At 69.1% G+C, this 57,671-nt stretch carries 43 protein-coding genes (1 of these 43 running past the window's edge); 22 read left to right on the top strand and 21 right to left on the bottom strand.

Annotated elements, in window-relative coordinates; genetic code table 11:
- Together BUE42_RS24510 and BUE42_RS24505 are read left to right on the top strand one after the other, a co-directional pair.
- On the top strand, positions 1-228 hold the 3' portion of the coding sequence (locus BUE42_RS24510) for an NUDIX domain-containing protein (RefSeq protein ID WP_073467915.1). The gene continues 324 nt to the left of window position 1, outside the view; 228 of the gene's 552 nt are visible here — the last part of the coding sequence; its start codon lies off the left edge, out of view; it ends in the stop codon at positions 226-228.
- An 11-nt stretch (positions 229-239) separates the two neighbouring features.
- Positions 240-467, top strand: a complete 228-nt coding sequence (locus tag BUE42_RS24505) for a sulfurtransferase TusA family protein (protein ID WP_073467914.1) — start codon at positions 240-242, stop codon at positions 465-467.
- 5 nt (positions 468-472) lie between these two features.
- Here the strand turns inward: BUE42_RS24505 and galU are convergent, their stop codons facing one another.
- Positions 473-1,339 (bottom strand): UTP--glucose-1-phosphate uridylyltransferase GalU, encoded by an 867-nt coding sequence (galU, locus tag BUE42_RS24500; protein ID WP_073467913.1) that lies wholly within the window; start codon positions 1,337-1,339, stop codon positions 473-475.
- A 98-nt stretch (positions 1,340-1,437) separates the two neighbouring features.
- Here galU and BUE42_RS24495 point away from each other — a divergent pair, with 98 nt between their 5' ends.
- Positions 1,438-2,415: an NAD(P)-dependent oxidoreductase gene (locus BUE42_RS24495; RefSeq protein ID WP_073467912.1), complete on the top strand. Its 978-nt coding sequence runs from the start codon at positions 1,438-1,440 to the stop codon at positions 2,413-2,415.
- Here the strand turns inward: BUE42_RS24495 and BUE42_RS24490 are convergent.
- Complete coding sequence (locus tag BUE42_RS24490; protein WP_073467911.1) at positions 2,357-5,197, bottom strand: valine--tRNA ligase; 2,841 nt, start codon at positions 5,195-5,197, stop codon at positions 2,357-2,359. The genes BUE42_RS24495 and BUE42_RS24490 overlap by 59 nt on opposite strands.
- 160 nt (positions 5,198-5,357) lie before the next feature.
- Here BUE42_RS24490 and BUE42_RS24485 point away from each other — a divergent pair, with 160 nt between their 5' ends.
- The 3 genes from BUE42_RS24485 to BUE42_RS24475 all read left to right on the top strand — a co-directional run bounded on the left by BUE42_RS24485 (position 5,358) and on the right by BUE42_RS24475 (position 8,833).
- Positions 5,358-6,695 carry a S41 family peptidase gene (locus tag BUE42_RS24485; protein WP_073467910.1) on the top strand — a complete coding sequence of 446 codons (1,338 nt, stop codon included), beginning with the start codon at positions 5,358-5,360 and terminating at the stop codon, positions 6,693-6,695.
- A 90-nt stretch (positions 6,696-6,785) separates the two neighbouring features.
- Positions 6,786-7,499, top strand: a complete 714-nt coding sequence (locus BUE42_RS24480; protein ID WP_073467909.1) for a response regulator — start codon at positions 6,786-6,788, stop codon at positions 7,497-7,499.
- Positions 7,499-8,833, top strand: coding sequence for an ATP-binding protein (locus tag BUE42_RS24475; RefSeq protein WP_073467908.1), 1,335 nt, complete (start codon positions 7,499-7,501; stop codon positions 8,831-8,833). Before BUE42_RS24480 ends, BUE42_RS24475 begins: the two co-directional genes overlap by 1 nt.
- Position 8,834: 1 nt before the next feature.
- On the opposite strand, the gene BUE42_RS24470 is transcribed toward BUE42_RS24475, so the two are convergent.
- Complete coding sequence (locus BUE42_RS24470) at positions 8,835-10,145, bottom strand: DUF4397 domain-containing protein (protein ID WP_159445492.1); 1,311 nt, start codon at positions 10,143-10,145, stop codon at positions 8,835-8,837.
- A gap of 276 nt (positions 10,146-10,421) precedes the next feature.
- On the opposite strand from BUE42_RS24470, the gene BUE42_RS24465 reads away from it, so the two are divergent.
- Positions 10,422-11,168 carry a type IV toxin-antitoxin system AbiEi family antitoxin domain-containing protein gene (locus BUE42_RS24465; protein WP_073467906.1) on the top strand — a complete coding sequence of 249 codons (747 nt, stop codon included), beginning with the start codon at positions 10,422-10,424 and terminating at the stop codon, positions 11,166-11,168.
- Between the two features lie 187 nt (positions 11,169-11,355).
- Here the strand turns inward: BUE42_RS24465 and BUE42_RS24460 are convergent, their stop codons facing one another.
- Together BUE42_RS24460 and BUE42_RS24455 are read right to left on the bottom strand one after the other, a co-directional pair.
- On the bottom strand, positions 11,356-12,333 hold the full coding sequence (locus BUE42_RS24460; RefSeq protein WP_073467905.1) for a GMP reductase: 978 nt from the start codon (positions 12,331-12,333) through the stop codon (positions 11,356-11,358).
- Between the two features lie 128 nt (positions 12,334-12,461).
- Positions 12,462-13,595: an acyltransferase family protein gene (locus tag BUE42_RS24455; RefSeq protein ID WP_073467904.1), complete on the bottom strand. Its 1,134-nt coding sequence runs from the start codon at positions 13,593-13,595 to the stop codon at positions 12,462-12,464.
- A gap of 68 nt (positions 13,596-13,663) precedes the next feature.
- Between BUE42_RS24455 and BUE42_RS24450 the strand changes: the two genes are divergently transcribed.
- From BUE42_RS24450 to BUE42_RS24435, 4 genes are all read left to right on the top strand, one after another.
- Positions 13,664-16,027, top strand: coding sequence for a UvrD-helicase domain-containing protein (locus tag BUE42_RS24450; protein ID WP_073467903.1), 2,364 nt, complete (start codon positions 13,664-13,666; stop codon positions 16,025-16,027).
- 247 nt (positions 16,028-16,274) lie between these two features.
- Positions 16,275-19,271, top strand: coding sequence for an alpha-L-rhamnosidase-related protein (locus BUE42_RS24445; protein WP_083614511.1), 2,997 nt, complete (start codon positions 16,275-16,277; stop codon positions 19,269-19,271).
- Positions 19,272-19,354: 83 nt separating this feature from the next.
- Positions 19,355-19,840: a hypothetical protein gene (locus tag BUE42_RS24440; RefSeq protein ID WP_073467901.1), complete on the top strand. Its 486-nt coding sequence runs from the start codon at positions 19,355-19,357 to the stop codon at positions 19,838-19,840.
- Positions 19,837-21,834 (top strand): alkaline phosphatase, encoded by a 1,998-nt coding sequence (locus BUE42_RS24435; protein ID WP_073467900.1) that lies wholly within the window; start codon positions 19,837-19,839, stop codon positions 21,832-21,834. Before BUE42_RS24440 ends, BUE42_RS24435 begins: the two co-directional genes overlap by 4 nt.
- A 3-nt stretch (positions 21,835-21,837) precedes the next feature.
- Here the strand turns inward: BUE42_RS24435 and BUE42_RS24430 are convergent, their stop codons facing one another.
- Positions 21,838-22,527, bottom strand: a complete 690-nt coding sequence (locus BUE42_RS24430; RefSeq protein WP_073467899.1) for a P-loop NTPase family protein — start codon at positions 22,525-22,527, stop codon at positions 21,838-21,840.
- 236 nt (positions 22,528-22,763) lie between these two features.
- Here BUE42_RS24430 and BUE42_RS24425 point away from each other — a divergent pair, with 236 nt between their 5' ends.
- Positions 22,764-24,716, top strand: a complete 1,953-nt coding sequence (locus BUE42_RS24425) for a PhoX family protein (RefSeq protein ID WP_073467898.1) — start codon at positions 22,764-22,766, stop codon at positions 24,714-24,716.
- 122 nt (positions 24,717-24,838) lie between these two features.
- Here the strand turns inward: BUE42_RS24425 and BUE42_RS24420 are convergent, their stop codons facing one another.
- Both BUE42_RS24420 and polA read right to left on the bottom strand, forming a co-directional pair.
- The gene (locus tag BUE42_RS24420) at positions 24,839-26,386 is read right to left on the bottom strand and encodes a Fic family protein (protein WP_073467897.1); all 1,548 of its coding nucleotides are present in this window, start codon (positions 26,384-26,386) and stop codon (positions 24,839-24,841) included.
- Positions 26,387-26,404: 18 nt separating this feature from the next.
- Positions 26,405-29,233, bottom strand: coding sequence for a DNA polymerase I (polA, locus tag BUE42_RS24415; RefSeq protein ID WP_073467896.1), 2,829 nt, complete (start codon positions 29,231-29,233; stop codon positions 26,405-26,407).
- Positions 29,234-29,360: 127 nt separating this feature from the next.
- Here polA and BUE42_RS24410 point away from each other — a divergent pair, with 127 nt between their 5' ends.
- From BUE42_RS24410 to BUE42_RS24390, 5 genes are read left to right on the top strand one after another with little or no spacing between them, the layout of a single operon-like run.
- Positions 29,361-30,227, top strand: a complete 867-nt coding sequence (locus BUE42_RS24410) for a DNA ligase (RefSeq protein WP_083614508.1) — start codon at positions 29,361-29,363, stop codon at positions 30,225-30,227.
- A gap of 57 nt (positions 30,228-30,284) precedes the next feature.
- Positions 30,285-30,620, top strand: coding sequence for a hypothetical protein (locus BUE42_RS24405; RefSeq protein WP_143171724.1), 336 nt, complete (start codon positions 30,285-30,287; stop codon positions 30,618-30,620).
- 8 nt (positions 30,621-30,628) lie between these two features.
- The gene (locus tag BUE42_RS24400) at positions 30,629-31,588 is read left to right on the top strand and encodes a homoserine kinase (RefSeq protein WP_073467893.1); all 960 of its coding nucleotides are present in this window, start codon (positions 30,629-30,631) and stop codon (positions 31,586-31,588) included.
- Between the two features lie 3 nt (positions 31,589-31,591).
- Positions 31,592-32,401: a BPSS1780 family membrane protein gene (locus tag BUE42_RS24395; protein WP_073467892.1), complete on the top strand. Its 810-nt coding sequence runs from the start codon at positions 31,592-31,594 to the stop codon at positions 32,399-32,401.
- The gene (locus tag BUE42_RS24390; protein WP_073467891.1) at positions 32,398-33,165 is read left to right on the top strand and encodes an SDR family oxidoreductase; all 768 of its coding nucleotides are present in this window, start codon (positions 32,398-32,400) and stop codon (positions 33,163-33,165) included. The genes BUE42_RS24395 and BUE42_RS24390 overlap by 4 nt, the downstream gene beginning before the upstream one ends.
- 58 nt (positions 33,166-33,223) lie before the next feature.
- Here the strand turns inward: BUE42_RS24390 and BUE42_RS24385 are convergent, their stop codons facing one another.
- Positions 33,224-36,106, bottom strand: coding sequence for a GH92 family glycosyl hydrolase (locus tag BUE42_RS24385; RefSeq protein WP_073467890.1), 2,883 nt, complete (start codon positions 36,104-36,106; stop codon positions 33,224-33,226).
- A 425-nt stretch (positions 36,107-36,531) separates the two neighbouring features.
- Positions 36,532-37,935 (bottom strand): argininosuccinate lyase, encoded by a 1,404-nt coding sequence (argH, locus tag BUE42_RS24380; protein ID WP_073467889.1) that lies wholly within the window; start codon positions 37,933-37,935, stop codon positions 36,532-36,534.
- A gap of 134 nt (positions 37,936-38,069) precedes the next feature.
- Between argH and BUE42_RS24375 the strand changes: the two genes are divergently transcribed.
- From BUE42_RS24375 to BUE42_RS24365, 3 genes are read left to right on the top strand one after another with little or no spacing between them, the layout of a single operon-like run.
- On the top strand, positions 38,070-39,212 hold the full coding sequence (locus tag BUE42_RS24375) for a sensor histidine kinase (RefSeq protein ID WP_073467888.1): 1,143 nt from the start codon (positions 38,070-38,072) through the stop codon (positions 39,210-39,212).
- A complete protein-coding gene (locus BUE42_RS24370; RefSeq protein ID WP_235002580.1) occupies positions 39,209-40,018 on the top strand; it encodes a LytR/AlgR family response regulator transcription factor in 810 nt (269 codons plus the stop codon). The genes BUE42_RS24375 and BUE42_RS24370 overlap by 4 nt, the downstream gene beginning before the upstream one ends.
- Positions 40,015-41,367 carry a hypothetical protein gene (locus BUE42_RS24365; RefSeq protein ID WP_073467887.1) on the top strand — a complete coding sequence of 451 codons (1,353 nt, stop codon included), beginning with the start codon at positions 40,015-40,017 and terminating at the stop codon, positions 41,365-41,367. Before BUE42_RS24370 ends, BUE42_RS24365 begins: the two co-directional genes overlap by 4 nt.
- A gap of 13 nt (positions 41,368-41,380) precedes the next feature.
- Here BUE42_RS24365 and BUE42_RS24360 read toward each other — a convergent pair whose 3' ends face one another.
- From BUE42_RS24360 to BUE42_RS24350, 3 genes are all read right to left on the bottom strand, one after another.
- Positions 41,381-42,220, bottom strand: coding sequence for a dioxygenase family protein (locus BUE42_RS24360; RefSeq protein WP_073467886.1), 840 nt, complete (start codon positions 42,218-42,220; stop codon positions 41,381-41,383).
- Positions 42,221-42,335: 115 nt separating this feature from the next.
- Positions 42,336-42,578 (bottom strand): tautomerase family protein, encoded by a 243-nt coding sequence (locus tag BUE42_RS24355; protein ID WP_073467885.1) that lies wholly within the window; start codon positions 42,576-42,578, stop codon positions 42,336-42,338.
- A gap of 6 nt (positions 42,579-42,584) precedes the next feature.
- Entirely contained in the window at positions 42,585-43,298 is a 714-nt protein-coding gene (locus BUE42_RS24350; RefSeq protein WP_073467884.1) for an SDR family NAD(P)-dependent oxidoreductase, read from the bottom strand.
- Between the two features lie 133 nt (positions 43,299-43,431).
- On the opposite strand from BUE42_RS24350, the gene BUE42_RS24345 reads away from it, so the two are divergent.
- Positions 43,432-44,379 carry a LysR family transcriptional regulator gene (locus BUE42_RS24345; protein WP_073467883.1) on the top strand — a complete coding sequence of 316 codons (948 nt, stop codon included), beginning with the start codon at positions 43,432-43,434 and terminating at the stop codon, positions 44,377-44,379.
- A complete protein-coding gene (locus BUE42_RS24340; protein ID WP_073467882.1) occupies positions 44,376-46,949 on the top strand; it encodes an ABC transporter permease in 2,574 nt (857 codons plus the stop codon). The genes BUE42_RS24345 and BUE42_RS24340 overlap by 4 nt, the downstream gene beginning before the upstream one ends.
- A gap of 15 nt (positions 46,950-46,964) precedes the next feature.
- On the opposite strand, the gene BUE42_RS34215 is transcribed toward BUE42_RS24340, so the two are convergent.
- The 8 genes from BUE42_RS34215 to BUE42_RS24300 form a co-directional block, all read right to left on the bottom strand.
- Positions 46,965-48,515 (bottom strand): methyl-accepting chemotaxis protein, encoded by a 1,551-nt coding sequence (locus BUE42_RS34215; RefSeq protein ID WP_073467881.1) that lies wholly within the window; start codon positions 48,513-48,515, stop codon positions 46,965-46,967.
- Positions 48,516-48,535: 20 nt separating this feature from the next.
- Positions 48,536-49,051, bottom strand: coding sequence for a chemotaxis protein CheW (locus BUE42_RS24330; RefSeq protein WP_083614506.1), 516 nt, complete (start codon positions 49,049-49,051; stop codon positions 48,536-48,538).
- Between the two features lie 61 nt (positions 49,052-49,112).
- Positions 49,113-50,660, bottom strand: a complete 1,548-nt coding sequence (locus BUE42_RS33900) for a methyl-accepting chemotaxis protein (RefSeq protein ID WP_073467880.1) — start codon at positions 50,658-50,660, stop codon at positions 49,113-49,115.
- 75 nt (positions 50,661-50,735) lie between these two features.
- Complete coding sequence (locus BUE42_RS34135; protein WP_073467879.1) at positions 50,736-52,670, bottom strand: methyl-accepting chemotaxis protein; 1,935 nt, start codon at positions 52,668-52,670, stop codon at positions 50,736-50,738.
- A 38-nt stretch (positions 52,671-52,708) separates the two neighbouring features.
- Positions 52,709-53,224, bottom strand: coding sequence for a chemotaxis protein CheW (locus BUE42_RS24315; protein ID WP_047595138.1), 516 nt, complete (start codon positions 53,222-53,224; stop codon positions 52,709-52,711).
- 117 nt (positions 53,225-53,341) lie between these two features.
- Positions 53,342-55,162: a methyl-accepting chemotaxis protein gene (locus BUE42_RS24310; RefSeq protein ID WP_143171722.1), complete on the bottom strand. Its 1,821-nt coding sequence runs from the start codon at positions 55,160-55,162 to the stop codon at positions 53,342-53,344.
- On the bottom strand, positions 55,159-56,706 hold the full coding sequence (locus BUE42_RS34210) for a methyl-accepting chemotaxis protein (protein ID WP_073467878.1): 1,548 nt from the start codon (positions 56,704-56,706) through the stop codon (positions 55,159-55,161). The genes BUE42_RS24310 and BUE42_RS34210 overlap by 4 nt, the downstream gene beginning before the upstream one ends.
- 37 nt (positions 56,707-56,743) lie before the next feature.
- Positions 56,744-57,196: a cache domain-containing protein gene (locus BUE42_RS24300; protein ID WP_073467877.1), complete on the bottom strand. Its 453-nt coding sequence runs from the start codon at positions 57,194-57,196 to the stop codon at positions 56,744-56,746.
- Positions 57,197-57,671 lie beyond the last annotated feature (475 nt).

Here is a 57,671-nt window from a genome sequence, read left to right as displayed (position 1 = left end):
GGCGCCTACGATTTCCAGCGGATGAACCAGGTGATCATCGCGTACCACGCGGTGGCGCGCGGCGAGATCAAGCTGTCGCCGGAGCTGGTCGAGTACAAGCTCTTCACGCCCGAGACGGTGCAATGCTGGCCGGCCGGCACCGGCTATGCGCTGGCCGACTGGCTGACCGCGCGCGGCATCACGCCGCAATGGCGCGAGTTGATGCCGCGGCCGGTCGACCCGAACTGAAAGGACACGCGATGGATGCGCAAAAAGAAGTCGACGCCCGCGGCATGAACTGCCCGCTGCCGATCCTGAAGGCCAAGAAGGCGCTGGCCGACATGAACAGCGGCGAGCTGCTGAAGGTGATCGCGACCGACCCGGGGTCGATGCGCGATTTCCAGGCGTTCGCGCGGCAGACCGGCAACGAGCTGGTGCAGCAGCAGGCGGTGAACGAGGAGTTCATCCACCTGCTGAGGCGCCGCTGACAGGCCTAGAACTCCAGGTTCTTCAGGTACTTCCGGAAATCCGGCCCGAGCACCGGATGTGCCAGCGCCAGCTCCACGTTGGCCTCCAGGAAGCCTTCCTTGCTGCCGCAGTCGTAGCGCCGCCCCTCGTAGCGGTACGCGAACACCTTCTCGCGCCGCAGCAGCCCGGCGATGCCGTCGGTCAACTGGATCTCGCCACCGACGCCGCGCGGCTGGTTCGCGATCTCGGTGAACACGCCCGGCGTCAGGATGTAGCGCCCGGCCACGCCGAGCCGCGACGGCGCTTCTTCCGGCGCCGGCTTCTCGACGATGCGCGTGATGTCGATCAACCGGTCGTTCACCGCGTGCCCGTCGACGATGCCGTAGCGCCGCGTCTGCTCCGGCGGCACTTCCTGCACCGCCAGCATCGACACCCGCCATTCGGCGAACTGCTCGACCATCTGCTGCAGCACCGGCTTCTGCCCGACCATCAGGTCGTCGGCCAGCAGCACCGCGAACGGCTCGTTGCCGATCAGCCGCTGCCCGCACAGCACCGCATGACCCAGCCCCAGTGCCTGCGGCTGGCGCACGTAGACGCACTCCATGTCGTCTGGCTTCACGCTGTGCACGACATCCAGTAACTCTTGCTTACCCGCCTGTTCGAGGGCTACCTCCAACTCGAAGGTCATGTCAAAGTGGTCTTCGATGGGGCGCTTGTGCCGGCCGGTCACGAAAATCATTTCGCGCACGCCGGCCGCATAGGCCTCTTCGACCGCGTATTGGATCAGGGGCTTGTCGACCACCGGCAGCATTTCCTTCGGTTGGGCTTTGGTCGCAGGAAGAAAGCGCGTGCCGAGGCCCGCCACCGGAAAGATCGCCTTGTTGACAAACATTTAGTTACAATCCCCTGTGTGAATTAATCAACGAAAAACCATTGTGTCACGCGCTTTTGGAGGGCTTGTGACACCAGGGCAGAGCCTCTCGACGCCGCATGGACTTGCTGATCATCGAACCGCTGGAAGCAGAAGTCATGCAGTGGCTCGATGCGCGCTATTCGCTTCGGCAAGCGCCCGAGCTGGCGCGCGACACGCGGGCCTTCCGCCAGGCGCTCTACAACGTGCGGGCGCTGATCCTGCCGCCCACCGTGGCGCTGGATGCGCAGGCGCTGCACTACGCGCCGGTGCTGCGCGCGGTCGGCCGGGTCAGCGCCGGTGCCGAGAACATCGACCTCGATGCCTGCGCGCGCGCCGGCATCGAGGTGGTTCGCAGCCAGACCGCCACCGCGCAGGCCGAGGCCGAATTCATGATCGGCGCCCTGCTGTCGCTGCTGCGCCGCGTGCCGGTGGTCGGCTCCGACGGCATGCTGGTCGGCCGTGAGCTCGGGGCCTGCACCGTCGGGTTGATCGGCATGCCGCCGGCCGCCAAGGCGATGGCCAAGATGCTGAGCGGCTTCGGCTCGCGGCTGGTCGGCTACGACCCCTCACTGCATGCGAGCGACAGCGTCTGGGAGCGCTGGCAGGTCGCGCCGCTGGGGCTGCGCGAGCTGCTGGAGCGCTCCGATGCGGTGTGCGTGCAGCTGAACTACTTCAGCCGCTACCACGGGCTGCTGGGCGAGCGCTTCCTGCCGTTCTGCAAGCCGAACCAGGTGATCGTCAGCATCGCGCACTCGGCGCTGTTCGACGAGAAGACGCTGGCCGACGTGCTGACCAGCGGCCGCGTCTCGGCCGTCTGGCTCGACAGCCTGGAGCCGGGCGCCACCGAGCCGGGCCGCCCGCTGAGCGGCATGGACACGCTGCAGGTCACGCCGCGCGTGGCGAGCACCACGCGCGAATCGCGGCTGCGCAGTTCGTGGGCGGTGGCACGGCGCATCGACGAGCTGCTCGCGATCACGCCCGGCGCACCGCGCGAGTTCAGGACGACGGACCCAGGCGTGCCGCTTGATGTCGCAGTCGATCCAGCGTTGCCGTGAAGTCCGCCAGGCGCTGCTTCTCCTGATCGACCACCGCCTGCGGCGCGCGCGCGACGAAGCTTTCGCTCGTCAGCTTGGCGTTGCACTTGCCGATCTCGGCCTCGATGCGCTTGATCTCCTTGGCCACGCGCTCGCGCTCGGCGGCCACGTCGATCTCGACGTGCAGCGCCACGCGCGTCTCGCCCTGCACCGAGACCGGCAGCTGAGCGGTTGCCGCCGCGAACGCGGCCTCGTCGTCGAACACCTGCACGCCTGACAGCCGGATCAGCGACTGCAGCAGCGGCGCGGCCTCGCGCACGAAGTCGTTGTCGCCGATCGCGTACAGCGGCACCGGCTTGGTCACCTGCATCTCGTTGCGCAGGTTGCGCGTCGCGCCGGCCAGGCCCTTGAAGCGCTCGACCCAGGCATCGGCCTGCGGGTCGACGCGCTCGAGCTGCGCCTTCGGGTACGGCGCGGTGACGATGCTGTCGTCGGAGCCCGCCACCTTGCGGCCGGCCAGCGGCGCGACCACGTCCCACAGCTCGGCGGTCACGAACGGCATGATCGGGTGCATCAGCCGCAGCACCGTCTCCAGCGTGCGCAGCAGCGTGCGGCGCGTCGCGCGCTTCGCGGCCTCGTCGCCGTTCTGCAGCTGCGCCTTCGCGAGCTCCAGGTACCAGTCGCAGTATTCGGTCCAGACGAATTGGTAGATCGCGTTGGCGACGTTGTCGAGTCGGTAGTCGGTGAAGCCCTGCTCGACCGCCGCTTCGACGCGCTGCAGCTCGCCGCTGATCCAGCGGTCGACCTTCGAGAACGACAGGTAGCCGGCGAACTCGCCGCCCGGCTCGCACTGCGCCTTGGTGTGCTCGGCGAGGCCGCAGTCCTGACCCTCGCAGTTCATCAGCACGAACTTGGTCGCGTTCCAGAGCTTGTTGCAGAAGTTGCGGTAGCCCTCGCAGCGCTTGGTGTCGAAGTTGATGTTGCGCCCGAGGCTCGCGTACGACGCCATCGTGAAGCGCAGCGCATCGGCGCCATAGGCCGGCATGCCGTCGGGGAACTCCTTCTTCACGCGCGCGGCCACCTTCGGCGCGGTCTCGGGCTTGCGAAGGCCGACCGTCGACTTCTGCACCAGCGTGGCCAGGTCGCGGCCTTCGATCAGGTCGACCGGGTCGAGCACGTTCCCTTCGGACTTGCTCATCTTCTTGCCTTCGCTGTCGCGCACCATGCCGTGGATGTAGACGGTGCGGAACGGCACGCGGCCGGTGAAGTGCGTGGTCATCATGATCATGCGCGCCACCCAGAAGAAGATGATCTCGTAGCCGGTGACCAGCACGCTGGACGGCAGGAAGAGATCCATCTCCTTGGTCTGCTCGGGCCAGCCGAGCGTCGAGAACGGCACCAGCGCCGACGAGTACCAGGTGTCGAGCACGTCCTCGTCGCGGCGCAGATCGCCGCTGTAGCCGGCGGCCTGTGCCTTGACCCTCGCGTCGGCCTCGTTGCGCGCGACGAAGATCTCGCCGCCGCTGCCGTACCACGCGGGGATCTGGTGGCCCCACCACAGCTGGCGCGAGATGCACCAGTCCTGGATGTTCTTCATCCACTGGTCGTAGGTGTTGACCCAGTTCTCGGGCACGAACTTCACTTCGCCGGAGGCGACCGCATCGACCGCCTTCTGCGCGATCGACTTGCCGTCGGGGCCGGCCTTGCTGACCGCGACGAACCACTGGTCGGTCAGCATCGGCTCGACGATCGCACCGGTGCGGGCGCAGCGCGGCACCATCAGCTTGTGCTTCTTCACCTCGACCAGCAGGCCGAGCGCTTCCAGGTCGGCGACGACCTTCTTGCGGGCGACGAAGCGGTCGAGGCCGCGGTACGGGGCGGGCGCGTTGTCGTTGACCTTCGCGTCGAGGTCGAGCACGCCGATCATCGGCAGCTGGTGGCGCAGGCCGACGGCGTAGTCGTTGACGTCATGCGCCGGCGTGACCTTCACGACGCCGGTGCCGAACTCGCGGTCGACGTACTCGTCGGCGATCACCGGGATCGTGCGGTCGCACAGCGGCAGCGTGACCTGCCGGCCGATCAGCGCCTGGTAGCGCTCGTCGTCGGGGTGCACCATCACCGCGGTGTCGCCGAGCATGGTTTCCGGGCGCGTGGTGGCCACGACCAGCGAGCCGCTTCCGTCGGCCAACGGATAGCGGATGTGCCACAGCGAGCCGTCTTCCTCTTCGCTCTCGACCTCCAGGTCGGAGACGGCTGACTTCAGCACCGGATCCCAGCTCACCAGCCGCTTGCCGCGGTAGATCAGGCCCTGCTCGAACAGCTGCACGAAGGTGTCGGTGACGATCGGCGAGAGCTTCTCGTCCATCGTGAAGTACTCGTGCTGCCAGGCCACCGAGGCGCCCATGCGGCGCATCTGCTCCGTGATCGTCGAGCCCGATTGCTCCTTCCATTCCCACACGCGGGCGACGAAATTCTTGCGGCCGAGGTCGTGGCGGCTCTGGCCGGCCGCCTCGAGCTGGCGCTCGACGACGATCTGCGTCGCGATGCCGGCGTGGTCGGTGCCCGGCACCCACAGCGTGTTGTCGCCCTTCATGCGGTGCCAGCGCGTCAGCGAGTCCATGATGGTCTGGTTGAACGCGTGTCCCATGTGCAGCGTGCCGGTGACGTTGGGCGGCGGCAGCTGGATGCTGAACGAGGGCTTGGCGGCGTCCAGCGTGGGCTCGTACAGGCCGCGCTGCTCCCACAGCGGTGCCCAGCGGGCTTCGATGGCGGCGGGTTCGAACGATTTGGCGAGTTCGGTCATAGGGGTGCGATGGGGTCGGATCGACGGCGGCCACGGAGCTGGCGCGCAGGCTGGGCAGGGGAAGGCGGAATTGTAGGCGGGGGCCCCGTGCTGCTATGGTGGCGGCGATCACGCGCTTGCGATCCTGATCCTGTATCTGACCCTGAAACGGGAGCCACCCATGCGACGACTGCCCACGAAGCTGTTCGCGTCCGCCACCCTGGCCGTGCTGACCGTGCTGGCCGGCTGCGGCGGCAGCGACGACGGCCTGCCACTGAACGGCGGCGCCCCGAGTTGCGACCTCGGCACCCAGAAGAGCTGGCTGCGCGGCTACATGGCCGACTGGTACTACTGGAGCGGCCGCTCGCCGAACCCGGAGCCCGGCCCCTACGCGAGCGTGCCCGATTACTTCGACGCGCTGCTGTTCACCGGCGCCGCGCCGGTGCCGGCCGACCGCTGGAGCTACATCGAGAGCAGCGCGTCGTACAGCCAGTTCTTCGGCGCCGGGCGCACGCTGGGCTACGGCGTCTCGGTCAACGGGCTGGAGCTGCAGTTGCCGCTGAAGGTGCGCTACGTGGAGCCGCTGTCGCCCGCTGCCGCCGCCGGGCTGGTGCGCGGCGACGTGATCAGCTCGGCGAACGGCCGCAGCGCCGCCGAGCTGGTGGCGGCCGACGATTTCTCGGCGCTGACGCCGGCGCAGGCCGGTGATGTGCTGACCCTCGTCATCGACGCGCCGGGCGGTGCGAAGACCGTCACGCTGACCGCCGGCACCTACGCGCTGACACCGGTGCCGACGACCCGGCTGCTGACGCTGTCGAACGGCGTCAAGGCCGGCTACCTGGTGCTGAAGGACTTCATCACGCAGGCCGAGCAGCCGCTGGACGATGCGTTCACGCAGTTCCGCGCGGCCGGCGCCACCGAGCTGATCCTCGATCTGCGCTACAACGGCGGCGGCCGTGTCTCGACCGCCGCGCTGCTGGCCACCGAGGTGGCCGGTTCGACCCGACTCGACCAGGTCTTCGCGCGGCTGACCTTCAATGCCCGCCAGTCCGCTTCGAACGGCCGCTACGTCTTCGGCTCGGTGCCCGGTGCGGCGTTCGACCGCATCGTCGTGCTGACCGGCGCGCGCACCTGCTCGGCCAGCGAGCTGGTGATCAACGGGCTGAAGCCCTACGCCACCGTCGTGACGATCGGCGACGCCACCTGCGGCAAGCCGGTCGGTTTCCAGCCGCGCGAGTCCTGCGGCAACACCTACAGCGCGGTGAATTTCGAGGGCACGAACGCGCTCGGCGAGGGCGGGTACTGGAACGGCATCGCCGCCAGCTGCGCCGCGACCGACACCTTCAGCGGCACGCTCGGTGATCCGGCGGAGGCGTTGACCGGGGCGGCCGTCGCTTACCTGCAGAGCGGAAGCTGCCCGGTGGCCGGGTCGTCTGCGCGCGAGCGTTCGGCGCGGTTCACGCAACGGGCGGCGCAGCGCGCGGAGCCCGGCGAACGGTCGGGGATGTGGGCGGACTGAGTTCCTCCGGACCGCGCCTGACATGATTCGACATGTGGAGACACGCACCAGAAGCAAGCGCGCAACGCCGGCTCATTAAGCTGAGCGCCCATGAGCAAGCCCTACCACCTCTACGTCGTCGAGGACGACAACCCGCTGCGCACCATGCTGTGCGACTACCTGGAGAAGCAGGGTCTGGTCGTCACCGGCATGGCCACCGCCGAGGACCTGCTGCGCCGCATCCACCGGCTGCGTCCCGACCTGGTGGTGCTCGACGTCAGCCTGCCCGGCATGAGCGGCCTGCAGGCCTGCCAGAAGCTGCGCTCCGAGGGCGACCGCGTGCCCATCATCATCCTGACCGCGCGCAGCGAGGAGATCGACCGCGTGCTGGGCCTCGAGATGGGCGCCGACGATTTCCTCGGCAAGCCGTTCTCGGCGCGCGAACTGCTCGCGCGCGTGCATGCCGTGCTGCGCCGCGCGATCGTGCCGCCGGGCCTGTCGCAGATGAACCAGGCGCCGGTCAAGTTCGGCGGCAGCGTGTTCGACGTGAGCGCGCGCTGCCTGTTCCGCAACGGCGCGACCCGCGTGCTGAGCACCGTCGAGTTCTCGGTGCTGGCCGAGCTGGTGGCCAACCCGGGCGTTGCGGTGTCGCGCGAGCGGCTGCTCGCGGTCTCGCATTCGCGCAGCGAATCGCTGCTGCTGCGCGCGATCGACGTCACCGTGATGCGCCTGCGCAAGCTCGTCGAATCCGATCCCGGCACCCCGCGCTTCATCCAGACGGTGCGCGGCCACGGCTACATGTTCGTGCCTGAAACCGCGCGCTGATGCACTGGCTGCCCCGCTCGCTGGCCGGCCGCGTCACCTGGCTGGTGGGGCTGATCAGCGTCGCATCGCTGATCGCGCAACTGCTGCTGCTGCGCACGCTGCTGTTCGAGCCGTTCAGCGAGGGCATGCTGGTCGCGGTGGTCGGCGAGGCGCACCAGGCGCAGCAGAACCTGCTGACGACGCCGCCCGACGAGCGCGACCGCGTGGCCGTCGAGCTGTCGTACGGCCCGTTCTGGGTCGGCCGCAGCGGCGCGCCGGACGGCGGGGCCGACATCGTCGGCCCGCTGCGCCAGCCGTCGATCGAGCTGCCGGGCGGGCTGCAGGACATCGTCACCCGCTCGCTCGGCCATGACGCGGTGCTCGACATCAGCGACCGCAACGGCCTGGTGCTGCGCATCGAGGCCGACATCGACGGCGAGCGCTGGAATTTCGTGCACCGCCATGCGTCGCCGCGCAACGCGCCGACCATCACCTTGCTGGCCTTGCTGGCCTTGCTGTTCGGCACCGCCGCGCTGAGCCTGTGGATCGGCTTTCGGGTGATCGCGCTGCCGTTGAAGCGCCTGGCGCACGAGATCGCGACGCGGCGCGGCGCGCTGCGGGCGATCGAGCTGCCGCCCGGCGTCAGCGACGAGCTGCAGCAGATCGCGCGTGCCTTCAACTCGCTGGCACGCAGCGTCGACGAGGCCGACCGCACGCGCGGCCAGTTGCTGGCCGGCGTGTCGCACGACCTGCGCACACCGCTGTCGCGGCTGCGCCTGCGCATCGAGACGCAGTGCGACGAATCGGTGGGCGATGCGCTGCTGCAGGACCTGGGCTCGGTGCAGCGCATCGTCGACCAGTTCCTCGCCTATGTGCAGGGCGGCGCCGACATCCAGCTCGGCCGCCTGCAGCCGCTGTGGGACACCGGGCGGGCGGTGGTCGCGATGTATGCCGACCCCGGCGTGATGCTGCGCGGCGATGGCGTCGACGAACTGCTGCCCGACATCGCGGTGCAGCGGTTGCTCAGCAACCTGATCGACAACGCGCTCGCCTACGGCCAGCGGCCGGTGATGGTCGACCTGTGCCGCTGCGAGGGAGGCGTGTCGATCGCGGTGTTCGACCACGGCCCGGGCCTGAACGACGCCGAGTTCGCCCAGGCCCTGCAGCCCTTCGTGCGGCTGGACCGCCAGCGCAGCTCGCTCGGCCACTGCGGCCTGGGCCTCGCGATCGTGTCGCAGATCGCGCGCCAGATCGGCGGCACGCTGAGCCTGGCGCGCGCCGCCGATGGTGCCTTCGGCATCGCGCTGACGATCAGGACGGCGACCGCAACCCCGGACGTCGTCCTGACCCCGTAGGTCAGCGATCCAGCCGCAGCACGGCCGACGGCGTCGCCGCGTCCCCCAGCATGAACAGCGTGTAGACCCCCGGCGTCAGCAGCGCCACGTTCCCGGTGTACAGCGCGTTCGACGAGGTGGCCGAATCGACCTCCAGCGGCGTCGGGCTGGCGGTGCTGCTGTTGATGACCTGCGTCGGGTCGCCGGCGTTGCCGAACGTGATGTTCGAGCTCTTGGTCAGCACGCCGTTGTTGGCCTGCAGTGTCAGTGCGGCGTTCAGGCCGTTCACGCCGTTGACCAGCCGCAGCTTCACGTAGCCGCTGGTCAGTGCCGGGCTGTTGTCGTCGCTGATCAGCGAGACCTGCGGCGCGGATGCACTGCCCAGCACCAGCAGCGTCAGGTCGGAACCCGGTGCGGCGGTCAGGCCGGTCGGGCTCACGTCGGTGCCGTTGATCGACACGCTGGCCGCCAGTGCGCCGGCCGGCACCTGCAGGTAGGTGCCGATCGCCGGCGGCTTGCCGGTCGAGACCGTGCCGCTGGAGAGGTTGACGCCGTTGACGGTCGCCGCCACCGTGGCCGAGGCCGCTGCGCCGGCCACCAGCCGCACGCGTGCAAAACCGTTGACCTGCGCCTGCAACGGGCCTTGCTGGTTGATCAGCAGGCCGTTGACCAGCACGCCGCCCGGCGTGGAGGTCAGCACCATCGTCAGGACCTGCTGGTCGGTCAGCGTGACCGACGGGAGGTCCAGCCGGACGTCGGTCTTGTCACCGGCGGCCGTCACGCGGATCCGGTAGGTGCCGGCGGTGATCTCGCCGTAGCCCGAGAACTTCTCTCCGCCGATGGTCGGCGCATTCGGGCTGGCGTTCGTCAGCGTGTCGGTCGGTGCGGTGACATACACGTCGAGGTTGCCGGCCTCGTACGAGGTGTTGAAGACGCGGAACTTCGCGGTGCCCGAGGTGGGTGCCGCTTCGTTGTCGGTCAGGTAGCGGGTGCGCACGCTGCCCGCCGTGCTGTAGGCGACCAGCGTGTTGTGCACGCCGTCGTTGACCGACTGGATCGTCGCCACCACCGCCGTGCTCGAGCCGGTGGGCTTCAGGTAGAAGGTGTAGGAGCCTGAGCCGATCGTCGCGTAGTCGCTGACGGTGTTGGTCACGACGGGCGCGCTGGCTTTCGTGTCGTTTTCGTACAGGTCCAGCGACGGGTAGCTGGAGGTGGCGTTGACGAACCGGACATAGCCCGGGCCGTCGTCACCGCTGCTGCCGCCGCAGGCGGTCAACAAGAGGGGCGCGGCCGCCACGGCCGCGAGCAGGGGCGCGAACAATCTCAGCTTCACAGGATTTCCTTTGGATCGAGGGGACGACGGCGCCCGCCCGCAGTTGCGGGCGCGGCGCTGCCGCACGGGTCGATTCAAACGAAACCGTGTTGCGCGCAGGTTGCGTCTTCGTGGGGCCGGGTGTCGCCGGGTGTCTGGGTTGACACACTGACCGGGGCGACCCCGGGCGGGATGGAAAATATCCCGCCAATCCCGGATGCCGGGAATTCGGCGCATTTTTATATGCACAAGAAAACGCTGGCGCCGGCATAGATTTATGGACAAAATTCACACCTGATGGGAACTTCGCCTAGCCTTCTATTCCGGCAATTGCTGTCCGAGGTGCCTCGCGGGGTGCCGCTGGGTACCGATGCGTTGCGAGCACGTGGCATGGCACCGAAGCAGGTCGCGCGCTATGCAGCCGAAGGCTGGCTCCGGCGTCTCGGGCACGGCGTCTACGCCTTGCCAAGCGACCAGCTCGACCGAGACGCCTGCTTGGCATGGCTGGCGGGTTCGTTCCCCGGGCTGCATGTGGCCGGAAAGACGGCGTTGGCTTGGCGGGGGGTGAGGCACAACTTGGCCTACCAGCAGCAACTGGCCTTGTGGGGCGACAAATCGGCCCGGCTACCGGACTGGTTCACCGCCGCCTTCCCTTCGACCTACCAGGCCACGCACCTGTTCGACGACGCCTTGCCGTCAGATGTCGGCCTGGCCCCGTTGCCCGCGGGTCGCAAGGATGTGCTGGTCTCCACGCCCGAGCGCGCCCTGCTCGAACTCCTCAGCGATGTCGGCAAGGGGCAGAGCCTGGAGGAGGCTTCTCATCTGGTAGAGGGTGCACGCACGCTGCGTTTGCCCGTGCTCGAGGTGCTGCTGGCCCACCTCAATCGCATCAAGGTCGCGCGTCTGGCCGACGTCGTGGCCGACGAACTGGACCTGCCGTGGAAGTCGCTGGCCCGCCAACACAGCGAGCGGCTGGGAGGCGGCCGGCGTTGGGTCTCGACGACCAAGACAGGCGAGCGACTCAACCTGAAACGACCCGCATGAACGGGTTCGCGGCGAACCGGAGTGGAGCTTGCTGCCCCACGACCATCTGCAGCGTTTGCCCGCCTTGCAGTGGAAGCTTCAGAACCTCGCGAAGCTTCGCAAGAACGCCGGGAAGTTCCGATTTCAGCACGACGAGTTGGCGGCTCGGCTGACGAGTGCACGAGCCTCCTGAGCATCAGCCGCCGGGTTACATGAGGAGGTGTTCCCCCGCATTGTCCCCACCCAGGATCACGTAGTTCACCTTGCGGATGTCGTTCAGCCGCGTGCCGCCGGCGTAGCTGATCGAGCTCTGCACGTCTTCGCGCATCTCGCGCAATGTGTCGGCCAGCTTGCCCTTCACCGGTTCGAGGATGCGCTTGCCTTCGACGTGCTTGTACTCGCCCTTGTTGAAGTCGCTGGCCGAGCCGTAGTACTCCTTGAAGACCTTGCCGTCGACCTCGACCGTCTTGCCGGGCGACTCTTCATGGCCGGCGAACAGCGAGCCGATCATCACCATCGCGGCGCCGAAGCGCACGCTCTTCGCGATGTCGCCGTGGTCGCGGATGCCGCCGTCGGCAATGATCGGCTTGGTCGCGACGCGGGCACACCACTTCAGCGCGCTCAGCTGCCAGCCCCCGGTGCCGAATCCGGTCTTCAGCCGCGTGATGCAGACCTTGCCCGGGCCGATGCCGACCTTGGTCGCGTCGGCGCCCCAGTTCTCCAGGTCGATCACCGCCTCCGGCGTGCCGACGTTGCCGGCGATGATGAAGGTCGCCGGCAGCCGCTGGCGGATGTGGTCGATCATCTTGCGCACGCTCTCGGCATGGCCGTGCGCGATGTCGATCGTGATGTAGTCGGCGCCGACACCGTCGGCCGCCAGCCGGTCGATCACCGCGTAGTCGTCGGCCTTCACGCCCGAGCTGATCGAGACGAACAGGCCGAGGTCGCGCATGCGCTTCGCGTACGCGACGTTGTCGAGGTCGAAGCGGTGCATCACGTAGAAGTAGCCGTTGGCGGCCAGCCACTGCGTGATCGGCTCGTCGACCACCGTCTTCATGTTGGCCGGCACCACCGGCAGCTTGAACGTGCGGCCGCCGAGTTCGGCCGAGGCATCGCATTCGGCGCGGCTCTCGACGCGGCACTTGCGCGGCAGCAGCAGGACGTTGTCGTAGTCGAAGATTTCCATGGTCAGGCTCCAAAGGGTGATGAAGAGCGCTTGACTTGGAACCCGGCCGGCCGGCGGAAGGCCTCGAAGCGATGCGAGGGCGCCGAAACGAAAAACCGGGCGCCAAAATTTGGGCCCGGTGACGAATTCTACGCGGCGGGGCTTGCCCCCTCGGCCGGTCCTGTTTCTGTGCCGGCGGCTGCCGGAGGGCGCGCCTTGCCGATGAACTGCGGCACGAAGCGGTTCAGCAGCGCCACCAACGGCACGCACGCGAGCAACGACACCGCGCTGATCGCCGCGGCATAGGCGGTGACGGCCAGCGGGGTGTCGGCCAGCGCGATGCTCTCGGCCAGCTTCGGGTTGAAGAAGTGGAAGAACACGCCGTTCAGCCCCATCAGCGGCAGGCTGTTGCGGCCGATCCAGGCCGCCACCCGCGTGGCCGGCAGCAGCATCGCCAGCCCGATCACCGCCAGCGTGCCGGCCAGCGCGCTGAACGCGAAGCCGAGCGCATCACCGTGCTGGGCCGCCGCCATCATCACCGCCTGCGCATCGTGCGGGTGGTTCAGCCGGTAGGTCGCGAGCAGCGCGCTGGTGCAGGCGAGCGTCACCGACAGCGCGATGCCGCGGTGCGTGGCGAGCTGCTGCAGGAAGGGCCGCAGCACCTGCCCGATCGTGTAGAAGCCGAGCGCGACGATCGCCTCGCGCACGAACCAGATGCGGCTGACCTGCGCGACCCAGCCTTCGAGCGCATCGCCGTGGTTGCACAGGAACACGCCGCCGACGATGCAGGCGGCCGCGAACGCCAGCCGCGCCGCCACCAACCGCAGCCGCGGCAGCACCACCAGTGCCATCGCCTCGCAGACGACCATGCACACCAGGAACCAGGTCACCCAGTTCAGCTCCGGCATGCCGCGCAGGTAGGCCGCGCCGAGCGGCTGCGCGTAGTACCACCACGCGAAGTGGTGCTTGACGGCGCTCAGCGACCACAGCGGCAGCAGCAGCAGCCCGAAGAACAGCACCGGCACCAGGCGCAACTGCGCCAGCGTGCGCAGGCGCGGCAGCAGCGCGGCGACCGGGTGGAAGAACAGCCCGGCCAGCACGAAGAACAGCGGCATGTGGAACGCGTAGATCAGCCGCAGCTGGTCGACCGCGGACGCGTTGTCGCCGCCGGCGCGGCTTTGCACCACGTGCCCGTAGAACATCAGCACGATGCCCACGGCCTTGGCGGTGTCGACCCACGGCAGGCGCTGCGTGCCGCGTGGCGTGGCGAAGCCAGAATCCATCTCGGCCCTCCGACCAAAGAGGCATCGTAGGAAAGCGTCCCGGCAGCGTCCATCCCTACAATCGACGGATGCATGACGACGGCTCCAGCGAGCACCTCTCCCCCCAACGCGACCCCGGTGCCGACGGCCGCCTCCTCGACAACCTGAACCCCGAGCAACTCGCCGCGGTGACGCTGCCGGCCCGCCCGGCGCTGATCCTGGCCGGCGCCGGTTCCGGCAAGACGCGCGTGCTGACCACGCGCATCGCGTGGTTGATCCAGACCGGCCAGCTGACGCCCGGCGGCGTGATGGCGGTCACCTTCACCAACAAGGCCGCCAAGGAGATGCTGACGCGCCTGAGCGCGATGCTGCCGGTGCCGGTGCGCGGCATGTGGATCGGCACCTTCCACGGGCTGTGCAACCGCTTCCTGCGCGCGCACTGGAAGCTCGCCGGGCTGCCGCAGGGCTTCCAGATCCTCGATTCGGCCGACCAGCTGTCGGCCGTCAAGCGGGTGATCAAGTCGATGAACCTCGACGAAGAGCGCTTCGTTCCAAAGCAGGTCACCTGGTTCATCGCCGGCAACAAGGAAGAAGGGCGCCGCCCGAAGGACGTGGAGCAGCGCGACGAGCAGGAGCGCACGCTGGTGCGCGTCTACGAGGCCTACGAGGCGCAGTGCCAGCGCGAGGGCGTGGTCGACTTCGCCGAGCTGATGCTGCGCACCTACGAGCTGATGCGCGACAACGCGCCGCTGCGCGATCACTACCAGCGGCGCTTCCGGCACATCCTGGTCGACGAGTTCCAGGACACCAACAAGCTGCAGTACGCCTGGCTGAAGATGTTCGCCGGCCCGCACGCCGCGGTGCTGGCGGTCGGCGACGACGACCAGAGCATTTATGCGTTCCGCGGCGCGCAGGTCGGCAACATGGCCGATTTCGAGCGCGAGTTCCACGTCGAGCAGGTCATCAAGCTGGAGCGCAATTACCGCTCGTTCGGCAACATCCTCGATGCGGCGAATGAGCTGATCTCGCGCAACACGCGGCGGCTCGGCAAGAACCTGCGCACCGAGGCGGGGCCGGGCGAGCCGGTGCGTGTCTACGAGGCCACCAGCGATTTCGCCGAAGCGCAGTGGTTCGTCGACGAGGCGCGGCAACTGCACCGCGACGGCATCGCGCGCCGCGACATCGCCATCCTGTACCGCAGCAACGCGCAGAGCCGGGTCATCGAGAGCGCGCTCTTCAATGCCGCGATTCCGTACAAGGTGTATGGGGGCTTGCGCTTCTTCGAACGCGCCGAGGTGAAGCACGCGCTGAGCTACCTGCGGCTGATCGAGAACTCGAACGACGACACCAGCTTCCTGCGCGTCGTCAACTTCCCGACGCGCGGCATCGGCGCGCGCTCGATCGAGCAGCTGCAGGATGCGGCGCGCCAGAGCGGGCGCAGCCTGTACCAGAGCGTCGGCGCGCTGAGCGGCAAGGCGGGCAGCAACCTGCAGGCCTTCACCGCGCTGGTCGACACGATGCGCGAGGCCACGCGCGGGCAGACGCTGCGCGAGATCATCGAGCACATGCTGCATGCCTCGGGCCTGATCGATTTCTACAAGACCGACAAGGAAGGCAAGGACCGGCTCGAGAACCTGGACGAACTCGTCAACGCGGCCGAGGCCTTCGTCACGCAGGAGGGCTTCGGCAAGAACGCGGTGGCGCTGCCGGTGGACGAGCACGGCAGTGCCGAGACGATCGCCGCGCTCGATCAGACGCCCGATGCCGAGACCGGCGAGATCATGTCGCCGCTCGCGGCCTTCCTGACGCATGCCTCGCTGGAGGCCGGTGACAACCAGGCGCAGGCCGGGCAGGACGCGCTGCAGCTGATGACGGTGCATTCGGCCAAGGGGCTGGAGTTCGACGCGGTCTTCATCACCGGGCTGGAAGAGGGGCTGTTCCCGCACGAGAACAGCGTCTCCGACATCGACGGGATCGAAGAAGAGCGGCGCCTGATGTACGTCGCGATCACGCGGGCGCGCAAGCGGCTGTACCTGAGCTTCAGCCAGACCCGCATGCTGCACGGGCAGACGCGCTACAACGTCAAGAGCCGCTTCTTCGACGAACTGCCCGAGGCGGCGCTGAAGTGGATCACGCCGCGCAACCAGGGCTTCGGCTCGGGGTTTGCGCGCGAGTACCAGGCGGCGTGGGCACGCGGATCGGGGCTGAACTCGATCGTCGGCGCCGGGCGGGTCGAGCCGCGGCCGTCGTCGGTGGCGCAGCCGGGCGGGCCGAAGACCACGTCGAGCCACGGGCTGCGCACTGGCCAGAGCGTGTTCCACACCAAGTTCGGCGAGGGCGTGATCGTCACGCTGGAAGGTGCCGGCGACGATGCGCGGGCGCAGATCAACTTCGGGCGGCATGGCATGAAGTGGCTGGCGCTCTCCGTTGCGAAGTTGACCCCGGTGGAGTGAACACCCCGGCTCATGGTGAACCCCGAGCCGGCTACCGGCCCATCGCGCCGGCGGTCATCCCCTCACTTGTCACATCACTCAGGTTCTTCCCGCGATTCCGTGATGGCGCCGGTCCTGACAGCGCTTGCAAACGCCCGCAGCGCTGGGCGCTCGCATAAGCGTCTCTTATCCCGCCGATCAGCATTCGTCGTTTGATGGGCGCTTTCACACTCCGTAGAGTCCCGCTCCAACAACCAGGGAGAAGACCATGCAGGGATGCAACGGAGCGAGATTCTTCATCGTCGTGTGGGCGACGGCGGCGGGCGCCCTGCTCGGCGCCTGTGGCGGCAGCGGCGGCAGCGGCGACGCCGGCAGCCCGGCCTCGTCGCCACCCGCCGCGACCGCATCGGCCGCCACGCCGGAGAAGGCCGCTGCAGCGGCCGCCGCGACACCGTGGAGCCAGTACATGCTGTCCCCGTCGTCGCGCACGCTGGCGCCGGTCGCGGTCTTCAAGACCGTCGGCACGGTGCAGAACCCGGGCAACCTGCTGACCGGCAACACCGCGATGATGTCGGGCCGCGGCAGCCACGTGGTGCTGGATTTCGGCAAGGAGGTCGGCGGCTTCGTCTCGCTGGATTTCCCCGCGGCCGGCAGCAGTGCCGAATCGGTCGGCCTCGCGTTCACCGAGTCGAGCGAGTACGTCGGCCCCATCAGCGATGGCTCCAACGCCGGCTTGAACGTGGGCGCGAGCAGCTCGACCGATGGCGCCATCTACGCAAGCGTCAACAGCACGACCGGCACGAGCTACACGATGCCGGCGGCGAGCCTGCGCGGCGGCTTCCGCTACCTGACGCTGTTCATGAACTCCGACGGCTGGGTGCACCTCGCCAACATCCGGCTGCGCTTCACGCCGGCGCCGTCGATGGCCGATCCGAGTGCCTACCCGAACTACTTCTACAGCAACGACGACCTGCTGAACAAGCTCTGGTACGCCGGCGCCTACACGGTGCAGACCAACACCATCGCGCCCGACCAGGGCCGCAAGCTGCTCACCACCGGCTGGGACAACACCGCCGTGGTCAGTGGTGGCACGTCGGTGCTGACCGATGCCGCCAAGCGCGACCGCACGGTGTGGTCGGGCGACCTCGGCATCTCCGCCGCGGTGGGCTACGTGTCGACCGCCGACACGCTGTCGGTGAAGAACGCGCTGCAGCGCCTGTACGACAGCCAGAAGGCGAGCGGCGAGTTGCCGTACTCCGGTCCGCCGTTCGACCTGTACGGCTCCGACACCTACCACCTCTGGACGCTGATCGGCACCGAGACCTACCACCTCTACAGCGGCGACACCGACTGGCTGCGCTCGATCTGGCCGCGCTACAAGCAGGGAATGGCCTTCATCCAGGCCAAGGTGAACGGCGCGCACGGGCTGCTGCACGTGACCGGCACCAACGACTGGGCGCGCGGCGGCCAGGGCGGCGAGAACATCGCGGCGAACGCGATGCTGTACCGCGCACTCGTCACCGGCGCCACGCTGGCCAGCGCGGTGGGCGAGGGCGCGACGGCCACCGCTTACGCGACTGCGGCCGCGACGCTGAAGTCGCGCATCAACGCCACGCTGTGGGACGCCGCGGCCGGCGCCTACCGCGACAACCCGGACAGCACGCTGCTCCCGCAGGACGGCAACTCGCTCGCGGTCTGGTACGGGGTGACCGACAGCGCCGACAAGCCGGCGGCCATCGCCCGCTACCTGAACTCCAACCTCGGCACGCTGGGTGCGCTGACGCCGGAGTGGGGGCGCAACATCTCCGGCTTCGCGGGCTCGATGCAGCTGATGGCGATGTCGGTGGCCTCGCGCGATGCCGATGCGCTGGAGCTGATGCGCCGCCAGTGGGGCTTCATGTTCAACCACCCGACGCGCAGCACCAAGACCTTCTGGGAGGGCTATGGCGCAGACGGCGGCAGCGGCGGCTATGCGCCGTGGTTCGTCAGCCACGCACACGGCTGGTCGTCCGGGCCGACCTCGGCGCTGACCTTCTACACGCTGGGCATCAGCCCGACCACGGTGAAGGGGCAGCAGTACGGCGTGATCCCGCACCCCGGCGACCTCACGCACGTCGAAGGCCAGCTGAGCTTCGACGGCAGCAAGCGCGTCAGGAACAGCTGGGACCGCGGCAGCGACGGCAGCTTCACGATGACAGTGGACAGCAGCGCGCACACCGGCTCCGTCGGCGTGATCGGCATCCCGCGCTTCGGCATCGACCGGCGCGTCAGCATCGACGGCGTGGAGGTGTGGAACGGCAGTGCCTTCACCGGCGCGGCCGGCATCGCGAGTGCCGACCAGGACAGCCGCTACATCTACTTCCGGGGCGTCCAGCCGGGTGTGCGCAGCTTCCGCACGGCTGGGACGGGGGCGGCCTGGGCGAGCTGCGCGGCGGAGGCCGGGCAGTGCGTCTTCGAGGGCGTGCGCGGTGTGCGCTACGGCAGCGGCAGCAGCTTCGTCTACGGCAGCTTCAACGGCGGCGTCGCCTGCAACAACGCGACCTTCGGGGACCCGACGCCGAACGTCGTGAAGCACTGCGAACTGAGCGACACCGAGCGGCCGCCGGCAATCGGCATCTGGACGCCGTGCGCGCTGGAGGGCCAGAGCTGCAGCTTCGACCGCACCCGGACCGTGGCCTATGGCGCGCAGTCGGCGTACCGCTTCCTGACGCGCAGCGGCCCGGTGGCCTGTGACAACGCGACTTTCGTCGATCCGATCGTCGGGGTGGCCAAGCGCTGCTGGGTGGGCCACCTGCCGCAGAACCCGGGCTTCGAGTCGCCGGGGTTGGCGACGGGCAACGGCGTGCAGTACGGCGCGCCGAACGCGGCCTGGACCTTCGCGCCGGAGAGCGGCACCGGCGGCTCGGGCCTGCAGAAGAACGGCAGCGCGTTCGGCGCGGTGGCCGCGCCGGAAGGCGTGCAGACGGCCTTCGTGCAAAGCGGCGGGGCGATGAGCCAGGGCCTGGCCGACCTGTCGGCGGGGCGGTACGCGGTGCGTTTCAAGGCGGCGCGGCGGGGTTGGATCTCAGGCGGCGTGCAGACCCTCGGCGTCTACCTCGACGGCAACCTGCTGGGCAGCTTCACGCCGGGATCGACGCAGTTCGAGTCGTTCACGACCCCGCCGATCGCGCTGGGTGCCGGTGCGCACACGCTGCGTTTCGCGGGCCTGAACACCACGGGCGACAACACCGCCTTCGTCGACGAGGTCGTGCTGCTGAACTACTGAGCCAAGGTATTGAGCCAAGGTCACGCCCCTGTCATGGCACCCCGCGATCATCAGGCAGCTCGGGGAGTCGTGGAGGGAGACCCATGCGTCGTTGTTGTAAAGCGTGGCTGCTGTGTGCAGCCACGCTGCTGGGTTCTGTCGCGGCCCAGGCCGGGCCGACGGCCGCCGATCTGAAGTTCCGCGAGTTCTTCCAGCTGCCGGTCGGGCCGCGCGGCCTCGCGCCCAGCGCGCGCCTGTTGTCGCTCGACGGGCAGCCGGTGCGCATCACCGGCTACCTTGCGCACCAGGAGGCATCGTCCGCCGCACCCGGCATCGCGCTGCTGACCCCGCTGCCGGTCTCGCTCGGCGACGAAGACGAGAGCTTCGCCGACGACCTGCCCGCGTCCACGCTCTACCTGCACCTCGCCGCCCCGCTCGCCGCACAGACCGTGCCCTGGCGCCCCGGCCTTGTCTCGCTCACCGGCACGTTGCAGGTCGGCGCGCAGCGCGAAGCCGACGGCCGCGCCTCGTTCGTGCGCCTCGTGCTCGACCCCGAATCCGCATCCGTTCTCCTGGAGTCCCCGAAATGAACCGCCTTGCTGTTGCCGCCCTCCTGCTCGCCGCTGCCTCCGCCCAGGCCGCCCCGGGCGTCACGCGCCTCGTGCCGCCCAGCGAGCTGTTCACGTCGAACGACCCGAACCCGCCGGTGATCGCGCGCTTCCTGCCCGGCCAGCGCTTCGACCTGCAGGCCACCGTGCGGCTGGACGCCGGCACCACGCTCACCGCCTTCGAGTTCGCGGTCGACGGCGTGGTGCTGAAACCCGCCTCCGCCGTCACCAGCGTCGTGACGACCGGCCTGAGCCTGCCGGCCGGCAGCAACGCCGCGGTCGTCTCGCAGCGCGCCTACTCCAATGCGAAGCCCGGCATCCACCGACTGACGGTCAACGCGACGCAGAGCGACGGCCAGCGCGTCAGCGCGACCGGCAACTTCGAGGTCGTGGCGCTCAGCGGTGCCGGCCGCAAGGCGAAGAACATCATCATCCTGCTCGGCGACGGCATGGGCGCGGCCCACCGCACCGCGGCGCGCATCATGGCCAAGGGCTATGCGCAGGGCAAGGCGCATGCGGCCCTCGCGATGGACACCTTCCCGAACACCGGCATGGTGATGACCTCGTCGCTCGACGCCATCGTCACCGACTCGTCGCCCGGCATGTCGAACTACGTGACCGGCAACAAGGCCGCGAACAACCAGGAAGGCGTGTTCCCGGACGACACGGCGGACGCGTTCGACAACCCGCGCGTCGAGTACCTGTCGGAGTACCTGCACCGCACCCAGGGCAAGGCGCTGGGCATCGTGACCACGGCCGACGTGTTCGACGCGACGCCGGCCGCGAATGCGGTGCACACCTCGAACCGCGGCAACGGCACCGGCATCGTCGACCAGTTCCTCGACGACCGCGGCCTGACCGGGCTGTCGGTGCTGATGGGTGGCGGGCGCAAGTGGTTCCTGCCGAACGGCGATGCGCTGAAGGCCGACGGCTCGCGTAACGGCCAGGCCGTCAACGGCTCGCAGCGCGACGCCAAGACCGACTACGTGCTGCCGTCGGACCTGGTGTCCGGCTGGGGCGCGGCGGTGGGCGCGAAGGACCCGTCGCGCGACCTGATCGCCGACTTCCAGGGCGCCGGCTTCGCCTATGCGCCCGACCGCCTCGGGCTGGCCGCAGCGGCCGGCGCCGACAAGCTGCTGGGCCTGTTCTCGTACTCGAACATGAACGTCGCGTTCGACAAGATCAACAAGCGCCGCGGCGTGTCGACCATCGTCGACGACTACGGCTTCCCCGACCAGCCGATGCTCGACGAGATGGCCGAGACCGCGCTGCAGGTGCTGTCGCGCCAGAAGAACGGCTTCGTCGCGCTGATCGAGGGCGCGTCGATCGACAAGCAGGCGCACCTGATGGACACCGACCGCTGGCTGCTGGAGGTGATCGAGTTCGACCGTGCGGTGCAGGTGGCGAAGGACTTCGCCGCGAAGCACCCGGACACGCTGGTCATCGTGACGGCCGACCATGAATGCTCGGGCGCGGCCATCATCGGCGCGTCGACCAAGCCGGTGGCCGCGATCCGCGCTGCCGCCGCGCCGGCCGAAGGCGCCAGCGCGCCGAGCGCCGCGACGCTGCGCGATCCGGTGGTGGGCGTCTACCAGGCCGCGAAGTTCCCGAAGTACGGAATCGCCGCCGACGGCTACCCGCAGAGCACCGACGTCGACTTCAAGATGCTGATCGGCTACGGCGCGAACGCCGACCGCTACGAGAGCTGGCTCGCGAACGCGACGCCGACGCAGGATTCGCAGCAGCCCTTCGTCGGCAAGGCACCGCAGAGTGGCTACCCGGCGAACCCGAGCGTGCGCAACCAGGGTGCGGGCTTCCTGATCACCGGCCAGGTGCCGGGCGACCAGGCGGTGCACACCGCGACCGACGTGCCGCTGTCGGCGCTCGGCCGCGGCGCGTCGCTGTTCAGTGGCGTGATGGACAACACCGACATCTTCTTCAAGATCGCGCAGGCGGCGATCAAGGGCACGAAGTAGCGATCAGACCTCGACGTCGTCGATTTCGCGATAGACGTCGCGCATCCACATCTTCAGGCGCTGGCGGTCCATCAACCCCAGCGTCGCATCGCCGTCGCCTTCGCGCGCGTTCCAGAAGCTGATGCTGGCCGCATCGATCTTCTGGATCACGGTGTCGTGCAGCTTGCGCATCGTCACCACCTTGGCGCCGAACGACAGCGCGCGCGCCTGCTCGCCCGACTGCTCCAACACCGAGAAGTCGCTGCCGCGGATGTGGTTGCGCACCAGCACGTACTTGAAGCTCGGACCGAACCGGTCGAGCAGCTTCTTCAGCAGGTCGACCGAATCCTTGCCGGCGTCCATCACGTGCCAGTAGTGGACCTGCGAGTTCGTTTCGTCCAGCAGGTTCAGCACGCCCGATTCGTCCATCCAGCGCACCAGCGGGTCGTGCGTCTGCGCGGCCAGGTCGACCAGCACGCGGCGGTCGGGCTGGTCGACGGCGGCCTCGACGATCGCGTCCAGCGCCTCGTAGCGGTCGACCAGCACCGGCGACGCGTAGCCGGCATAGAAGCGCATCAGCGCACCGTGCGAACGGTCGGTGTCGAAGCCGAGGAAGGGCATCTGCCGGTCGATCAGGTACTGCGCCAGCACCCGTGCCATCAGCGACTTGCCGACGCCGCCCTTTTCGCCGCCGATGAAGTGGATCTTGCTCATGCCAAGGCTTCTCCCGTGGATGGTGTTGGTGGTGATCGGGCGACAGTATGAACGCAAGCGCGCAACCGGCCTTCCGACGCGGCCGCCGAGGTGTTTCGAGGCGTCATGGTCCCGTCATGCGCTTGTCACGCCACTTTCATCCGGCCTGCTTAACCTGCCGCACGCCAAGACACACCTCGACACGACCCGCCACGCGCGGTGACGTGCCTTCTCTCCTCACTCTCCAAGGAAGCCAGATGAGCCACCCAACCGTCGACGCACGTCGCCGTCTCCTGAAGCTGTTGTCCGGGGCCCCGTTGCTGCCGATGACGAGTTCCACCGCATTCGCCGGCCTGCTGGCCGCCTGCGGTGGTGGTGACGACGGCCCCGCCCCGACGCCGGCCGCCACCGTGACCTCGGTCGAGTTCACCGCGATGGCCGCGCCGACGAAGGCCGAGCCGGCCGCGATGGCCGCCACCACCGTCGGCTCCAAGCTGGTCGCCACCTACAGCGACGGCAGCAAGCAGACCTTCGCGCTGAAGTACGAGCCCTTCTTCGTCACCGGCGACATGGTGCCGGACGGCAAGGGCGGCACCATCCTCGCCGGCGGCTACGTCAACATGGCCGGCGAGAAGATCATGGACAACTCGGTAGCCGGCAAGGAGCGCCAGTTCTTCTCCGACTCGCCGGACGGCAGCTCGCTGCTGACCGTGCCGAACCCGACCGTGCCTGGCATCAAGGGCAAGGCGGTGTTCGCCGTCGTGCAGTTCGAATACACCACGGCCGGGCAGGACCTCGTCAGCACCTACGGCACGCTGCCGTCGCCGATCGCGGTGCTGACGCTCGACCAGGACCAGACCACCGGCAAGCTGACGCTGGTGAAGTACCACAACGTCGACACCTCGTCGGTGCACGGCCTGTGGATCACCTGCGGCGCGAGCCTGTCGCCGTGGGGCACGCACCTGTCGAGCGAGGAGTACGAGCCCGATGCGCCGTTCGCCAGCACGACCGCGCAGTTCCTCGCGTTCAGCAAGAACGCCTTCGGCGATGCCACCAAGGCCAACCCGTACCACTACGGCCACCTGCCCGAAGTGACGGTGAACCCGGACGGCACCGGCAGCATCAAGAAGCACTACTGCCTGGGCCGCATCTCGCACGAGCTGATCCAGGTGATGCCCGACCAGCGCACCGCGATCATGGGTGACGACTACACGAACGGCGGCTTCTTCATGTTCGTCGCCGACAAGGCGAAGGACCTGTCGGCAGGCACGCTGTACGTCGCCAAGGTGGGTGCCGGCTTCTCGATCGACCCGGCCGCCGCGGGCGCGCCGCTGACCTGGATCAAGCTCGGCCACGCGACCAGTGCCGAGATCGAGAACCTGGCCAACACGCTGAAGCCGGCCGACATCATGGCCGTCAGCAAGACCGATCCGCTTGACGCGAGCTACACGAAGATCTTCTGCGACGGCAAGGCCAACTGGGTCAAGCTGGTGCCGGGGATGGAAAAGGCTGCGGCCTTCCTGGAGACGCACCGCTACGCCAACCTGGCCGGCGCGAGCATGGTCTTCACGAAGATGGAAGGCACGACCGTCAACGCGAAGGACAAGATCGGCTACTCGGCGCTGCAGAACATCCAGGCCTCGATGGTGAAGGGCGATGCGGCCTGGCGCGAAGAGATGGGCGTGAGCCTGGACAAGAAGCTGGTGGCTGGCGGCGTCATGGCGCACACGCTGACCGGCGGCCAGAAGGACACCGCAGGCGCGGCGATCGACAGCGAGTGGGTGCCGGTGCAGACCAAGGCGCTGCTGGTGGGCGAGGACATCGCGGCCGACGGGCTGGGCAACCTGTCCAACCCCGACAAGATCGGCAACCCGGACAACATCAAGTTCTCCGAGAAGATGCGCACGCTGTTCATCGGCGAGGACAGCGCCACGCACGTCAACAACTTCCTGTGGGCCTACAACGTCGACACGAAGAAGCTGTCGCGCGTCCTGTCGGTGCCGGCGGGCGGCGAATCGACCGGCCTGCATGCGGTCGACGACATCAACGGCTGGACCTACATCATGAGCAACTTCCAGCACGCCGGTGAGTGGATCAAGGGCGTGCACGACCTCGTGAAGGGGGACCTGGAGCCGCTCGTGAAGGCGAACTACAAGGACAAGTTCGGCGCGGCCGTCGGCTACCTGACGGGGCTGCCCGAACTCGGTTGATTCGGCTGATCAGGGAGGAACCGGCCGCGCAGGCGGCTGGTGCTGGCCAGAAGAGGGAAGGGGCCGCGGGCGTGATGTCCGCGGCCCCTTTTTTTTCTTTCGCGAAATCGCGGCCGGTTCGCTCAGCTCGGCGCCGAAGCGCTCTTTGCGCGCTGGCCGGCGTCGGTCAGACGGTATCGTTGATTGCTGCTGCGTGGTGTCGCGGGCAAGGTCATTTCCACCGCGCCGCCTGCCAGCGCCGGCAGAAGGTAGGCCTTGCGGAAGTGCTCCGCATCCTTCAGCCCGAGGGCTTGTTGAAGCTCCTGGCGCGAGAGCTCCCCGTCCAGCACGTGCAACAGCCGGCGCACTTCCGGGGTGACTTCCGGGGTGACTTCCGGGGTGACTTCCGGGGAGCCGGTTTCACCCCTCGGCGACACGAGTGCACCGGCGTGCACCGGCAACCGGATGACGAAGGCCGCGCGGCTCTCGTCGGTTTCGAACAATGGCGCCGGCGAGCCGTTGGCGGCCATGACCTTCAGGATCTTGGGGATGCCGGTGGCTCGGCCTTCCGTGAGGTCCAGCTCCTTGAGGAACTCGCCGATGCGCCGGTTGCGGTAGCGCCGGCTCACCGCACGCCCAGCCTGCAAGTCGGCCAACGCGATCGAGCGGTCGGGACCGGGGTAGCTCACGATGACCAGCTCGTCGGGACTGATGCGGACCTCGATGGGATCACGCTCCTCGTACGAGCGGTGATACACCGCGTTCGCGAGTGCTTCTTCCAAGGCGGCATAGGGGAAGTTCCAGAAGCGCTCGGCTTCGGCACGTTGCGGGTGCTTCACCACCGTTTCGTGCAGGTGATTGCGCTGGACATAGCCCAGCGCTTCGCGCGCCATGCGGCCGAGCGGGCCGGTGAAGGTCCGTTCCTCGAATCGGTCGCCCCCGGCGCCATCTGGAAACCACAGCACGTCGATCTGCGTCCCGGGGAACCAGCGCTCCGGATGCTCGTTGAAGAAGAGAAGACCCACGTTCTTCGGCCATGGCGTCTCGCTGGTGCCGCCCACCACATTCATCTGCCGTCCCAGTGCTTCGAGGGTCAAGGCGGGTGCCGTGCCTGCCAGGTCGCTGCCCACCTCGTCGAGGAATTCGACCATGAGCTTGTGCGACAGCTCGTTCATTCGCGCCGCCTGGTGGAAGCGATCGTCGAAGGGCACCCTCGCCGCCAAGCTCAGCAGTTCCTGCTCGTCATGGCCCTTGGCTTCGACGGTGCTGCCGTAGCGGCGGATGTAGTAGTGCGGGACCTTGACCTTCGCGGTCACGTTGGCCGGTGCCTTGTATGGCCTGTTCTGGCCGCCGGGGGCCCACAGCACCATGAGCTTGCGGCCTTGCACTTCCTCCACGCTCAGCAGCGGAAAGTACGGCGGCTGGATCAGCTGGCACGCGGCCAGCAGCTCCTGCTGGATCTTGTCGATCTGGTGGTCGGCCACGCCGACCGGCGGGAACACCGGCTGTCCGTCCGCGTCGCAATCCTGCCCGATCACCACATAGCCACCACCCAGGTTCGCGAAGTCGTTGGCGAAAGCGCAGATCGTGCGCAGCGTGGCATCGGGATTCCAACCGGCCTTGTACTCGATGCGCTCGCCTTCGATCGTGCGTTGGTGCAGCAGGTCCTTCAGGTTGATCGGGAGCGGCATGGGCATGGACGGTGAGTGTCAGTGCGCCTGGTCCCAGTTCCGTCCGATCCCCACTTCCGCCACCAGCGGCACCTTCAGCTGCGCCACGCCGGCCATCAGCCTCGGCACCGCGGCCTTCACCCAGTCGAGCTCGGCTTCCGGCACCTCCAGCACCAGTTCGTCGTGCACCTGCATCACGAGCTTGGTCGCGCGCTGCTCGGCGAGCAGCGCGTTCTGCACCGCGACCATCGCGAGCTTGATCAGGTCGGCGGCCGTGCCCTGCATCGGCGCATTGATCGCCTGCCGCTCGGCGCCGGCGCGCCGCGGGCCGCTGCCGCCGTTGATCTCGGGCAGGTAGATGCGGCGGCCGAACAGCGTCTCGACATAGCCCTTGTCCTTGGCTGACGCCCGCGTCTCGTCCATGTAGGCCTTCACGCTCGGGTAGCGCGCGAAGTAGCGCTCGATGTAGCTGGTCGCCGCGCTGCGCTCGATGCCCAGGCTCGACGCCAGCCCGAACGCACCCATGCCGTAGATCAGCCCGAAGTTGATCGTCTTCGCATAGCGCCGCTGCTCGCTCGTGACCGCCGCCGGCTCGGTGCCGAACACCTCGGCCGCGGTCGCGCGGTGCACGTCCATGCCCTCGGCGAAGGCCTTCAGCAGGCTCGCGTCGCCGCTGATGTCGGCCATGATGCGCAGCTCGATCTGCGAATAGTCGGCGCTCAGGATCACATGCCCCGGCGGCGCGATGAAGGCCTCGCGCACGCGCCGGCCTTCGGGCGTGCGGATCGGGATGTTCTGCAGGTTCGGGTCGGTGCTCGCGAGCCGCCCGGTCACCGCCACCGCCTGCGCATAGTTCGTGTGCACGCGGTGCGTCTCGGGGTTCACCATCAGCGGCAGCTTGTCGGTGTAGGTGCCCTTCAGCTTCGCGAGGCTGCGGTGCTCCAGCAGCTTGGCCGGCAGCGGGTAGTCCTCGGCCAGCTTGTCCAGCACTTCTTCGTCGGTGCTGGGCGCGCCGCTGGCGGTCTTCTTGATCACCGGCAGCCCCAGCTTGGTGAACAGGATCTCGCCGATCTGCTTCGGCGAGCCCATGTTGAACGGCTGCCCCGCCAGCTCGTGCGCTTCCTGCTCCAGCGCCACCATGCGCTCGCCCAGCTGCTGGCTCTGCGCCGACAGCACCAGCGCGTCGATCAGCACGCCGTTGCGCTCGATCTGCTGCAGCGCGATCGCCGTCGGCATCTCGATCTCCTGGTAGACGCGCAGCAGCCCCGGCTCGGCCTGGAGCTGCGGCCACAGTGCCTGGTGCACCTGCAGCGTCATCTCGCTGTCCTCGCCGGAGTAGCGCGCCGCGCGCTCCACCTCGACCTGCGCGAACGGGATCTGGTTCACGCCCTTGCCGCACAGGTCTTCATAGCTGAGCCCCTTGCGGCCCAGGTGGCGCTCGGCGAGGCTTTCCAGGCTGTGCGGGCGGTGCGCTTCCAGCACGTAGCTCTGCAGCAGCGTGTCGTGCACGAAGCCGCGTGCCATCACGCCGGCGTTCTGCAGCACGTGGAGGTCGTACTTGATGTTCTGGCCGAGCTTCGGGGCGGCGGCGTCTTCCAGCCACGGCTTCAGGCGTGCCAGCACCGCGTCGATCGGCAGTTGCTCCGGCGCGCCGGCGTAGTTGTGGCGCAGCGGCACGTAGGCCGCCTCGCCCGGCTGCACCGCGAACGAGACGCCGACCAGCTGCGCGCGCATCGGGTCGAGCGAATCGGTCTCGGTGTCGAACGCCGCGAGCGGCGCGGCCTGCAGGCGCGCGATCCAGGCGTCGAGCGCCTCGAGGCTGGTGATGGTGTCGTAGCGGCCGTCGCAGGCCGCTTCGGTCGGTGTGTCGGCGGCGGGTTCGTCGGGAGCGCCGTCGCCGAACATGTCGGTGGTGCCGTTGTCGGCCGGCGGCCTCGGTGGCTTGGCCGCCTTCACCGGCGCGGGCGGCGGCGCGGCCACCGCCGCCTCGAGTTCGCGCTTCCAGCTCTTGAAGCCGTAGCGGCCGTAGAAGTCGAGCAGCGCGGCGTTGTCGGTCGGCTTCAGCGCCAGCCCGTCCAGATCCGGCCAGCCGGCCAGGTGCTCGGCCAGTTCGCAGTCGTCGCGCACCGTCACCAGCTTGCGGCCCGTCGGCAGCCAGTCGAGTGCCTTGCGCAGGTTCTCGCCGGCGACGCCCTTGATGCTGGCCGCGGCGTCCATCACGCCCTGCAGCGAGCCGTATTCGGCGATCCACTTCGCGGCGGTCTTCGGGCCGACCTTCTCGACGCCCGGCACGTTGTCGACGGTGTCGCCCATCAGCGTCAGGTAGTCGACGATGCGGTCCGGCGGCACGCCGAACTTGGCCATCACGCCCGGCACGTCGAGCTTCTCGCTGCTCATCGTGTTGATCAGCGACACGCGCTCGTTGACGAGCTGGGCCAGGTCCTTGTCGCCGGTGGAGATCACGACGCGGTGGCCGCGTTCGGCCGCCACCCGCGCCAGCGTGCCGATCACGTCGTCGGCCTCGACGCCGGGCACCATCAGCACCGGCCAGCCGAGCAGCTTCACCACCTCGTGGATCGGCTCGATCTGCTGCACCAGCGGCTCGGGCATCGGCGCGCGCTGGGCCTTGTACTCGGGGTACCAGTCGTCGCGGAAGGTCTTGCCCTTGGCATCGAACACGCAGGCCGCGTGCCCGGCCTTCACGTCGATCAGGGCGCGCTTGAGCATGGCGACCATGCCGTGCAGCGCGCCGGTCGGGAAGCCTTCGGCGCTGCGCAGGTCGGGCAGCGCGTGGTAGGCGCGGTAGAGGTAGCTGGAGCCGTCGACCAGCAGCAGCGTGCCGGCGTCGTTGGGAAGGGTGTCGTCCATCGGGCGATTGTGGCGGAAGCTTCGGACGGCGATGTCAGCAGCCGTCGGTTGCGCTGTCTGCAGATCCGTCTGCAAATTCTCTGCACGATGCTTGGGTATACCGGCGGCTCCACCGGGAGAAAACCAGATGCAGCCCACTGCCGTCGCACTTGCCGTGCTTGTCGCTTCGTTGTCCACCAGCCTGCCGATGGAGGCCGCAGCGCAACAGCGCATGTCCGCGGGGCCGCCGGCGGTGATGCTGGCCCAGCCGTACCGCGCCGGCGCCTTTCAGCCGGCCGTTCACTGGGTCAGCGAAAAATACGACGGCGTGCGCGGCTGGTGGGATGGCGAGCGCCTGCTGACGCGCCACGGCCACCCGATCCGCGTGCCGGCCTGGTTCACGGCGGGCTGGCCGAAGCGCGCGATGGATGGCGAGCTGTGGGCCGGTCGGGGCCGCTTCACCGCAGCCGCATCGGCGGTGGCGGCCGAGGTGCCTGACGACGCCGCGTGGCGCGAGATGCGCTTCATGGTGTTCGACCTGCCGGACGAGCCGTCCGATTTCGACCACCGCCGGGCCGCGATCCTGCCGCTGGTGCGCCATGTCGGCACGCCGTGGATCGAGGCGGTGGTGCACGGCCGCGCGGCCGATGAGGGCGAGCTGCTGAAGCTGATGCGCCGCGTCGTGTCGGTCAACGGCGAAGGCCTGGTGCTGCACCGGGGCGATGCGCTGTATGTGCGCGACCGCAGCGATGCCTTGCTGAAGCTGAAGCCGCAGGATGATGCCGAGGCGCGGGTCGTCGGCCACCTGCCGGGCGAAGGCAAGTACGCCGGCCAGGTCGGTGCGCTGCTGGTCGAGCTGCCCGATGGCCGGCGCTTCCGGCTCGGCAGCGGGCTGAAGGATGCAGACCGCCGCCAGCCGCCGCCGATCGGCGCGACCGTGACCTACCGCTACCGCGGGTTCCACGAAAGCGGGCTGCCGCGTTTCGCGACCTTCCTGCGGGTGCGCCCCGACTGAGCGAGGCGTTGACCCTGGGGGGCGCCGCGCCCGGCAGCGCTGCCTACAATGCGCCCCATGAAGCTGCTGCCCGTGCTGGCCTGCCTGGCCTTGTCGACCGCCCCCGCCCTCCATGCCGAACCCGTTCCGGCGCCGAAGCCGATCCCGGCCCCGGTCGAGGACTTCGACACCGGCGAGCCGCGGGTCGACCACCTGGTCCACGAGGACGAAGGCACGCGCATCGAGGAGTTGCGCGTGCGCGGCGAGGTCAAGCGCATCGTCGTCAAGACCAAGGCGCCGCTGAAGGGCGAGTACGAGATCCTGCCCGACAACGCGGCCAAGGGCGTGCCGCAGGCGCCGAACGGCTCGCGCGGCGTCGCCGGCCAGCGGGTCTGGCAGGTCCTCGCCTTCTGAGCGGAACGATGGCCGTCTTCACCGAGGTTTCGTTCGACGCCGCCGCCGCGCTGGTGGCCCGCCTGCAGATCGGCGAGCTGAGCACGCTGAAAGGCATCGCCGCCGGCATCGAGAACACCAACTACTTCGCCGACACCACGCAGGGCCGCTACGTGCTGACGGTGTTCGAGCGCCTGAGCTTCGAGCAGCTGCCGTTCTACCTGCACCTGATGAAGCACCTGGCGCGGCACGGCATCGCGGTGCCCGAGCCGCAGGCCGATGCGGCCGGCGAGATCCTGCACCAGCTCGACGGCAAGCCGGCCGCGCTGGTCGACCGGCTGCGCGGCAGCCACCAACTCGCGCCGGACGAATTGCACTGCCGCAGCGTCGGCGCGGCGATGGCGCGGATGCACCTGGCCGGCGCCGACTACCCTCGCCAGCAGCCCAACCTGCGCGGCCTGGCCTGGTGGACCGAGACGGTGCCGGTGGTGCTGCCCTTCCTGACCGACGCGCAGCGCGCGCTGATCGAGACCGAGCTCGCGTTCCAGCAACAAGTGGCGGCGTCGCCGGCGTACGCGGCGCTGCCGCGCGGGCCGATCCATGCCGACCTGTTCCGCGACAACGTGATGTTCGAGGGCCACGCGCTGACCGGCTTCTTCGACTTCTATTTCGCCGGTGTCGACGCATTGCTGTTCGACATCGCGGTGTGCCTGAACGACTGGTGCATCGACCTCGACACCGGCCGCCTCGCCGAAGACCGCGCGCTCGCGTTCGTCGAGGCGTATGACGCGGTGCGGCCGCTCGGCTCCAGCGAGCGGCGGCTGATGCCGGCGCTGCTGCGCGCCGCTGCGCTGCGCTTCTGGATCTCCCGCCTGTGGGACCTGCACCTGCCGCGCGATGCGTCGGTGCTGAAGGCCCATGACCCCACCCACTTCGAGCGCGTGTTGCGCCAGCGCGTCGAGAACGCGTGGCATCCCGCGATGGGCTGAACGATGAAATTCCAGCATGTTCCCGCCAGCCGCGGCGCCCTGTGGGTGCGCCAGGGCCTGGCCGCTTTCGCGACGCGGCCGCTCGCGTTTTCCGGCCTGCTCGGCCTGTCGCTGTTCGCGAGCTTCGCACTCGCGTTCATTCCGGTGCTCGGGCCATTCCTGCTGCTGGGGATGTTCCCGCTGCTGTCGCTGGGCTTCATGATCGCCACGCGCATGACGCTGGCCGGCCAGGTGCCGCTGCCGACCGTCTTCATCGCGCCGCTGCGGGGCGACCGGCAGCGCCGCCGCGCGCAGCTGTGGCTGTATGCCGGCTACGCGCTGGCGGCCTTCCTGATCTGGCTGCTGACGTACACGATTGCCGGCGCGCGCGTGATCGAGCTGCAGCAACTGCTGTACAGCGCCGGCACCACGCCCGAGATGATCGACGCGCGCCTGTCCGACGGCCACCTGCAGCTCGGCATGCTGGTGCTGTTCGTGCTGAGTTCGGTGCTGAGCGTGGTGTGGTGGCATGCGCCGGGGCTGGTGCACTGGGGTGGCATGAGTGCGTCGAAGTCGCTGTTCTTCAGCCTGGTCGCGTGCTGGCGCAACCGCGGCGCGTTCGCCATCTACATGCTGGTGTGGTTCGGCGCGGTGCTGGCGGCCGTCATCCTGGTGAGCCTCGTGTCGTCGCTGCTCGGCCAGGTCGAGATCGGCAAGGTGCTGATGCTGCCGGTCTGGCTGATGGTCATGAGCGCCTTCTACGCATCGTTGTTCTTCACTTTCGCCGACAGCTTCGAGCTGGAGTCGGCGGACATCGGGAGCCCGCCGCCATGAATGCCGCCACTGCACCGTCGAAGATCGCCCTCGTCACCGGGGCCGGCACCGGCATCGGCCGCGCCTGTGCGCTGGCGCTGCTGCGCGAAGGCTGGGGCGTGGTGCTGGCCGGCCGCCGTGCCGAGCCGTTGCAGCAGACGCTGGCCGAGGCCGGCGAGCGGGCCGCGAATGCGTTGGCGGTGCCCACCGATGTCGGCGACCCGGCGTCGGTGAAGGCCTTGTTCGCGGCGACCCGCGAGCGCTTCGGCAGGCTCGACCTGCTGTTCAACAACGCCGGCGCCGGCACGCCGGCGATGCCGTTGGAGGACCTGACGTACGAGCAGTGGAAGGCGGTGGTCGACGTGAACCTGACGGGTGCCTTCTTGTGCACGCAGGAGGCGTTCCGCCTGATGAAGGCGCAGACGCCGCAGGGCGGGCGCATCGTCAACAACGGCTCGATCTCGGCGCACGCGCCGCGGCCGTTCTCGGCGCCGTACACGGCCACCAAGCACGCGATCAGCGGTCTCACGAAGGCCACGTCGCTGGACGGGCGGGCGTTCAACATCGCGGTCGGCCAGATCGACATCGGCAATGCGGCCACCGACATGACCGAGCGCATGGCGCGCGGCGTGCCGCAGGCCAACGGCAGCACGATGGTGGAGCCGCGGATGGATGTGCAGCACGTGGCCAATGCGCTGCTGCACATGGCCAGTCTGCCGCTGGAGGCCAATGTGTTGACCATGACGGTCATGGCGACGCAGATGCCGTTTGTCGGGCGCGGCTGACTGACCGCGGGCATTGCCGGGGCGGGACCCGGCAGCGGCCTCACGCAGTGAACAAGCCTCAGGGCGTGATCGAGAGATCGTCGATCGTGCCGCTGAACCCGCCGGTCGCACCGGCCTGTTCATAGCCGACCGTGATCCGCACGACCGTCTTGCCGGCCAGCGCGCCCAGCTGTGCCTGCACGTTGTTCCACACATCGTTCTGCAGGAAACCGCCCAGCCCCTGCTGCTGCGGATGCAGCGGCACCCCATTCTGGTCGACCACGGCCGATTCGCGCAGGCTGCTGCCGTCGTCGAACAGCAGGTCGATCGCGACGAAGCGGCTGTTCGGCTGGCTGCTGTCGGGAAAGATCCAGTACGACAGCGTCGTGCTCGCCGTCACCGGGATGTTCACGTCGAACACCCGGTTGTAGGCATACGCCAGTGTCGCGTCGGTGGCGCTGCCCGCATAGCGCAGTGCCGCCGCACCGCTGTGCAGCGCGCCGATGCGGCGCGTCGAGGTTTCCATCCGGCCGGTGCCCGCCTGCGCCTGCGGCGCGTCGATCCAGTCGGGCTGCTGCAGCAGGTCGTCGAAGCTGGTCGAGAACGAGGTGGACGGCGTCGATGCGCGCGGCACGTCGAACGACGGCGGCGCATCCTCGGGCGCGCTGCCCCAGGCGGGCGTGGGCGGCACCGCGCCCAGCACCACGTCGAACACCGTGTCGCCCGCCAACCGCTCCAGCGGCAGCCAGGTGCGGGTGGAGGGCAGGCTGTCGATCGCCATGGTGCCGATGTAGGTGCCTGCCGCGCCGGCGTTCTCGGCATTGATCGTCAGCGTGCGGCCGTTGCCCATGCGCACCTCGGCGTGCGGGAACAGCGGGCTGCCGACGACGAAGCCGCCGACGCCCGGGATCTCCGGATACAGCCCGAGCGCGCCCCAGACGTACCAGGCCGACAGCGAGCCCAGGTCGTCGGTGCCCATGAGCCCTTCGGGCCGGTTCGCATACTGCTCGTTCAGGATCCGGCGGACCACCGCCTGCGATTTCGCGGGCGCCCCGGCGAACGCATAGGCCCAGGGCGTGCCTTGCTCGATCGCCTCGGACAGCGTCGCCTGCAGGCCGTTGCCGCTGTTCAGTTGCTGGAAATGGGTGTCCAGCCGGGCGATCGCAGCGGCATTGCCGCCGAGGCGGTCGATCAGGCCGCGCAGGTTCTGCGGCACCATGAAGGTGTACATCGCCGAGGTGTAGTTGCCGAAGGCGCCGTTGCCGGCGCCCGGGTTGAACGGCATCACGAACGTGCCGTTCGCGCTGCGCTGCTGGGTGTAGCCGGAGCTCGACAGCATCGCTTTCCAGGCCTGGGCACGCGTCAGGTAGAGATCGCGTTTGGCGAGGTCGCCGAGCGCACCGGCGAACTGGCCGATCGCGGCATCGGCCAGTGCGTACTCCAGCGTGTTGCCGACCGCGCCCAGCGGCCCGCTGGAGATGTAGCCTTGGTCCAGGTACTGGGACAGCGACGGCCGCGTTTCGCAATCGCGCGAGCGCAGGTTGACGGTGTTGGCGCCGCGCTCCATCACCGCCAGTGCCGCCGCGGTGTCGAAGGCGGTCGCGCCGAAGGCATGCATGTTGGCGACGATCACTGCACCCGGGTCGCCGTACATCATGCAGGTGTCGGCGTTGGCGGTAGGCCAGCGCGGGAAGCCGGCATTGCTGGCCTGTGCATCCGCCACCAGCGACTGCGCCATGTCGCTGCCCTGCTTCGGCGCGAGCCAGGCCACCAGCTGCATCTGCGCGCGGGAGGTGTCCCAGCCGGAGAAGGTGGCGTACTTGTCCCAGCCGTCGGTCGTGTGGACGGCGTTGTCGAAGCCGATGTACTCGTTGTTGACGTCGCTGAACAGCGTCGGGTGCAGCAGCGAGTGGTACAGCGCGGTGGTGAACTTGACCTCGTCGTCGCGCTTGCCGTTGCTCACGATCCGCACCCGGCCGAGCATCTCGGCCCAGTTGGCGCCGGCTTTGCCGCGCATGCTGTCGAAGTCGGTGAGCAGTTCCGCCTGCAGGTTCAGCCGCGCGTTGGCGATGCTGACGTACGAGACCGCGATGCGCAGTTCGACCGGGGCGCCGGGTGCGAAGCTGACCCAGCCGCCTGTCTGCGGGACGCGTGCGGTGCTGCGCGAACCGGCGCTGACGGTTGCTCCCCGGTAGGTGCCGAAGCTGGTATAGGGCCGGTTGAAGCGGCCATGGAAGTAGATCGCGTAGTGGCCGCGACCGCAGACGCCGGTGTTTTCGACGACGCCTTCGACGCCGTCGCTGCCGACCAGCTGCAGCTGCGCGTTGGAACCGGGGACGGCATTGCGGCCGACGTTGAAGATCAGGTTCGGGTTCGCACCGGCCGGGAAGGTGAAGCGGCCGATGCCGCCGCGGCGGGCGACGGTCAGTTCGGAGCTGACCTGGCTGGTGGTCGTCACGCGGTAGAAGCCCGGCGAGGTCTGCTCGGCGCCGTGCGAGAACGTGGACTGGTAGCGGGTGATGTCGGTTGCAGGCGAGGTGGTGATCGTGCCGGGATAGGGCAGGATCGAGACGTCCTGGTGCACCGGGCAACCGGTGCCGCTCGCGTGCGTCAGGCTGAAGCCCTGGATCACGTTCTTCGCGTAGTTGAAGCCGCCGTTGGCGTTGGGTTCGCCGTAGCCGGTGTCGGGGCTGAACTGAACCATGCCGAAGGGCAGGGCGGCGCCGGGGTAGGTGCTGCCGGACAGGCTGCCGCTCGGGCGGTCCTGCGGGTTGGGAAAGCCGATGCCGGTGCCGATGTAGGGGTTCACCAGCGTCAGCGGATCGAGCCAGGCCGGCGCCGAGGCGGCCGGATCGGTGGCTGCCGCTCGTTCGGTGAGTGATGCTGACGGCGAATCAGGCGAACTGCCGCCTCCGCAGGCGGCCAGCAGCACGCTGGTCGTGAGCGCGATGAGCTTCTTCATGGACTCCCTCCTGGTGTGGTGCGGGGAGTTTAGGGGGAGGTGATTTCACTGCGTGGCATTGCCGGGTCTCGCCCCGGCGGGCGAGTCACTTTCATTTGCCTTGCCAAATGAAAGTAACCAAAGCAAAGGCGCTTGAATACAACACCATACGGTTCGTTCTACACGCTGCGGACAACACTGCCACGCCGCTGCACATCGTCCGTTGATTGGGATTGTTGCCCTCCCGCCTCCACGCGCCTCGCTTCGCATCGGGGCTACGGTTCAACAATCCCAATCAAGGTTGGATTGCCAACGGCGTGGCAGTGTTGTCCGCAGCGTGTAGAACGAACCGTATGGTGTTGCATTCAGGCTCTTTGCTTTGGTTACTTTCATTTGAGCCCCAAATGAAAGTGACTCGCCCGCCGGGGCGAGACCCGGCAGCAGCCTCACGCAGTGAAAAGCCGCTTCCGATGTCGGGCGAGCTGCGCACGAACCTGATCGGGTGCAGTCCCCCCCAGCACGTTCCGTGCATTCAACGACCCGCGCAGCGTCAGCACGTCAAAGACGTCCTCGCCGATCGCCGCATGAAACCCCTGCAGCACATCCAGCGGCAGATCCCCAAGATCCCGCTCTTCGCTCAGCGCGAACTTCACCGCATGCGCCACCACCTCGTGCGCATCCCGGAACGGCAGGCCCTTCTTCACCAGGTAGTCGGCCAGGTCGGTCGCGGTCGCATACCCCTTCAGCGCCGCCCGCTCCATCGCCTCGGGCTTCACGACGATGCCGGCCACCATCTCGGCCATGATGCGCAGCGTGTCGCGCACCGTGTCGACCGAGTCGAACAACGGCTCCTTGTCTTCCTGGTTGTCCTTGTTGTACGTCAGCGGCTGACCCTTCATCAGCGTCAGCAGGCCCATCAGGTGGCCGACCACGCGGCCGCTCTTGCCGCGTGCCAGCTCGGCCACGTCAGGGTTGCGCTTCTGCGGCATGATCGACGAGCCGGTGCAGTAGCGGTCGGCCAGGTTGATGAAGCCGAAGTTCTGGCTCATCCACAGCACGATCTCTTCGGCCAGGCGCGACACATGCATCATCGTGATGCTCGCGAACGACGCGAACTCGATCGCGAAATCGCGGTCGCTCACCGCATCGAGGCTGTTCTGGCACACAGCGTCGAAACCCAGCGTCTTCGCGACCCGCTCGCGGTCCAGCGGGTAGCTGGTGCCCGCCAGCGCCGCCGCCCCCAACGGCAGCACGTTCACCCGCTTGCGCACGTCGGCCAGGCGCTCGGCGTCGCGGGCGAACATCTCCACATAGGCCAGCAGGTGGTGCGCAAAGCTCACCGGCTGCGCGACCTGCATGTGCGTGAAACCCGGCAGGATGGTCTCGACATGCCGCTCCGCCACGCCCACCAGCGCCTGCTGCATCGCCGCCAGCAGCGGCAGCAGCGCATCGATCTCGTCGCGCAGCCACAGCCGCACGTCGGTCGCCACCTGGTCGTTGCGCGAGCGGCCGGTGTGCAGCCGCTTCCCGGCATCGCCCACCAGCTGCGTCAGCCGGGCTTCGATGTTGAGGTGCACGTCTTCCAGGTCGAGCTTCCAGTCGAAGGCGCCGGACTCGATCTCCTGCGTGATCTGCGCCATGCCGCGCCGGATGTCGGCCAGGTCCTGCGCCGCGATCACCGACTGCGCCGCCAGCATCTCGGCATGCGCCAGGCTGCCGGCGATGTCGGCCTTCCAGAGGCGCTTGTCGAAGCTCACGCTGGAGGTGTAACGCTTGACCAGGTCGCTCATCGGCTCGGAGAACAGGGCCGACCAGGCTTCGGATTTCTTGTCGAGTTGATTGGCGGACATCGTCGGGGCGCTCGGAACGGGGCGTCGTGTAACGCTTGGTAGGCCCGGTTGCCCGGCGGCGCCAGTTGGCGACAATGCGCTGGTGGCCGCAGGAACCGGGGAAGCCCGGGATTCTATTAGGCCACTAGCCCGCCATGCCCGAACCCCACGCGCCTACCTCTGCCTTTGCCCCCACGCCCAGCCGCCCGGCGCCGCTGTGGTCCGAGTCCACCCGCCCCGGCGGCGACCAGCGCGAGCGCGGCAGCAGCATCTTCAATTCCACCAACTTCGACGCGGTGCCGCTCGCACGCCAGCCGCTCGGGCCGGTGTCGGCCTTCGACGTCTGCCATGTCGGCGTCGTGCTGCGCGCGCTGTTCTTCGTGCACGCCGTCGTCGCGATCGGTGTCACCTTCGCCTCGCCCACGCGGGCCGCCTGGCTGAACCTGCTCGGCCAGGGCACCGGCGTTGCGCTGCCGGCGGTGCTGCTGTGGCTGGTGTCGGTGTGCCTGCTGAAGCGGCCGCTCGCCCGGCTGCCGGTGGCCGGCCAGTGGGTCGCCGCGGTGGCCCTCGGCGGCATCAGCGGCGCATTCGGCTGGGCGCTGCTGGTGGCGGTCGACATCCGCCTGCAGGAGACCGTGCACCTGGCCGCGCCGATGCTGGCCGGCGCCGGGCTGGCCGCCGCGCTCTTCTACTGGCTCACGCTGCGCGCCCGCGCCCGGCTGCCGGCCGACACCGCGGCGCGCCTGGCCGAGCTGCAGTCGCGCATCCGCCCGCATTTCCTGTTCAACACGCTCAACACCGCGATCGCGCTGGCGCGGCTCGATCCGGCCCGCACCGAGCACCTGCTCGAAGACCTGGCCGAGCTGTTCCGCGTCGCGTTGAGCGCGACCGACGAATCGGTCAGCCTGGCCGAAGAGGTCGCGCTCGCGCAGCGCTACCTGGCGATCGAGCAGATCCGCTTCGGCGACCGCCTGCAGCTCAGCTGGGACCTCGACGAAGACGCCGGTGCCGCGCGCGTGCCGCCGCTGCTGCTGCAGCCGCTGGTCGAGAACGCGGTGCGCCACGGCGTCGAGCCCTCGCCCGACGGCGGCGTGATCCGCATCCGCACTCGCGTCAAGCGCGCCCATGCGGTGGTCAGCATCGCGAACACCGTGCCGCGCTCCGGTTCCCGCCCCGGCAACGGCATGGCGCTGCGCAACGTGCGCGAGCGCCTGAAGCTGATGCACGACGTCGCCGCGCAGTTCGAGACCCAGCTCGAGCGCGACGTGTTCCGCGTCCAGATCGTGGTGCCGCTGTGAGCAGCAACGACCCCTCCACCGTGCCCGTGCTGCGCGTGCTGCTGGTCGACGACGAGCCGCTCGCGCGGCTGCGCCTGCGCGGCCTGGTGGGCGATTGCGCCGAGCCGCGCGCCGAGGTGGTCGGCGAGGCCGGCAACGCCCAGCAGGCGCTCGACTGGCTGGCCGCGAACGCCTGCGACCTGCTGCTGCTCGACATCCACATGCCCGGCCCCGATGGGCGCCAGCTGGCCGCGCAGCTGCGCCGCCGCAGCGACCCGCCGGCCATCGTGTTCGTCACCGCGCATGCCGAACATGCGCTGCAGGCCTTCGAGCTCGATGCCGCCGACTACCTGACCAAGCCGGTGCGCCGCGAGCGCCTGCAGGCGGCGCTGCAGCGCGTCGCGCAGCGGCTGGCGCCGCGTGCTGCGCCGGCCCCAGCGCTGGCGCCGGCGCTGGCGGACGACGAACCGGTGATCCTGGTGAACGACCTGGGCCGCAAGCTGCGCGTGCCGGTTTCTGAAGTGCTGTACCTGAAAGCGGAGTTGAAGTACGTGACCCTGCGAACCGCCACCCACACCCATGTGCTCGATGACGCACTGACCGACCTGGAGCAGCGCCTGGGCGACCGCTTCCTGCGCATCCACCGCAATGCGCTGGTCGCCCGGCGCGCGCTGCGCGCGCTGGAGCGGCGCACGCTGCCCGGCGAAGACGGCGAAGAGCCGACCGAAGGCTGGGTGGTGCGCGTCGCGCCGGTCGACGACTGGCTGGTCGTGTCGCGCCGGCAGGTCGCGGCCGTCAAGGAAGCCATTGCCGAGGGTGGCGTATGACGCCGCCGAGCAACGCGACGCGGGCGACGGTCGGGTTCGCGGTGGTCGCGCTGTTGCTGGCGCTGGTCTGGCAGGGCACGCCGGACGCGCCTGCGGTGCCGCATGACCCGGTGGTGGTCGAGGCGATTGAACCCGCAGCCTCCGCGCCACTGATCCCGATGCCCGGCCCGCCGTTGATCGAAGGCTTCGCCGCCTTGTATGGCGAGGCCGCCTCGGCGGCGGCCGCCGCCAGCGCGCCGCTTGCGGCCGACGAGATCGAGGTGTGCGGCATCGGCCGCGTGAAGGCCAAGGGCGGCCAGCCGCTCGACCGCTCGCTGTTCACGACGGCCGGTGACGCAGCGCACCGGCGCCTGGTCGCCGCGCTGGCGCAACAGCCGGACGAACTGGCGCGCGCCACCGCGCTGCTGCTGCAGCGCGACGACGGCCCGTCGCACGCCAATGCGCCGCAGGCCTGCGAAGGCGCCGACTGCAGCGCGCCGGCCGAGCCGCAAGAATCCGACCCGCAGCGCCAGGCGCGCGTCGGTGCCAACGCCTCGCAGCGCGATGCGCTCGCGCAGATGGCCGTCGCGACGCGCTCGCCGGCCGTCTACACGCTGGCCTGGCGCGCCTGCCGGGCCAACCCCGGCGGCGCCTGCCAGATGCTGTCGACGCGCCAGCTCGCGACGCTCGACCCGACCAATGCCGACGCCTGGCTGGAAGTCGCCTCCGAGGCCGACCAGCGCGGCGAGACCGGCCTCGTCGACGAGGCCTTGTACCGCGCGTCGAAGGCGAGCACCGCCGACCTGCGCTGGGGCCAGGTCAGCGCGCTCGCGCTGCGCAGCCTGCCGCCGGGCACGCCGGCCATCGAACGCCGCGCCGTGATGGAGCGCGCGGCCGGCATCGAGTCGGCGCTGGCGATGCCCGGGCTGAAGACGCTGATGCAGCACTGCGATGCGACGGCGGTGCGCGACGGCAACCGCCTGCAGGTGTGCGCCGACCTGGCCGAGCTGATGGCCAGGCGCTCGACCTCGCTGCTCGACATGGCCATCGGCCAGGCGCTGGGTGCGCGCGTCGGCTGGCCGTCCGAGCGCCTGCAGGCCTTGCGCCTGGAGCGCGATGCGATGTCGCAGGCGATGAAGCCGATGGCGATCGCGACCGGCACCGAATGGTCCTGCGCCCAGATCGAGCGTGAGACCAAGTGGGCGCTCGACCGCGGCCAGTTCGGCGAGATCGGCGCGGCGCGCATGCTGATCGCCCGCACCGGGCAGAACGTCGCCGCGCTGGCCAGGCAGTACAACGACGACCGGGCCGCCGCATCGGCCCGCGCGGCGAGCAGCCCGGCCTCGGGCGTCGTCGCGCTCGCGCCCTGAAGGCCTGGCGCCGTCAGGCGGCCAGCTGCTGCTTCAGCGTCGCGGCGGCCGGGCCGAACGCATAGGCGTCCATCCCCAGGCAACCGTAGGTCACCGCGTCATGCAGCCGCTGCGGCGCATGCATGCGGCCGCCGGCGCCGGCCGCGACGTACCACGGCAGCAGGTGCTCGTCGGTCGGGTGCATGTCGACCGCGGCGGGCGCTTGCCGGCGGTAGTCGAACAGCGCGTCCCAGTCGCGTGCGGCGCTGCGCTCGAGCATCCAGCGGCGGAAGCCCGCGCTCTCGGCCACCTCGACCGCGTCGACCGCCGGCCGGCCGCCGCTGACGACGCGGCGCAGGTTGTGCGTGATGCTGCCGGTGCCCATCACCAGCACGCCGTCGTCGGCCAGCGAGGCCAGCAGCTCGCCGAGCGCGAACTGCTGCGCCGGCGGCAGGTTGGGCACCCACGCGAGCGGCAGCACCGGGATGTCGGCCTGCGGCCGCATGAAGCGCAGCATGCTCCAGATGCCGTGGTCCAGCCCGCCTTCGTCGCTGAGGTGCACCGGCAGGCCGGCCGCGCGCAGCCGCGCCTCGACCTGGGTCGCCAGCTCGGGCGCGCCGGGCGGGCTGTATTGCAGCTGGTACAGCGCATCGGGGAAGCCGCCGAAGTCGTGCACCGCCTGGTGGGTGGCCGCGCCCAGCAGCACCGGCTCGCGGGCGACGCTGTGCGCCGAGACGGCGAGGATGGCCTTCGGGCGCGGGTAGTGGGCGTCGAGTGTCGCGCCCAGGCGCTGCAGGAACGGGCCGGTGGTGCCGGGTTCCAGCGCCATCATCGGCGAGCCGTGGGACAGGAAGATCGAGGGCAGGGTGTTCATGCCACAAATTACAGCACCCTGCGTGCCCGGCCGCGTTCGCCGGATTTGCACGCAGGGTTCAGGGCGCTTGTTCGCCGGGCAGAGGGCCGAGCGCCGGGCCGCCCCAAGCCGGCCCTCATCCCCCCGGGGGATCGGCCGGCGTACCCGCCGGTCGAGGGGCTGTCATCCGGCGCCGCTCGGTGACGGTACGCCCCGCCACGCCCCAGTTGTCGGTCTCGACCTCGTCGATGATCACGAAGGTCGTCGCCGGGTCCTTGCCCAGCACGCGGACCACCATCTCGGTGGCTTCGGCGATCAGCTGCTGCTTCTGCTGCTGCGTGACGCCTTCACGGGTGACTTCGATGCGGATGTACGGCATGGCGGCTCACCAGTGCCCGGCGGACTGCCCGCCGTCGACGTGCAGGATCTCGCCCGTCACGAACGCCGCCTTCTCGAGGAACAGCACCGCGTCGACGATGTCGCTCATCTCGCCCATGCGGCCCACCGGGTGCAGGCCGGCGAGCGCGGCATGGTTCTCCGGCGGGTGCATCGGCGTCTTGATGATGCCGGGCGACACCGCGTTGACGCGGATGCCGCGCGACGCGTACTCGATCGCCAGCGCCCGGGTCGCGGCGTTCAGCCCGCCCTTGGTGATCGACGCCAGCACGGCCGGCACGCCGTTGATCGGCTGGTCGACGATGCTGGTCGTGATCTGCACGATGTGGCCCGAGCCCTGCGCTTCCATCCGCGCCACCGCGCGCTGCGTCACGTGGAAGAAGCCGGCCAGGTTGGTCGCGATGTTGGCCGACCAGTCGTCGGCGGTGAACTGCGTGAACGGCTTGGCCGTGAAGATGCCGGCGTTGTTGACCAGCGTGTCGATGCGGCCGAAGCGGTCGACGCCGTCGCGGAAGATGCGCTCGGCGGTCGCAGGGTCGGCGATGTCGCCGGCGACCGCGAGGATCCCGGGGTCGTCGCTCGTGCGGATCGAGCGCGAGTTGGCGACCACGCGGAAGCCGGCCTCGCGGTAGGCCTGGACCAGCGCGGCGCCGATGCCGCTGGACGCGCCGGTGATGACGGCGACCTTGGGTTCGTGTTTCATGGTGAATGGCTCCTGCAGACAGAGTGGAAAGGACAGGGCTTCACTCTAGGAACCAGGCCTCTTCGGATAAAGACGGTTCGCTTAACATCTGGCGCTACACGGTGTAATCAATGCGGCCGCTGGATGCGATGACATGAAACGGCAGTTCGACGACGTGATGCTGGGCAGCATCGAGCTGTTCTGCCTCGCGGCCGAACACCAGGGCTTCACCGCGGCAGCCGCCATCGCCGGCGTGACGCCGGCCGCCGTCAGTCGCTCGATCGGGCGATTGGAAGAACGGCTCGGCGCGCGGCTCTTCGTGCGGACGACGCGCCACATTCGCCTGACCGATGCCGGGCGCGCCTACTTCGAGCGCTGCCGGGCTGCGCTCGACCAGCTCGTCGATGCCGAGCGCGAGGTCGGCGGCCAGCAGGCACGGCCCTCGGGCACGCTGCGCATCAGCGTGCCGACCACCTATGGCCACCACCGGCTGCTGCCGATGCTGCCGGCCTTCATGCAGGCGCATCCGGACGTGAAGCTCGAGCTGCACGTCAGCAACCGCAACATCGATTTCGGCGACGAGGGGTTCGACCTCGCGATCCGCGTGCGCGCGCCCGACGACTCGACGCTGATCTGCCGGCACCTGGAAGACGCCGAGCTGGTGATCGTCGCGGCGCCCGACTACCTCGCGCGCCACGGCGTGCCGGCGACGCTGGCCGAACTCGCCGGCCACGATTGCATCCAGTTCGAATTGCCGAGCAACGGTCGCCCGATCCCATGGCTGTTTCGCGAGGCCGGGGAGGAGGTGGACCTGCTCACCACCGGCCGCATCACCTGCGCCGACGACGTGCTGGCCGGCGTGACGCTGGCGCGCCATGGCGCGGGGATCTTCCAGGCCTACCGCTTCGTCGTCGACGCCGATCTGGCGGCCGGCCGCCTGACCGAAGTGCTCATGCCCTTCGGTGGCCGCTCCCGGCCCTACAACCTGCTGTACCCGCATGCCCGCCATGTCCCGCTGAAAGTGCGGGCCTTCGTCGACCACTTGCTCGAGCGCAAGCGTCAATGGGACGATCCGGCTCCCACCCGAAAGAAATCCCGATGACGTCTGCCGATTCCGCTGTTCCCGTGTCGCCCGCTGCTCGCCGTGCCGCATCGGCCTGGACCCTCGCGTGGCGGCAGGCCGCGCGCGACTTCCGCGCCGGCGAACTGCTGCTGCTGCTGGTCGCGGTGATGCTCGCGGTGGCGGCGTTGAGCGCGGTCGGCTTCTTCGCCGACCGGCTGAATGCCGGCCTCGCGCGCGACGCCCGCCAGATGCTGGGCGGCGATGCGATCGTCGCGAGCGACCAGCCGGCGCCGGCCGACATCGCCGAGCACGCACGCGGCCTCGGGCTCACGCTCGCGCAGACCGCCACCTTCCCGAGCATGGGCCGGGCGCCCGACGACAAGGGCGGGGCGTCGCGCCTGGTCGCCGTCAAGAGCGTGACCAGCGGCTACCCGCTGCGCGGCAAGCTGACGCTGGCCGATGCCCCCGGCGGCGCGCAGCGCACGGTCGCGAGCGCGCCGGCTGCCGGCACCGTGTGGGTCGATGCCGGCGTGCTCGACGCACTGCAGCTGAAGGTCGGCGATGCGCTGCTGCTCGGCGATGCCAGCCTGCGCATCGCGTCGGTCATCGTGATCGAGCCCGACCGCGGCGCCGGCTTCATCAGCTTCGCGCCGCGCGTGATGCTCAACGAGGCCGACCTGCCGGCCACCGGGCTGGTGCAGCCCGCGAGCCGCGTCACCTACCGCCTCGCGGTGGCGGCGCCGGCGGGCCGCGAGGCCGCGCTGCGCGAGTTCGTCGGCTGGACCGAGGCCCAGCTGAAGGCCCGCCAGCTGCGCGGCATGCGCGTCGAGTCGCTCGAGACCGGCCGCCCCGAGATGCGCCAGACGCTGGACCGCGCGCAGAAATTCCTGAACCTGGTCGCGCTGCTCGCCGCGCTGCTGGCGGCGGTGGCGGTGGGCATCGCGGCCCGCGATTTCGCCGACCGCCACCTCGACGACTGCGCGATGCTGCGCGTGCTCGGGCAGCCGCAGCGCACGATCGCGCTGCAGTACCTGCTGGAGTTCGGCATCGTCGGCGTGCTGGCCAGCGTGGCCGGCGTGCTGCTCGGCTTCGCGGTGCACTACGTGTTCGTCTGGCTGCTGGCCGGGCTGGTCGACAGCGCGCTGCCGGCCGCCAGCGCCTGGCCGGCGCTGTTCGGCATCGGCGTCGGCTTCACGCTGCTGATGGGCTTCGGGCTGCCGCCGGTGCTGCAGCTGGCCCAGGTGCCGCCGCTGCGCGTGATCCGCCGCGATGTCGGCGCGCTGAAGCCGGCTTCGATCGCGGTGCTGGCGGCCGGCGCGATCGGCTTCGCGGCGCTGCTGCTCGCGGTGTCGTCCGACCTGACGCTCGGGCTGATCGCGGTCGGCGGTTTTGCCGGCGCGATCGCGGTGTTCGCGCTGCTGTCGTGGATCGCGGTGCAGTTGCTGCGTCGTGCGGTGCCCGAGTCGCGCGCACCGCGCTGGCTGGTGCTCGCCACACGGCAGATCGCGGCGCGCCCGGCCTTCGCGGTGCTGCAGGTGTCGGCGCTCAGCGTCGGGCTGCTGGCGCTGATGCTGCTGGTGCTGCTGCGCACCGACCTGATCTCCAGCTGGCGCGCCGCGACGCCGGCCGATGCGCCGAACCGTTTCGTGATCAACATCCAGCCGGAGCAGTCCGAGGCCTTCCAGGCGCGGCTCAAGGCGGCCGGGGTCGGCCGCTACGACTGGTTCCCGATGATCCGCGGCCGGCTGGTCGCGGTGAACGGCAAGCCGACCACCGCCGACGATCTGCAGGAAGAGCGCGCCAAGCGCCTGCTCGACCGCGAGTTCAACCTGAGCCACGACGCGACGCTGCCGCAGCACAACACCGTCACCGCCGGCCGCTGGACGCCGGACGAGGCCGGTGGCCTGAGCGTCGAAGAGGGCCTCGCCGAGACGCTGCACCTGAAGCTCGGCGACACGCTGCGCTTCGACATCGCCGGCATCACCGCCGAGGGCAAGATCACCAGCCTGCGCAAGGTCGACTGGGGCTCGATGCGGGCGAACTTCTTCGTGATGTTCCCGAACGCGCAGATGCCGGACCTGCCGGCCACCTACCTGACGGCCTTCCGCGCGCCGGCGACGCCGGGCTTCGACAACGCGCTGAGCCGCGAATTCCCGAACATCACCGCGGTCGACGTGTCGGCCTCGCTCAGCCAGGTCCAGCAGGTGCTCGACCAGGTGATCCGCGCGGTCGAGTTCCTGTTCGGCTTCACGCTCGCCGCCGGGCTGGTGGTGCTGTTCGCCGCGGTGACGGCCACGCGCGAGGCACGCGCCCGCGAGTTCGCGGTGATGCGCGCGCTGGGTGCCAGCGCGAAGCTGCTCGGCCAGGTGCAGCGTGCCGAGCTGCTGGGCGTCGGCGCGCTGGCGGGCTTCCTGGCGTCGGTGGCGGCGGCCGCGGTCGGCTGGGCGCTCGCGAAGTACGTGTTCCAGTTCAGCTGGAACCCGTCGCCGTGGCTGCCGCTGGGTGGCAGCCTGGCCGGTGCGCTGCTCGCGCTGGCAGCAGGCTGGTGGGGGCTGCGCGAGGTGGTGTCGCGGCCGGTGATCGAGACGCTGCGCCGCGCGGCCGAGTAGGTTCTATGTCGCGGGTCAAGCCAGCCGGAACACCGAGACGGCTTGGGCCAGCACGCGCGCCTGATCCTTCAGGCTCTCCGCCGCCGCGGCGCTCTGCTCGACCAGCGCCGAATTCTGCTGCGTCATCTGGTCGAGTTGCGTCACTGCGGCCGTGACGTTGCCGATGCCGTCGCGCTGCTCCGACGACGCGGCCGTGATCTCGCCGATGATGTCGCTGACGCGCTGCACCGAGCCGACGATCTCGCCCATCGTCTTGCCCGCATCGGCCACCAGCCGCGAGCCGGCATCGACCCGGTCGACGCTCGCGCCGATCAGGCCCTTGATCTCCTTGGCGGCCTGCGCGCTGCGCTGAGCCAGGCTGCGCACTTCGCTCGCGACGACCGCGAAGCCGCGGCCCTGTTCGCCGGCACGCGCCGCTTCGACCGCCGCATTCAGCGCCAGGATGTTGGTCTGGAACGCGATGCCGTCGATCACGCCGACGATGTCGTTGATCTTCTTCGAGCTGGCATTGATCTCGTCCATCGTCGAGACGACCTGCGACACCACCGAGCCGCCGCGGGCCGCGACCTCGGCGGCCGAGGCGGCCAGCTGGTTCGCATGGAGGGCCGAATCGGCGCTCTGCTTGACGGTGCCCGTCAGCTGCTCCATCGACGACGCGGCCTGCTGCAGGTTCGACGCGGTCTGCTCGGTGCGGTGGCTCAAATCCTGGTTGCCGGTCGCGATCTCGGCGCTCGCGGTCGCGATGTTGTCGGTCGATTGCTTGACCTGCGCGACCAGCGTGCGCAGCGCGTTCTGCATGCCGTCCATCGCCTGCAGCAGGCGGCCGATCTCGTCGTCGCTGCGCGGCTGCACCGCCTGCGACAGGTCGCCGCGCGCGATGCGCTGCGCCAGCTCGCTCGCATGCGCGATCGAGGCATTGATGCTGCGCACCGTCAGCACGGTCAGCGGCAGCAGCACCGCGAGCGCCGCCAGCACGCCGCCGGCCAGCAGTGCCGACTGGGTGCCGATCGCCTGCTCGACCGTCGCCTGCCCGGCCGCCACGTGCTCGCGCGAGGCGTCCGACAGCACGCCCAGCGTCTTCTCGACCGTCTCGATGTTGTCCTTCAGCTGCCCGGCGTAGGCGCCGGCCACCGCGCCGTCGATGGTCGCGCGCTCCAGCTGGTCGACCACCGGCAGCATGCCGTCGTGGTACGCCTTCAACTGCTCGAGCGCCGCGGCGATCGCCTTGGCCGGTTCGGCATCCAGGCGCTTGCCCAGGCCGCCCAGCCGCGCGAGCGTCTCGGCATGCGCCTTCGTCCACAAGGCCTTGTTGTCGGTGACCTCGTTGACGTTGTTGAAGTTGATGATCATCTCCTTCTCGAAGCGCCGCAGCCGGCCGAGCGTCGTGCGCAGCTCGCTGATGTCGGAGGCCATGCCGAAGTCCTCGGCCACCAGCGTGCGCACGGTGCCGCGCATGCCGTGCAGCGCGGCCCAGCCGATGCCGCCGATCAGGCCGAGCAGCAGCAGCGAGAAGCAGGTCGCGAAGTAGAGCCGCGAGCTGATCGAGAGGCGGGAGAGAACGCGCATCGGGGCTCGCCTGGGCAGGCTCAGTGCGTGCTGTCGATCAGGCCCATCTCGGAACTGGCCATCAGCTCCTCGATGTCCATCAGGATGAGCATGCGGTCGTTGACGCTGGAGATGCCGGTGATGAAGCTGGTGTCGACGGCGGAGGCCATCTCGGGGGCCGGCTTGATCGAATCGCGCGAGAGCTCGAGCACGTCGCTGACGGAGTCGACGACGGCGCCGACGACGCGGCCGCGCACGTTCAGCACGATGACGACGGTGAAGCTGTTGTAGTCGTTGGAGTCGCAGCCGAGCTTCAGGCGCAGGTCGACGATCGGAACGATCACGCCGCGCAGGTTGACCACGCCCTTGATGAAGGCGGGGGCGTTGGCGATGCGGGTGGGGGCCTCGTAGGAGCGGATCTCCTGGACCTTCAGGATGTCGATGCCGTATTCCTCGGCACCGAGGCGGAAGGTGAGGAATTCGCCGCCGGACTGGGCGGCGGCCGCGCGAGCGGCTTCATGCCGGGCCACGTGGGAAGCTTCGTGGATCATGTCCATGGTGGGGTCCTGTGCAGAGCTGGAGAACGTTGAGGCCGGCTGATGCGCTGCCGGTATCGGTCTATCGACCGGCCGCCGGCAAACTGAAGGTCGAGACCACCGACGCGAGGCGCTGGGCCTGGTCGCGCAGGCTCTCGGCGGCGGCGGCCGATTCCTCGACCAGCGCGGCGTTCTGCTGCGTCATCTGGTCGAGCTGGGTGACCGCGGTGTTGATCTGGCCGATGCCGTCGCTCTGCTCGGACGACGCGGCGGTGATCTCGCCGATGATGTCCGAGACGCGCTGCACCGAGCCGACGATTTCCTGCATCGTCTTGCCGGCATCGGCCACCAGGCGCGAGCCGGTCTCGACCCGTTCGACGCTGGCGCCGATCAGGCTCTTGATTTCCTTGGCGGCGTCCGCCGAGCGTCCGGCCAGGTTGCGCACTTCGCTGGCGACGACCGCGAAGCCGCGGCCCTGCTCGCCGGCACGCGCCGCTTCGACCGCGGCGTTCAGCGCCAGGATGTTGGTCTGGAACGCGATGCCATCGATCACGCCGATGATGTCGCTGATCTTCTTCGAGCTGGCATTGATCTCGTCCATCGTCGTGACGACCTGCGAGACCACCGAGCCGCCGCGCGCCGCGACTTCCGCCGCCGACGACGCGAGTTGATTGGCCTGGCGGGCCGAATCGGCGCTCTGCTTGACGGTGCCCGTCAGCTGCTCCATCGACGACGCCGCCTGCTGCAGGTTCGACGCCGTCTGCTCGGTGCGGGCGCTCAGGTCCTGGTTGCCGGTCGCGATCTCGGTGCTGGCGGTCGAGATGCTGTCGGTGCTCTGGCGCACCTGGCCGACCAGGCGGCCGAGCGATTCCTGCATCGCCTTCAGCGACTGCAGCAGTTCGGCCGCTTCATCCTCGCCCTGCACCTGGATGTGCTGCGTCAGGTCGCCGGCGCTGATCGCGCGGGCGATCTGCTGGGCCTGGGCGATCGGCTTCGTGACCGAGCGGGTCACCCGCCAGGCCAGCAGCGCGGCCAGCAGCATCGCCGCCGCACCGCCGAGCCCGAGCGCGAGCATGCCGACGAAGCCGGCGCGGTCCGCCTGCTCCTTGGTGGCCGTCATGCTGTCGCGCTGGCCCTGGATCAGCTTCTCGACGCTGTCGCTGTAGGCCTTGGAGGCCGGGAACAGCTTGTCCAGCACCTCGGCCGTCACGTCCTCGCCGGCTTCCTTGCGCTTGAGCAGCGTGTTGCGCAGGCCCTGGTAGGCGTCGCGCTGCACCGTCACCGCGTCGAGCAGCCGCTTGTCGGCGTCCGAGGTCGCGATCTCCTGCATGCGCTTGAGGCGCTCGGTCTGCGCGGTCACGACGTCCTTCATCTCGCCGCGCACGCGGGTCTTGATCTGTTCGTCGTTCGCGAAGAACACCACCCAGTTGCGGGCGGTGTTGGATTCGATCGCGCGGCCCCAGCGTTCGGACAGCGAGAGTTTCTCGGCGTCCAGCGTGCCGAGCTGCTCCGACAGCGTGCGCATCGTCGAGATGCGATCGAGGCCGAAACCGACCGCGGCGGCGCACAGCAGTGCGATCGAACCGAACCCGACCGCGAGACGCGGCCCGAGACGCATGGAAGACAACATCGCGAACTTCCCTTCTTGTTGGAGCCGCCCCCCGGCGGCATGTCGATCGTTCAGAGTGCAGGCTGGCCGCGAGGCTCAGCGCTGCTGGAGACGGAAACTGCCGACCGCCTGCGCGAGCCGGGCCGCCTGGTCCTTCAGGCTTTCGGCCGCGGCGGTGGACTGCTCGACCAGCGCGGCGTTCTGCTGCGTCATCTGGTCGAGCTGGTTGACGGACTGGTTGACCTGGCCGATGCCATCGCTCTGCTCGGACGCCGCGGTGGTGATCTCGCCGATGATGTCGCTGACGCGCTGCACCGAGCCGACGATCTCGCTCATCGTCTTGCCGGCATCGGCCACCAGGCGCGAGCCGGCCTCGACGCGGTCGACGCTGGCGCCGATCAGCGCCTTGATTTCCTTGGCGGCATCGGCGCTGCGCTGCGCGAGGCTGCGCACCTCGCTGGCGACGACCGCGAAACCGCGGCCCTGTTCGCCGGCACGGGCCGCTTCGACGGCCGCGTTCAGCGCGAGGATGTTGGTCTGGAATGCGATGCCGTCGATCACGCCGATGATGTCGCTGATCTTCTTCGAGCTGGCGTTGATCTCGTCCATCGTCGTGACGACCTGCGAGACCACCGAGCCGCCGCGCGCCGCGACTTCAGCCGCCGACGACGCGAGTTGATTCGCCTGGCGGGCCGAGTCGGCGCTCTGCTTGACGGTGCCGGTGATCTGTTCCATCGACGACGCCGCGCGCTGCAGGTTCGAGGCGGTCTGTTCGGTGCGGGCGCTCAGGTCCTGGTTGCCGGTCGCGATCTCGGCGCTGGCCGTGGTGATCGAATCGACCGAACTGCGCACCGAGCCGATCATCTGCTGGAAGCGCTGGCGCATGCCTTCGACGTTGCGGATCAGCTCGCCGATCTCGTCGCGCTGGTCGCTGTGGCAGGGCTGCGTCAGGTCGCCGGCCGCCAGCACCGTGACGGCGCGCGACAGCTCCTGCAGCGGGCGGCCGACCCAGCGGCGCATCATCAGGAACAGGCCGCCGCCGAGCAGCAGCGCGGCGATGCCGAGCAGCGTCGCGAACGGCACGATGGTGGCCCAGTGGGTCTTCATCGCCTCGGCGTCCGACACCTCGGACACCACCCACTGGTTGCCGGCCTTGGCCTTGCGCAGCACGGCCCAGTGGTCGGTGTGTCGGGTCTCGAGCACCGCGCCGCCGTCCATCGTCCAGCCGCCGGGGGCGGTCTCGAGCCGGGCCAGCAACGCTTTCGCGTCCGGGTAGGCCTCCAGCACCTTCTTGCCCTTGGCGCTCGGGTGCACGACGAAGACGGCCTCTTCCGGCGACTTCTTCGGGTCGATCACGTAGACGCCGCCGCTGTCGAAGAAGCGGATGTCGCTCGCGAGCTTGTCGATCGCCACCTGGAAGGCGCTGACGTCGAAGCCGATGTACAGGATGCCGATCACCTTGCCGCTCGCGTCCTTGATCGGCTCGTAGCGGGCCATGTAGGGCGTGCCGAACAGCACGGCGCGGCCGGTGTAGGTCTGGCCGGCCATCATCAGCGCATGCGCCGGGTGGCTGCTGCCGAGCATCGTGCCCATCGCGCGCTCGCCGTTCTCCTTCTTCACCGAGGTGGTGATGCGCTGGAAGTCGTCGCCCTTGCGCGCGAACACGGTGGCCGTGCCGCCGCTCTGCTGGGCGAACGCGTCCACCTGCTCGAAGTTGCCGTTCAGCGGCGTGTCGCCGACCTTCAGCGTGGTGCTCGCCTCGTCCAGCGTGAAGGGCTGCTTGAACTCGTTCTTGAAGTTGACGAAGAACTTCTCGACCAGCACGCGCGAGGTCATGTCGAACGCGTCGATCGAATCGGCGACCGACTGCGTCTTGTCCGCGACCCAGGTGACGATGCGCTCGCGCGAGCGATCGGCCGCCACCAGGCTCATCGTGGCGCAGATCGCGAACAGGACCACCGACAGGCTCAGCGCCCCGATGATCGAAACCTTGCGCGCGACCGAGCCGCGGCTTTGAAGCGCCGTGTTCATGAAATTCCGGGAAAGAGGGATCGGGGATCGGAGAAGGATCAGGGGCTGTCGATCAGGCCCATCTCGGCGCTGGCCATCAACTCCTCGATGTCCATCAGGATGAGCATGCGGTCGTTGACGCTGGAGATGCCGGTGATGAAGCTGGTGTCGACGGCGGAGGCCATCTCGGGGGCCGGCTTGATCGAATCGCGCGAGAGCTCGAGCACGTCGCTGACGGAGTCGACGACGGCGCCGACGACGCGGCCGCGCACGTTCAGCACGATGACGACGGTGAAGCTGTTGTAGTCGTTGGAGTCGCAGCCGAGCTTCAGGCGCAGGTCGACGATCGGAACGATCACGCCGCGCAGGTTGACCACGCCCTTGATGAAGGCGGGGGCGTTGGCGATGCGGGTGGGGGCCTCGTAGGAGCGGATCTCCTGGACCTTCAGGATGTCGATGCCGTATTCCTCGGCGCCGAGGCGGAAGGTGAGGAACTCGCCCCCGGACTGGCTGGCGGTGGCCGCGCGGGCGGCTTCATGCCGGGCCACGTGGGAAGCTTCGTGGATCATGTCCATGGGGTGTCCTGTCAGGTGCGGAAGACTGTGTTGCCGTCAATGCTCACGTCACTATCGGCGGGGGCGGGGCGAACTGAAGGGTGGATCAGCGCGCCCCGGTGGGCACTGTTCGTCGGCTCAGAAGGTTTCCCAGTCGTCGTTGGGGGCGGTGGCAGCGAACGCCGGGCCGGCCGCCGGGGCGGGCGCGGGGCGCGGGGCTGTAGCCGAGACTGCAACCGCGACTTTCGTCACGGCCGGGGCGGGTTTGGCGGGGGCGGCCGATGTCGCCACCGGCTTGGCCGGGCTTGCCTTCGCGGCCACCGGCTTTGCTGTCGCGACCGGCTTCGGCGTGAACTTGTTGGCGGCCGGTGCGGGCGCTGCTGCCGTCACGCCGTGCGCATCGAGCCGAAAGGTTGCAATCACCGACGCGAGGCGCTGCGCCTGGTCGCGCAGGCTCTCGGCGGCGGCCGCCGATTCCTCGACCAGCGCGGCGTTCTGCTGCGTCATCTGGTCGAGCTGGGTCACGGATTGATTGACCTGGCCGATGCCGTCGCTCTGCTCGGACGACGCCGCGGTGATCTCGCCGATGATGTCGCTGACGCGTTGCACCGAGCCGACGATCTCCTGCATCGTCTTGCCGGCGTCGGCCACCAGGCGCGAGCCGGAATCGACCTTCTCGACTGAGGCGCCGATCAGCGCCTTGATCTCCTTGGCCGCCTGCGCGCTGCGCTGGGCCAGGCTGCGCACCTCGCCGGCGACCACCGCGAAGCCGCGGCCTTGTTCACCGGCACGCGCCGCTTCGACCGCGGCATTCAGCGCCAGGATGTTGGTCTGGAACGCGATGCCATCGATCACGCCGATGATGTCGCTGATCTTCTTCGAGCTGGCGTTGATCTCGTCCATCGTCGTGACGACCTGCGAGACCACCGAGCCGCCGCGCGCCGCGACTTCAGCCGCCGACGACGCGAGCTGATTGGCCTGGCGGGCCGAATCGGCACTCTGCTTGACGGTGCCCGTCAGCTGCTCCATCGACGACGCCGCCTGCTGCAGGTTCGACGCGGTCTGCTCGGTGCGGGCGCTCAGGTCCTGGTTGCCGGTCGCGATCTCGGCGCTGGCGGTCGAGATGCTGTCGGTCGAGTTGCGCACCTGGCCGACCAGCGTGCGCAGCGAATCCTGCATGTTCGACAAGGCCTGCATCAGCTGCGTCGATTCGTCGCGGCCGCTCAGCGTGATCTGGTTGGTCAGGTCGCCGCGCGCGATCGACGCGGCCAGCGCCTGCGCCTCGGTCATCGGGCGGCAGATGCTTTGCATGTTGATCAGCGTGGCCGGCACGACGATCAGGATCGCGATGCCCAGCGCCACCGCGAACAGCGTGATGGTCTGGCGCGTCATCGTCTGGCGCGCGGCCTCGGCCTGCGCGCCTTCGGTGCCCAGCGCCTTCTGCAGGTCGCCGACGGTCTTTTCGGCAGCGCCGATGGCTTCCTTCGCGCGGCCCATCACCCGGTTGGCCACCGTGGCCGAGTCGTAGCCGCTGTTCTCCAGCTGCTTGATCACCGGACCCATCGCGGTCGCGTAGGTGCCGAGTTCGGTCTCCATGCGCTTGGCGAGTGCCGTGCTGTCGTCGGGCGTGCCTTCCTGCAGCTTCTTCAGCTGGGCGATCACGCGCTCGCGCGCCGCCGTCCACTGACCGCTGAAGCGCGTGACTTCCTCGGCCTTCTCGTAGTTGACGATCATTTCCTTCTCGGCCAGGCGCATCTCGCCCAGCGAGGTGCGCAGCGAGGCCAGCGTGTTGCTGTCGGCGAACGAGCTGCTCATGAAGGCCGTGGTCTGGCTCTGCATGCGCAGCAGCCCGGTCAGGCCGGCACCGCCGACCAGCGCGAGCAGGGCGAGCACGATGGCGATCGCGCCGATCATGCGGGTGCGGATCGTGAATTGACGCATCAGGTGGGTGAAGTTCATGGACGCTCTCCGGCGAGCTGGAAGTTGTTGACGATGCTGCGCAGCCGTGCGGCCTGGTCTTTCAGGCTCTCCGCGGCGGCTGCGGACTCCTCCACCAGTGCCGCGTTCTGCTGCGTCATCTGGTCGAGCTGGGTGACGGATCCGTTCACCTGGCCGATGCCTTCGCTCTGCTCGGCGGCGGCGGCGGTGATCTCGCTGATGATGTCGGTTACGCGCTGGACCGAGCCGACGATCTCCTGCATGGTCTGGCCGGCATCGGCGACCTGCCGCGAGCCGGCTTCGACGCGCTCGACGCTGGCGCCGATCAGGCCCTTGATTTCCTTGGCGGCTTGCGCGCTGCGCTGTGCGAGGCTGCGCACTTCGCTCGCGACCACCGCGAAGCCACGGCCCTGTTCGCCGGCGCGGGCCGCTTCGACCGCGGCATTCAGCGCGAGGATGTTGGTCTGGAACGCGATGCCGTCGATCACGCCGATGATGTCGCCGATCTTGCGCGAGCTGGCGTTGATCTCGTCCATCGTCGTGACGACCTGCGAGACCACCGAGCCGCCGCGTGCGGCGACCTTGGCCGCCGAAGAAGCCAGCTGGTTGGCCTGGCGGGCCGCGTCGGCGCTCTGCTTGACGGTGCCGGTCAGCTGTTCCATCGACGAGGCGGTCTGTTGCAGGTTGCTGGCCGCCTGTTCGGTGCGGTGGCTCAGGTCCTGGTTGCCGGTCGCGATCTCGGCGCTGGCGTTCTCGATCGACGACGACGATTCGAGCACCGTCGCGAGCGAGCGGCTGAGCTGCTGCGTCATGCGGTCGAGGGCGCGCATCAGGTCGCCGAGCTCGTCGGTGCGATCGCTGCGCGCGTCGATCGCCAGGTTGCCGCCGGCGACCTGGTCGGCGACGCGGGCGGCGCGGCTCAGTTCGCCGACGATGCGGCGCTGCATCCACCAGGCGACGCCGACCGTGGCGGCGGCGGCCAGCAGCCCGAGCGCGCCCAGCAGCAGGCTGGTGCGGCGCGAGCGTGCGGCCGAGGCGTCCATCGATTCGGACGACTGCCGGTCCATGCGGGCGACCATCCCGCCCATGCCCTTGGCAAGCGCGCCGAAGGTTTCGTCGGCGCCCTGCATCGCGGCGATGCCGGTGTTCGGGTCGACCGAGGACAGGTCGATCGCCGAATCGACCTGGCCGCGGTACTTGTCGATCTGCGCGCTGGCGGCCTTGATCTCGGCGGCCAGGTCGGGGTCGCTGCGGTCGGCATCGGCGAGCCCGCCGAGGGTGCGCTTCAGGCCGGTCAGCTGGTTGGCCAGCGAGTCGCGGGTGGCCTTGATCTTCGGTTCGTCCAGCGACGCGATCAGCGCGACCGTGCGGTAGACGCCGGCGTGGATCTGGCCGAGCTGGTCCTGCACGCTGGTGATGGTGCGGAAGGATTCGAGGTCGGCGCGGAAATCCTCGCTGTTCTTCGCCGCTTCGGCGTTCATCAGCGCGGTGTTCACCGAGGCCATCGAGAACACCACGACGGCGGTCAGCACGGGGGCGGCGAGCAGCTTGAGTCCGAGTTTCATGGCGGCTGTTCCGGCAGGGCGTGCGGGCGAGGCCGGCTTACTTGTAGATGCCGCCGCAGACGGCCACGTCGTCCAGCCGCTCGCAATAGGCGCGCTTCGGCTCGATCTTCTTGCTGACCGGGTTGGTGAACTTGTAGTCCTGCCAGAAGGTGCCCTTGGACTGGGCGAGTTCGACGCGTTCCTTCACGAAGGGCTTGCCGTCGACGTCCTTCAACTCGAGCAGGTTCTTGCCGATCATTTTTTCGTTCGCACCGTGGGCGCGCACGACGCCGTCGAGGCCGTAGACGACCAGGTAGAGGTCGCGGTCGGTGAACTGGCCGGCCTTGTTGTTGATCTCGGCGTAGGCCTTGTCCTTGCCGCTGGCCTTGATGAAGGCGACGCCCTTTTTGACCATCGCGGACGCTTCGTCGGCGGTGGCGTTGCCGTCCTTGGCGAAGACGGGAAGCGTGGCGGCGCTCAGCAGGGCGCACAGGAACAGGTGCTTGGACATGGGAAAACCTCGTCGGACGGGGCGCTCGCGGGCGCGGTGGCAGAACTGCACCTGCGGGCGAGGCGGGTGCGCTTGTGCCGTTATCGGCACGAGGGAGGTCCGGCTGTACCGGGTCATCGCAATTCTGTGATTCATCGCGAATCGGGCTTCGCGGCAAAAGAGGGAGCTTGCCGGCCCATCTCTGCCCGATGGGGGACTTACCCCTGCCGGGGGGCTTTTGTTCACTGCGTGGCATTGCCGGGTCTCGCCCCGGCGGGCGAGTCACTTTCATTTGCCTTGCCAAATGAAAGTAACCAAAGCAAAGGCGCTTGAATGCAACACCATACGGTTCGTTCTGTCCCGCTGCGGACAACACTGCCGCTTCGGCTGCACCTCGTCCCTTGATTGGGATTGTTGCCCTCCCGCTTACCGGCGCCTCGCTTCGCATCGGCGCTGGGGCAACGGTCCAACAATCCCAATCAAGGTTGGATCTCCA

Origin of the sequence: Rhizobacter sp. OV335, from assembly GCF_900142965.1 — a bacterium.
Lineage (GTDB): Bacteria > Pseudomonadota > Gammaproteobacteria > Burkholderiales > Burkholderiaceae_C > Rhizobacter.
Note: the sequence above shows the minus strand (reverse complement) of the source record. Positions and strands in the feature narration are given on the sequence as shown.

What these genes read in the sequence shown, in the direction of transcription:
- BUE42_RS34135 (WP_073467879.1), bottom strand. Translation starts at nt 52,670, where the DNA reads ATGAACACGGCGCTTCAAAGCCGCGGCTCGGTCGCGCGCAAGGTTTCG.
- BUE42_RS24315 (WP_047595138.1), bottom strand. Translation starts at nt 53,224, where the DNA reads ATGGACATGATCCACGAAGCTTCCCACGTGGCCCGGCATGAAGCCGCC.
- BUE42_RS34210 (WP_073467878.1), bottom strand. Translation starts at nt 56,706, where the DNA reads ATGAAACTCGGACTCAAGCTGCTCGCCGCCCCCGTGCTGACCGCCGTC.
- BUE42_RS24455 (WP_073467904.1), bottom strand. Translation starts at nt 13,595, where the DNA reads ATGGATTCTGGCTTCGCCACGCCACGCGGCACGCAGCGCCTGCCGTGG.
- BUE42_RS33900 (WP_073467880.1), bottom strand. Translation starts at nt 50,660, where the DNA reads ATGTTGTCTTCCATGCGTCTCGGGCCGCGTCTCGCGGTCGGGTTCGGT.
- BUE42_RS24475 (WP_073467908.1), top strand. Translation starts at nt 7,499, where the DNA reads ATGCACTGGCTGCCCCGCTCGCTGGCCGGCCGCGTCACCTGGCTGGTG.
- BUE42_RS24310 (WP_143171722.1), bottom strand. Translation starts at nt 55,162, where the DNA reads ATGAACTTCACCCACCTGATGCGTCAATTCACGATCCGCACCCGCATG.
- BUE42_RS24440 (WP_073467901.1), top strand. Translation starts at nt 19,355, where the DNA reads ATGCGTCGTTGTTGTAAAGCGTGGCTGCTGTGTGCAGCCACGCTGCTG.
- BUE42_RS24480 (WP_073467909.1), top strand. Translation starts at nt 6,786, where the DNA reads ATGAGCAAGCCCTACCACCTCTACGTCGTCGAGGACGACAACCCGCTG.
- polA (WP_073467896.1), bottom strand. Translation starts at nt 29,233, where the DNA reads ATGGACGACACCCTTCCCAACGACGCCGGCACGCTGCTGCTGGTCGAC.
- BUE42_RS24420 (WP_073467897.1), bottom strand. Translation starts at nt 26,386, where the DNA reads ATGCCGCTCCCGATCAACCTGAAGGACCTGCTGCACCAACGCACGATC.
- BUE42_RS24385 (WP_073467890.1), bottom strand. Translation starts at nt 36,106, where the DNA reads ATGAAGAAGCTCATCGCGCTCACGACCAGCGTGCTGCTGGCCGCCTGC.
- BUE42_RS24435 (WP_073467900.1), top strand. Translation starts at nt 19,837, where the DNA reads ATGAACCGCCTTGCTGTTGCCGCCCTCCTGCTCGCCGCTGCCTCCGCC.
- BUE42_RS34215 (WP_073467881.1), bottom strand. Translation starts at nt 48,515, where the DNA reads ATGCGCGTTCTCTCCCGCCTCTCGATCAGCTCGCGGCTCTACTTCGCG.
- BUE42_RS24485 (WP_073467910.1), top strand. Translation starts at nt 5,358, where the DNA reads ATGCGACGACTGCCCACGAAGCTGTTCGCGTCCGCCACCCTGGCCGTG.
- BUE42_RS24300 (WP_073467877.1), bottom strand. Translation starts at nt 57,196, where the DNA reads ATGTCCAAGCACCTGTTCCTGTGCGCCCTGCTGAGCGCCGCCACGCTT.
- BUE42_RS24365 (WP_073467887.1), top strand. Translation starts at nt 40,015, where the DNA reads ATGACGCCGCCGAGCAACGCGACGCGGGCGACGGTCGGGTTCGCGGTG.
- BUE42_RS24450 (WP_073467903.1), top strand. Translation starts at nt 13,664, where the DNA reads ATGCATGACGACGGCTCCAGCGAGCACCTCTCCCCCCAACGCGACCCC.
- galU (WP_073467913.1), bottom strand. Translation starts at nt 1,339, where the DNA reads ATGTTTGTCAACAAGGCGATCTTTCCGGTGGCGGGCCTCGGCACGCGC.
- BUE42_RS24430 (WP_073467899.1), bottom strand. Translation starts at nt 22,527, where the DNA reads ATGAGCAAGATCCACTTCATCGGCGGCGAAAAGGGCGGCGTCGGCAAG.
- BUE42_RS24390 (WP_073467891.1), top strand. Translation starts at nt 32,398, where the DNA reads ATGAATGCCGCCACTGCACCGTCGAAGATCGCCCTCGTCACCGGGGCC.
- BUE42_RS24490 (WP_073467911.1), bottom strand. Translation starts at nt 5,197, where the DNA reads ATGACCGAACTCGCCAAATCGTTCGAACCCGCCGCCATCGAAGCCCGC.
- BUE42_RS24495 (WP_073467912.1), top strand. Translation starts at nt 1,438, where the DNA reads ATGGACTTGCTGATCATCGAACCGCTGGAAGCAGAAGTCATGCAGTGG.
- BUE42_RS24345 (WP_073467883.1), top strand. Translation starts at nt 43,432, where the DNA reads ATGAAACGGCAGTTCGACGACGTGATGCTGGGCAGCATCGAGCTGTTC.
- BUE42_RS24350 (WP_073467884.1), bottom strand. Translation starts at nt 43,298, where the DNA reads ATGAAACACGAACCCAAGGTCGCCGTCATCACCGGCGCGTCCAGCGGC.
- BUE42_RS24425 (WP_073467898.1), top strand. Translation starts at nt 22,764, where the DNA reads ATGAGCCACCCAACCGTCGACGCACGTCGCCGTCTCCTGAAGCTGTTG.
- BUE42_RS24505 (WP_073467914.1), top strand. Translation starts at nt 240, where the DNA reads ATGGATGCGCAAAAAGAAGTCGACGCCCGCGGCATGAACTGCCCGCTG.
- BUE42_RS24465 (WP_073467906.1), top strand. Translation starts at nt 10,422, where the DNA reads ATGGGAACTTCGCCTAGCCTTCTATTCCGGCAATTGCTGTCCGAGGTG.
- argH (WP_073467889.1), bottom strand. Translation starts at nt 37,935, where the DNA reads ATGTCCGCCAATCAACTCGACAAGAAATCCGAAGCCTGGTCGGCCCTG.
- BUE42_RS24340 (WP_073467882.1), top strand. Translation starts at nt 44,376, where the DNA reads ATGACGTCTGCCGATTCCGCTGTTCCCGTGTCGCCCGCTGCTCGCCGT.
- BUE42_RS24460 (WP_073467905.1), bottom strand. Translation starts at nt 12,333, where the DNA reads ATGGAAATCTTCGACTACGACAACGTCCTGCTGCTGCCGCGCAAGTGC.
- BUE42_RS24355 (WP_073467885.1), bottom strand. Translation starts at nt 42,578, where the DNA reads ATGCCGTACATCCGCATCGAAGTCACCCGTGAAGGCGTCACGCAGCAG.
- BUE42_RS24360 (WP_073467886.1), bottom strand. Translation starts at nt 42,220, where the DNA reads ATGAACACCCTGCCCTCGATCTTCCTGTCCCACGGCTCGCCGATGATG.
- BUE42_RS24405 (WP_143171724.1), top strand. Translation starts at nt 30,285, where the DNA reads ATGAAGCTGCTGCCCGTGCTGGCCTGCCTGGCCTTGTCGACCGCCCCC.
- BUE42_RS24395 (WP_073467892.1), top strand. Translation starts at nt 31,592, where the DNA reads ATGAAATTCCAGCATGTTCCCGCCAGCCGCGGCGCCCTGTGGGTGCGC.
- BUE42_RS24410 (WP_083614508.1), top strand. Translation starts at nt 29,361, where the DNA reads ATGCAGCCCACTGCCGTCGCACTTGCCGTGCTTGTCGCTTCGTTGTCC.
- BUE42_RS24330 (WP_083614506.1), bottom strand. Translation starts at nt 49,051, where the DNA reads ATGGACATGATCCACGAAGCTTCCCACGTGGCCCGGCATGAAGCCGCT.
- BUE42_RS24445 (WP_083614511.1), top strand. Translation starts at nt 16,275, where the DNA reads ATGCAGGGATGCAACGGAGCGAGATTCTTCATCGTCGTGTGGGCGACG.
- BUE42_RS24375 (WP_073467888.1), top strand. Translation starts at nt 38,070, where the DNA reads ATGCCCGAACCCCACGCGCCTACCTCTGCCTTTGCCCCCACGCCCAGC.
- BUE42_RS24400 (WP_073467893.1), top strand. Translation starts at nt 30,629, where the DNA reads ATGGCCGTCTTCACCGAGGTTTCGTTCGACGCCGCCGCCGCGCTGGTG.